Origin of the sequence: Oceanisphaera sp. (genome assembly GCF_048268965.1) — a bacterium.
In the GTDB taxonomy this organism is placed as follows: Bacteria; Pseudomonadota; Gammaproteobacteria; order Enterobacterales; family Aeromonadaceae; genus Oceanimonas.
In genome coordinates this window covers 1-56,822 of the sequence record NZ_JBLWUK010000018.1, presented here as the reverse complement: position 1 = coordinate 56,822, position 56,822 = coordinate 1, and the positions used below count along the sequence as shown (strand labels likewise).

General features: G+C 56.2%; 50 protein-coding genes, 5 tRNA genes and 1 riboswitch. Of the genes, 29 read left to right on the top strand and 26 right to left on the bottom strand.

All coding sequences use genetic code 11. The annotated features are described in order from the left end of the window. Positions 1-409: 409 nt before the first annotated feature. A riboswitch (TPP riboswitch) is annotated at positions 410-509 on the top strand. A 39-nt stretch (positions 510-548) separates the two neighbouring features. The 8 genes from thiD (at position 549) to mnhG (ending at position 7,368) form a co-directional block, all read left to right on the top strand. Next, positions 549-1,400, top strand: a complete 852-nt coding sequence (gene thiD, locus ACN0VL_RS09790) for a bifunctional hydroxymethylpyrimidine kinase/phosphomethylpyrimidine kinase (RefSeq protein ID WP_417616860.1) — start codon at positions 549-551, stop codon at positions 1,398-1,400. Positions 1,401-1,665: 265 nt separating this feature from the next. Beyond that, positions 1,666-3,966 (top strand): putative monovalent cation/H+ antiporter subunit A, encoded by a 2,301-nt coding sequence (locus tag ACN0VL_RS09785; RefSeq protein WP_417616858.1) that lies wholly within the window; start codon positions 1,666-1,668, stop codon positions 3,964-3,966. After that, positions 3,963-4,394 carry a Na+/H+ antiporter subunit B gene (locus ACN0VL_RS09780; RefSeq protein ID WP_417616856.1) on the top strand — a complete coding sequence of 144 codons (432 nt, stop codon included), beginning with the start codon at positions 3,963-3,965 and terminating at the stop codon, positions 4,392-4,394. Before ACN0VL_RS09785 ends, ACN0VL_RS09780 begins: the two co-directional genes overlap by 4 nt. Then, entirely contained in the window at positions 4,394-4,741 is a 348-nt protein-coding gene (locus tag ACN0VL_RS09775) for a Na+/H+ antiporter subunit C (protein ID WP_417616854.1), read from the top strand. The genes ACN0VL_RS09780 and ACN0VL_RS09775 overlap by 1 nt, the downstream gene beginning before the upstream one ends. Further along, the gene (locus tag ACN0VL_RS09770; protein WP_417616852.1) at positions 4,738-6,240 is read left to right on the top strand and encodes a Na+/H+ antiporter subunit D; all 1,503 of its coding nucleotides are present in this window, start codon (positions 4,738-4,740) and stop codon (positions 6,238-6,240) included. Before ACN0VL_RS09775 ends, ACN0VL_RS09770 begins: the two co-directional genes overlap by 4 nt. Beyond that, positions 6,237-6,710, top strand: coding sequence for a Na+/H+ antiporter subunit E (locus ACN0VL_RS09765; RefSeq protein ID WP_417616850.1), 474 nt, complete (start codon positions 6,237-6,239; stop codon positions 6,708-6,710). The genes ACN0VL_RS09770 and ACN0VL_RS09765 overlap by 4 nt, the downstream gene beginning before the upstream one ends. 3 nt (positions 6,711-6,713) lie before the next feature. Continuing rightward, positions 6,714-6,989 (top strand): monovalent cation/H+ antiporter complex subunit F, encoded by a 276-nt coding sequence (locus tag ACN0VL_RS09760; protein WP_417616848.1) that lies wholly within the window; start codon positions 6,714-6,716, stop codon positions 6,987-6,989. Further along, entirely contained in the window at positions 6,979-7,368 is a 390-nt protein-coding gene (gene mnhG / locus ACN0VL_RS09755; protein ID WP_417616846.1) for a monovalent cation/H(+) antiporter subunit G, read from the top strand. The genes ACN0VL_RS09760 and mnhG overlap by 11 nt, the downstream gene beginning before the upstream one ends. 109 nt (positions 7,369-7,477) lie before the next feature. On the opposite strand, the gene ACN0VL_RS09750 is transcribed toward mnhG, so the two are convergent. From ACN0VL_RS09750 to yihA, 3 genes are all read right to left on the bottom strand, one after another. Continuing rightward, positions 7,478-8,683 carry an HDOD domain-containing protein gene (locus ACN0VL_RS09750; RefSeq protein ID WP_417616844.1) on the bottom strand — a complete coding sequence of 402 codons (1,206 nt, stop codon included), beginning with the start codon at positions 8,681-8,683 and terminating at the stop codon, positions 7,478-7,480. A 175-nt stretch (positions 8,684-8,858) separates the two neighbouring features. After that, a complete protein-coding gene (gene rsuA / locus ACN0VL_RS09745; protein WP_417616842.1) occupies positions 8,859-9,545 on the bottom strand; it encodes a 16S rRNA pseudouridine(516) synthase RsuA in 687 nt (228 codons plus the stop codon). Then, positions 9,545-10,189: a ribosome biogenesis GTP-binding protein YihA/YsxC gene (yihA, locus tag ACN0VL_RS09740; protein WP_417616840.1), complete on the bottom strand. Its 645-nt coding sequence runs from the start codon at positions 10,187-10,189 to the stop codon at positions 9,545-9,547. The genes rsuA and yihA overlap by 1 nt, the downstream gene beginning before the upstream one ends. Before the next feature lie 143 nt (positions 10,190-10,332). Between yihA and ACN0VL_RS09735 the strand changes: the two genes are divergently transcribed. The 5 genes from ACN0VL_RS09735 to hemN are packed head-to-tail and all read left to right on the top strand — an operon-like array spanning position 10,333 to position 14,091. Continuing rightward, positions 10,333-10,950 (top strand): c-type cytochrome, encoded by a 618-nt coding sequence (locus ACN0VL_RS09735; RefSeq protein ID WP_417616838.1) that lies wholly within the window; start codon positions 10,333-10,335, stop codon positions 10,948-10,950. 48 nt (positions 10,951-10,998) lie between these two features. Continuing rightward, entirely contained in the window at positions 10,999-11,661 is a 663-nt protein-coding gene (locus ACN0VL_RS09730) for a class I SAM-dependent methyltransferase (RefSeq protein ID WP_417616836.1), read from the top strand. Continuing rightward, complete coding sequence (gene yihI / locus ACN0VL_RS09725) at positions 11,658-12,251, top strand: Der GTPase-activating protein YihI (protein ID WP_417616834.1); 594 nt, start codon at positions 11,658-11,660, stop codon at positions 12,249-12,251. The genes ACN0VL_RS09730 and yihI overlap by 4 nt, the downstream gene beginning before the upstream one ends. Further along, positions 12,248-12,706 carry a DUF2489 domain-containing protein gene (locus ACN0VL_RS09720; protein ID WP_417616833.1) on the top strand — a complete coding sequence of 153 codons (459 nt, stop codon included), beginning with the start codon at positions 12,248-12,250 and terminating at the stop codon, positions 12,704-12,706. Before yihI ends, ACN0VL_RS09720 begins: the two co-directional genes overlap by 4 nt. 14 nt (positions 12,707-12,720) lie before the next feature. Continuing rightward, positions 12,721-14,091, top strand: coding sequence for an oxygen-independent coproporphyrinogen III oxidase (gene hemN, locus ACN0VL_RS09715; protein ID WP_417616831.1), 1,371 nt, complete (start codon positions 12,721-12,723; stop codon positions 14,089-14,091). 45 nt (positions 14,092-14,136) lie between these two features. Here the strand turns inward: hemN and add are convergent, their stop codons facing one another. From add to glnL, 3 genes are all read right to left on the bottom strand, one after another. Beyond that, positions 14,137-15,126 carry an adenosine deaminase gene (add, locus tag ACN0VL_RS09710; RefSeq protein WP_417616829.1) on the bottom strand — a complete coding sequence of 330 codons (990 nt, stop codon included), beginning with the start codon at positions 15,124-15,126 and terminating at the stop codon, positions 14,137-14,139. 81 nt (positions 15,127-15,207) lie between these two features. Then, positions 15,208-16,620 carry a nitrogen regulation protein NR(I) gene (gene glnG / locus ACN0VL_RS09705; RefSeq protein WP_417616827.1) on the bottom strand — a complete coding sequence of 471 codons (1,413 nt, stop codon included), beginning with the start codon at positions 16,618-16,620 and terminating at the stop codon, positions 15,208-15,210. A gap of 9 nt (positions 16,621-16,629) precedes the next feature. Next, the gene (gene glnL, locus ACN0VL_RS09700) at positions 16,630-17,697 is read right to left on the bottom strand and encodes a nitrogen regulation protein NR(II) (RefSeq protein WP_417616825.1); all 1,068 of its coding nucleotides are present in this window, start codon (positions 17,695-17,697) and stop codon (positions 16,630-16,632) included. A 238-nt stretch (positions 17,698-17,935) separates the two neighbouring features. On the opposite strand from glnL, the gene slyA reads away from it, so the two are divergent. Genes slyA through ACN0VL_RS09685 form a run of 3 tightly spaced genes read left to right on the top strand, consistent with a single transcriptional unit; the run spans position 17,936 to position 20,463 of the window. Beyond that, entirely contained in the window at positions 17,936-18,364 is a 429-nt protein-coding gene (gene slyA, locus ACN0VL_RS09695; RefSeq protein ID WP_417616823.1) for a transcriptional regulator SlyA, read from the top strand. Positions 18,365-18,385: 21 nt separating this feature from the next. Further along, entirely contained in the window at positions 18,386-19,435 is a 1,050-nt protein-coding gene (locus tag ACN0VL_RS09690; protein ID WP_417616822.1) for an HlyD family secretion protein, read from the top strand. Positions 19,436-19,446: 11 nt separating this feature from the next. After that, a complete protein-coding gene (locus ACN0VL_RS09685) occupies positions 19,447-20,463 on the top strand; it encodes a DUF2955 domain-containing protein (RefSeq protein WP_417616820.1) in 1,017 nt (338 codons plus the stop codon). A 172-nt stretch (positions 20,464-20,635) separates the two neighbouring features. On the opposite strand, the gene glnA is transcribed toward ACN0VL_RS09685, so the two are convergent. Then, a complete protein-coding gene (gene glnA, locus ACN0VL_RS09680; protein ID WP_417616873.1) occupies positions 20,636-22,039 on the bottom strand; it encodes a glutamate--ammonia ligase in 1,404 nt (467 codons plus the stop codon). Positions 22,040-22,429: 390 nt separating this feature from the next. Between glnA and typA the strand changes: the two genes are divergently transcribed. The 5 genes from typA to ACN0VL_RS09655 all read left to right on the top strand — a co-directional run bounded on the left by typA (position 22,430) and on the right by ACN0VL_RS09655 (position 27,739). Further along, positions 22,430-24,256 (top strand): translational GTPase TypA, encoded by a 1,827-nt coding sequence (gene typA / locus ACN0VL_RS09675; RefSeq protein ID WP_417616818.1) that lies wholly within the window; start codon positions 22,430-22,432, stop codon positions 24,254-24,256. Positions 24,257-24,470: 214 nt separating this feature from the next. Further along, positions 24,471-25,370, top strand: coding sequence for a virulence factor BrkB family protein (locus ACN0VL_RS09670; RefSeq protein ID WP_417616816.1), 900 nt, complete (start codon positions 24,471-24,473; stop codon positions 25,368-25,370). Further along, positions 25,370-26,329, top strand: a complete 960-nt coding sequence (gene pip, locus ACN0VL_RS09665; protein ID WP_417616814.1) for a prolyl aminopeptidase — start codon at positions 25,370-25,372, stop codon at positions 26,327-26,329. The genes ACN0VL_RS09670 and pip overlap by 1 nt, the downstream gene beginning before the upstream one ends. Beyond that, a complete protein-coding gene (gene dtd, locus ACN0VL_RS09660) occupies positions 26,326-26,763 on the top strand; it encodes a D-aminoacyl-tRNA deacylase (RefSeq protein ID WP_417616812.1) in 438 nt (145 codons plus the stop codon). The genes pip and dtd overlap by 4 nt, the downstream gene beginning before the upstream one ends. 85 nt (positions 26,764-26,848) lie before the next feature. Continuing rightward, complete coding sequence (locus tag ACN0VL_RS09655; RefSeq protein WP_417616810.1) at positions 26,849-27,739, top strand: YiiD C-terminal domain-containing protein; 891 nt, start codon at positions 26,849-26,851, stop codon at positions 27,737-27,739. Positions 27,740-27,849: 110 nt separating this feature from the next. Here ACN0VL_RS09655 and ACN0VL_RS09650 read toward each other — a convergent pair whose 3' ends face one another. The 11 genes from ACN0VL_RS09650 to ACN0VL_RS09600 form a co-directional block, all read right to left on the bottom strand. After that, on the bottom strand, positions 27,850-29,895 hold the full coding sequence (locus tag ACN0VL_RS09650) for a hypothetical protein (protein ID WP_417616809.1): 2,046 nt from the start codon (positions 29,893-29,895) through the stop codon (positions 27,850-27,852). Positions 29,896-30,340: 445 nt separating this feature from the next. Further along, positions 30,341-32,413 (bottom strand): ATP-dependent DNA helicase RecG, encoded by a 2,073-nt coding sequence (gene recG, locus ACN0VL_RS09645; protein WP_417616807.1) that lies wholly within the window; start codon positions 32,411-32,413, stop codon positions 30,341-30,343. A gap of 172 nt (positions 32,414-32,585) precedes the next feature. Beyond that, positions 32,586-33,935, bottom strand: a complete 1,350-nt coding sequence (gene pssA / locus ACN0VL_RS09640; RefSeq protein ID WP_417616805.1) for a CDP-diacylglycerol--serine O-phosphatidyltransferase — start codon at positions 33,933-33,935, stop codon at positions 32,586-32,588. A 109-nt stretch (positions 33,936-34,044) separates the two neighbouring features. Beyond that, positions 34,045-35,835, bottom strand: a complete 1,791-nt coding sequence (locus ACN0VL_RS09635; protein WP_417616803.1) for an aminopeptidase P family protein — start codon at positions 35,833-35,835, stop codon at positions 34,045-34,047. Positions 35,836-35,844: 9 nt separating this feature from the next. Then, positions 35,845-36,504: a GntR family transcriptional regulator gene (locus ACN0VL_RS09630; RefSeq protein ID WP_417616801.1), complete on the bottom strand. Its 660-nt coding sequence runs from the start codon at positions 36,502-36,504 to the stop codon at positions 35,845-35,847. Between the two features lie 70 nt (positions 36,505-36,574). Further along, complete coding sequence (locus ACN0VL_RS09625; protein ID WP_417616799.1) at positions 36,575-37,474, bottom strand: DMT family transporter; 900 nt, start codon at positions 37,472-37,474, stop codon at positions 36,575-36,577. Positions 37,475-37,604: 130 nt separating this feature from the next. Further along, complete coding sequence (locus ACN0VL_RS09620; RefSeq protein WP_417616797.1) at positions 37,605-37,805, bottom strand: hypothetical protein; 201 nt, start codon at positions 37,803-37,805, stop codon at positions 37,605-37,607. 50 nt (positions 37,806-37,855) lie between these two features. Then, positions 37,856-38,083 (bottom strand): DUF2798 domain-containing protein, encoded by a 228-nt coding sequence (locus ACN0VL_RS09615; RefSeq protein WP_417616795.1) that lies wholly within the window; start codon positions 38,081-38,083, stop codon positions 37,856-37,858. Positions 38,084-38,161: 78 nt separating this feature from the next. After that, positions 38,162-41,239: a multidrug efflux RND transporter permease subunit gene (locus ACN0VL_RS09610; RefSeq protein WP_417616793.1), complete on the bottom strand. Its 3,078-nt coding sequence runs from the start codon at positions 41,237-41,239 to the stop codon at positions 38,162-38,164. A 12-nt stretch (positions 41,240-41,251) separates the two neighbouring features. Next, the gene (locus ACN0VL_RS09605; protein WP_417616791.1) at positions 41,252-42,391 is read right to left on the bottom strand and encodes an efflux RND transporter periplasmic adaptor subunit; all 1,140 of its coding nucleotides are present in this window, start codon (positions 42,389-42,391) and stop codon (positions 41,252-41,254) included. Between the two features lie 27 nt (positions 42,392-42,418). Next, the gene (locus tag ACN0VL_RS09600) at positions 42,419-42,985 is read right to left on the bottom strand and encodes a TetR/AcrR family transcriptional regulator (protein ID WP_417616789.1); all 567 of its coding nucleotides are present in this window, start codon (positions 42,983-42,985) and stop codon (positions 42,419-42,421) included. A gap of 225 nt (positions 42,986-43,210) precedes the next feature. Here ACN0VL_RS09600 and ACN0VL_RS09595 point away from each other — a divergent pair. From ACN0VL_RS09595 to ACN0VL_RS09570, 6 genes are all read left to right on the top strand, one after another. Further along, a tRNA-Arg gene (locus tag ACN0VL_RS09595) sits at positions 43,211-43,287 on the top strand. Between the two features lie 31 nt (positions 43,288-43,318). Further along, positions 43,319-43,394, top strand: a tRNA-His gene (locus ACN0VL_RS09590). A gap of 33 nt (positions 43,395-43,427) precedes the next feature. Next, positions 43,428-43,513, top strand: a tRNA-Leu gene (locus ACN0VL_RS09585). 152 nt (positions 43,514-43,665) lie between these two features. Beyond that, positions 43,666-43,742, top strand: a tRNA-Pro gene (locus ACN0VL_RS09580). A 27-nt stretch (positions 43,743-43,769) separates the two neighbouring features. Further along, positions 43,770-43,846, top strand: a tRNA-Pro gene (locus tag ACN0VL_RS09575). A gap of 220 nt (positions 43,847-44,066) precedes the next feature. Then, positions 44,067-44,882 carry an IclR family transcriptional regulator gene (locus tag ACN0VL_RS09570; RefSeq protein ID WP_417616787.1) on the top strand — a complete coding sequence of 272 codons (816 nt, stop codon included), beginning with the start codon at positions 44,067-44,069 and terminating at the stop codon, positions 44,880-44,882. 142 nt (positions 44,883-45,024) lie between these two features. Here the strand turns inward: ACN0VL_RS09570 and ACN0VL_RS09565 are convergent, their stop codons facing one another. The 6 genes from ACN0VL_RS09565 to gcl form a co-directional block, all read right to left on the bottom strand. Then, positions 45,025-46,263, bottom strand: a complete 1,239-nt coding sequence (locus ACN0VL_RS09565) for a saccharopine dehydrogenase NADP-binding domain-containing protein (protein WP_417616785.1) — start codon at positions 46,261-46,263, stop codon at positions 45,025-45,027. Between the two features lie 52 nt (positions 46,264-46,315). Next, positions 46,316-47,419 carry a carboxynorspermidine decarboxylase gene (locus ACN0VL_RS09560; RefSeq protein WP_417616783.1) on the bottom strand — a complete coding sequence of 368 codons (1,104 nt, stop codon included), beginning with the start codon at positions 47,417-47,419 and terminating at the stop codon, positions 46,316-46,318. A gap of 205 nt (positions 47,420-47,624) precedes the next feature. Continuing rightward, positions 47,625-49,076 carry a YfcC family protein gene (locus ACN0VL_RS09555; RefSeq protein ID WP_417616782.1) on the bottom strand — a complete coding sequence of 484 codons (1,452 nt, stop codon included), beginning with the start codon at positions 49,074-49,076 and terminating at the stop codon, positions 47,625-47,627. Positions 49,077-49,592: 516 nt separating this feature from the next. Further along, positions 49,593-50,519, bottom strand: a complete 927-nt coding sequence (glxR, locus tag ACN0VL_RS09550; protein WP_417616871.1) for a 2-hydroxy-3-oxopropionate reductase — start codon at positions 50,517-50,519, stop codon at positions 49,593-49,595. Between the two features lie 67 nt (positions 50,520-50,586). After that, the gene (hyi, locus tag ACN0VL_RS09545) at positions 50,587-51,369 is read right to left on the bottom strand and encodes a hydroxypyruvate isomerase (RefSeq protein ID WP_417616780.1); all 783 of its coding nucleotides are present in this window, start codon (positions 51,367-51,369) and stop codon (positions 50,587-50,589) included. Between the two features lie 65 nt (positions 51,370-51,434). Beyond that, positions 51,435-53,210 carry a glyoxylate carboligase gene (gene gcl, locus ACN0VL_RS09540; protein WP_417616778.1) on the bottom strand — a complete coding sequence of 592 codons (1,776 nt, stop codon included), beginning with the start codon at positions 53,208-53,210 and terminating at the stop codon, positions 51,435-51,437. Positions 53,211-53,827: 617 nt separating this feature from the next. Here gcl and ACN0VL_RS09535 point away from each other — a divergent pair. Continuing rightward, complete coding sequence (locus ACN0VL_RS09535; protein ID WP_417616776.1) at positions 53,828-54,457, top strand: phasin family protein; 630 nt, start codon at positions 53,828-53,830, stop codon at positions 54,455-54,457. Positions 54,458-54,512: 55 nt separating this feature from the next. Here the strand turns inward: ACN0VL_RS09535 and phaR are convergent, their stop codons facing one another. Next, positions 54,513-55,052 carry a polyhydroxyalkanoate synthesis repressor PhaR gene (gene phaR / locus ACN0VL_RS09530; protein WP_417616774.1) on the bottom strand — a complete coding sequence of 180 codons (540 nt, stop codon included), beginning with the start codon at positions 55,050-55,052 and terminating at the stop codon, positions 54,513-54,515. Positions 55,053-55,573: 521 nt separating this feature from the next. On the opposite strand from phaR, the gene ACN0VL_RS09525 reads away from it, so the two are divergent. Then, positions 55,574-56,056 carry an FKBP-type peptidyl-prolyl cis-trans isomerase gene (locus ACN0VL_RS09525; RefSeq protein ID WP_417616772.1) on the top strand — a complete coding sequence of 161 codons (483 nt, stop codon included), beginning with the start codon at positions 55,574-55,576 and terminating at the stop codon, positions 56,054-56,056. A gap of 119 nt (positions 56,057-56,175) precedes the next feature. On the opposite strand, the gene ACN0VL_RS09520 is transcribed toward ACN0VL_RS09525, so the two are convergent. Next, positions 56,176-56,631, bottom strand: coding sequence for an aminoacyl-tRNA deacylase (locus ACN0VL_RS09520; RefSeq protein ID WP_417616771.1), 456 nt, complete (start codon positions 56,629-56,631; stop codon positions 56,176-56,178). Positions 56,632-56,822 lie beyond the last annotated feature (191 nt).

Genomic DNA, 56,822 nt, shown 5'->3' with positions numbered 1-56,822 from the left:
CTGTAGGCTCCGCCGCGCCATCCCTGGCGCGGAGGGTCGGCGGAGCAGACACCCTCTGCCTTCCCATTGGCAATGGAGTGGCCGGTGAATGTTACCTGCCGACAGTTCAGTGATTAAAAAGAGGCGGCTGGGATAGCCTCAACCGACCATCACATGACAGGGATGTCATGTGCTGAGCGTCACATGGAGGTGCTTGAAGCGCGTCGGAGGAGGGTACCCAGTTGCCTCTGTGCATTAATTCATTGGCTAGCGACTTGTGGAGACTCGTGACTAAGAGACAGGCCGTAAGCTAAAAACCAAACACCGGACCAGCAGGCTCGGTGTTTTTTATGTGTGCCTTACAGCGTACGGCTTAAAGCGTACCGTGGGGATTTCTGGTCTTTACAGCCTCGGGCCGTTATTATCGCTCCCTTGTTAGTCGGGGAGCCATTGGGCTGAGACGGCGTGTAGCCGAACCCGTTGTACCTGATCCAGTTAATGCTGGCGTAGGAAACTAACGGGCAAATTCACGTTTGCCGGTGGTTTCTTTGCCCGAAGGAGCCGAGGATATGCCCGAGCAATTCTTTACCCATCAAGCAGCCCCCCAACAAGATGGCACCAGACAAAAGCCAATCGTACTGACCATTGCCGGATCCGACAGCGGCGGTGGAGCCGGCATTCAAGCCGATATTAAAGCCATTTCTGCCACCGGCGGCTATGCCTGCTCGGTGATTACGGCATTGACTGCACAAAATACCCAGGGCGTGACCGCCGTGCATCCCACCCCGCAAGCCATCATTCAAGCGCAGCTGGACGCGGTATTCAGCGACTTGTCCGTGACTGCGGTCAAGGTGGGCATGCTGGGCGACAGCGAGACCATTCGTACCGTGGCGGCGGCCTTGCGTCGTTATCGACCGGCGCATTTAGTGGTGGATCCGGTGATGGTTACCGCCAATGGCGACATGTTACTGGCGGAAGATGCGGTGCATTCTCTGCGTGAAGAGTTGCTGCCACTGGCAGACGTGATCACGCCCAACCTGCCGGAGGCGGCGGCATTATTGGACGCTGCCCTGCCGCAACGGCTGGATGAAGTGGAGTCGCTGTTTGCCGGTCTGGCCGAGTTGAACTGTGCTGCCGTGTTGCTGAAGGGCGGCTTTCTGCAGCAGGAGTCACGCAGCCCGGACTGGTTGCTAAGCGGCGAACAGGTGCGCTGCTTCGATACCCCCAGAGTGATGACGGGGAATACCCACGGGACGGGCTGCACCTTGTCGGCGGCCCTGGCCTGCTACCTGGGCCAGGGGTTCGGGATGGAAGAAGCCGTCGAGCGTGCCAAGTTGTATATCGATCAGGCGATTCTGGCCGGTAGTCGCTTGCGCATCGGCCAGGGGCGTGGGCCGGTAGAGCACTTCTTTGCCTGCTGAATCCGTTGATGTTTCAAGTCGGACGCATTTTGATCGAGATCTCAATTGGAGACGATAAGCGGGGCCAAACGTGGGGCTCCGCTTGCGCTTTACCGGGGTGACTTGTAGTATCGATCAGGATAATAATTCAAAATAAACGATTAAATAATTGAAAAATAATAAGAATATATCTTTACTATAGCCTGCACCCGTGTCGTACTTCTCCTCTTGTTATCGTTAGCTCATTCCGTTGCCTGAACAGGCAAGGAAAGGAGGCGTTTTTCCTATGCTTGTTGCCGTTATTTCCGGCTTTATTCTAGCCCTGCTGGTTCCTCGATTATCTTCCCTGATGGGAGATAAAATCGGCTGGTGCCTGTCGCTGCTGCCAGCGATGCTGTTCGTGTATTTTTTAAGCTTCTGGCCTGCCGTGACCGCCGGTGAAACCGTGCTGTACAGTTATCGCTGGATCCCGAGTCTGGATATCAATCTGGGGTTCATGGTCGACGGCCTTAGCCTGATGTTTGCCCTGCTGATCACCGGTATTGGTACCTTTATCTTTATTTATGCCGGCCGCTACCTGCAGGGCCATAAAGATATTCATAAGCTGTTGATGTATCTGCTGGCCTTTATGGCGGCCATGCTGGGGCTGGTGCTGTCGAGTAACCTGATTGCAATGTTTGTGTTCTGGGAGTTGACCAGCTTCACCTCTTATTTGCTGATCGGGTTTAACCACGAACACGAAAAAGCCCGCAAGGCGGCCCTGCAGGGCTTCTTTATTACGGTGGGTGGCGGCCTGGCCCTGATGACAGGCCTGATTATGCTGGGGCAGATAGGGGGCAGCTTCGAGCTGAGCGAGCTGCTCTCTTCGCAGTCGAACATACAAGAGCACCCGCTGTTTATGGCGATGATGGCGTTGATCCTGCTGGGCGCCTTTACCAAGTCGGCGCAAACCCCGTTTCATTTCTGGCTGCCCAATGCCATGGCGGCGCCGACCCCGGTGAGTGCCTACCTGCATTCGGCAACCATGGTAAAAGCCGGTGTTTATTTAATGGCACGACTGCAGCCGATGATGGCGGGCAACGAGGCATGGATGATCACGCTCACGCTGTTTGGTGGCGCCACCATGACCCTGGGCGCGATAATGGCGGTGTGCAGCACGGATCTAAAACGTATTCTGGCCTTTTCCACCGTGATGGCACTGGGTACCCTGACCATGTTGATCGGCATTGGTACCCCCCATGCGCTGGAAGCCGCCATGGTATTCTTGCTGGCCCATGCGCTGTACAAGGGCGCCCTCTTTATGGCGGCGGGTACCCTGGATCATGCGACCGGCACCAAGGATGTACGAGATCTGGGTGGCTTGCGCAAACTCATGCCGCACACCGCGCTGTTCATTAGCATTGCCGCCCTGTCTCTGGCAGGCATTCCTCCCTTGTTTGGCTTTATTGCCAAAGAATTGATGTTCAGTGCCGCGCTGGGTTCGCCCCTGCTGTCCGGCTTGCTGATCGTGCTCTGTGTGATCACCGCCGTGAGCATAGTGGCGGCCAGTGCCCTGGTGGCCATCAAGCCTTTCTATGGTGCTCTGACCTCGACCCCCAAAACGCCAGAGGAAGCGCATTGGGCGATGCGGCTGGGCTTTTCGGTGCTGGCGGTGGTGAGCCTGCTGTTCGGCTTGCTGCCGAGCCTGATCACCCCCCTGCTGCAGGCGGCGGTGACCGCCGTCAATGGTGGGCCCGGTGCCGAGCTTGAGCTGGCCCTGTGGCATGGCGTGAATCTGCCCTTGCTGCTGAGCCTTGCCGCCCTGGTGTGTGGCGGGATCCTGTATCGCTACTGGCAGAGCGTTCGCGAGCCGCTGTCGACCGTGATGCACCCGTTTGCCTACGGGCCGGAAAAAGGCTACGAGCGGATGATGGAGGGCTTGGTGTGGCTGGCCAAAACCCAGACCCGGATACTGCAAAACGGCTATATGGCCAATTATATTCTCACCATACTGCTGACCACGATCGGGCTGCTGACCTATGTGTTCTGGTTTGAAGATGCCTTCGTTTATTCGCTGTCATTTGCGGATGTACGTTTCTACGAGGCGGTCATCGCCTTGCTCATGGTCGTGGCGGTGATCTACGCCTGTGTGACGCCATTGCGTCTGGGCTCGGTGGCGGCGCTGGGTGCGCTGGGCTTTGCCATGACCATGGTCTATGTGTTTTTCAGCGCACCGGATCTGGCCATTACCCAGGTATTGGTCGAGACCCTGACCGTGATTATGCTGGTATTGGTGCTGTTCCGACTGCCGGGTTTTCAGGAGCTGACGGGGCCCCTTATCCGCTGGCGTGATGCCATCGTGGCCGGTGCCTTCGGGGTGCTGGTGACCATGATGTTGCTGACGGTCAATCAGTTGTCCCTGCCCCACGAGGGGATCAGCGAATACCTGGTGGCCAACAGTTATGTGCTGGCGCACGGGCGCAACATTGTTAACGTGATCCTGGTCGATTTTCGGGCACTGGACACGCTGGGAGAAATCTTTGTGCTGGCACTGGCCGCCATCGGGGTGAATGCCATGATCCGTTTCCGCGGGGAGACACAGCCATGAGAACCGATACTTCCATTATTCTGCAAACCGCCACCCGCATGCTGGTGCCGCTGTTGTTGCTGTTTTCCATTTTCCTGCTGCTGCGTGGTCACAACGAGCCCGGGGGCGGCTTTATTGCCGGCCTGGTGGCGTCCTGTGCCTTCGCCCTGCATTTGTTTGCCTTTGATGCCAGCAGCACCAAGAAACTGTTAAAGGTAGAAAGCCAGTTACTGATGGGGGTGGGACTCATCCTGGCATTGCTCAGTGGCATGGTGGGGGTGCTCTTCAGGGGGCAGCCTTTTTTAACCAGCCAATGGGGCAGCCTCTATGCTCCCGGCATTGGCGATTTAGCGATCAGCACGCCGCTGGTGTTCGATGTTGGCGTTTATTTAGTAGTGATTGGCGTGGTGTCAACCATATTGCTGTCGCTGGGTAAGGGGGAGGAGTAATGGAAAACCTGTTCGCATTTGTTATCGGCGGCCTTTACGCCACCGCCTTGTTCATGATGCTCAGGCGCAGCATAGTGAAGCTGGTGATCGGGCTGATGATTTTATCAAACGCCGCCAACCTGTTGATCCTGACGGGAGGTGGGCTGGTGCGCGGAGCACCGCCCTTGATCCCGGAGGGGTTGGAGCAATCTGCAGGCCCCATGGCAGACCCTTTACCGCAGGCATTGATCCTGACCGCCATTGTTATCAGCTTTGGGGTACTCGCCTTCGCCGTGGTGCTTATTCGCCGTGCCTATGAAGTCATAGGTGCCGATGACATGAACAAAATGAAGAGCACTGACTTGTGAATATAGCCGTTATCTTACCTATCTTTATCCCCATGCTGGCCGGTGCCCTGACTCTGGCTTGCTGGCGCTGGCGGCAGGTGCAGCGCTGGTTGTCGCTCTTGTCTGGCGCAGGCCTGCTGCTGGCGGGTATCTCTCTGTTCATGCAGGTGCGCGAGCAGGGTATTCTGGTGGCGTATATGGGCAACTGGTCTGCCCCTTACGGCATCACATTGGTTGCCGATCTGCTGAGCGCCATCATGGTGCTGGTCGCCGGTGTTATCGGGCTGAGTGTGGCCATTTATTCGCTGGCGACCATGAGCCGCAGCCATGAAGCCTTTGGTTATTATCCTTTGTTGCACTTGATGCTGGCCGGGGTGGTGGGGGCATTTTTAACCGGCGATATCTTTAACCTGTATGTCTGGTTCGAGATCATGCTGGTGGCGTCGTTTGGCCTTATGATACTGGGCGGCGAACGGGCGCAGATGGAAGGGGCGCTCAAATACGTGACCCTTAACCTGTTATCGTCGGCGCTGTTTTTAACGGCGGTGGGCTTGCTGTATGGCTATGCAGGTACCCTGAACATGGCGGATTTGGCGCTCAAGCTGGGGACTGGCGAGCAGCCGGGGCTGGTTACAGTGATCGCCATGCTGTTTCTGGTCGCCTTCGGTATCAAGGCGGCGGCGTTTCCGCTGTTCTTCTGGCTGCCTGCCTCCTATCACACTCCACCGGTGGCTATTTCGGCGGTGTTTGCCGGCTTGCTGACCAAGGTGGGCGTGTATGCCCTGTATCGGGTGTTCAGCCTGATATTCGTGCAGGATATCGGCTACACGCACCACCATATTCTGATGGGCATGGGTATTTTCACCATGCTGACCGGGGTGCTGGGGGCGGCGGCGCAGTTTGAAGTGCGGCGTATTCTGTCTTTTCACATCGTCAGCCAGATTGGCTATATGCTGGTGGGACTGGCGTTGTTTACGCCACTGGCCATTGCCGGCGGTGTTTTCTATATCTTTCACCACATCATAGTAAAAACGAATCTGTTTCTGATCAGCGGTATCATGTATCGCTATCATGGCAGTTATGATCTGGCGAAACTGGGCGGCCTGTATCGCTCTGCCCCCTGGCTGGCCTTTCTGTTTCTTATTCCGGCCATGTCACTGGCGGGGTTGCCGCCGTTATCGGGCTTTTTTGCCAAATATACGGTGATCAAGGCCGGTGTGCAGGCGGGATCCTGGTGGATGGTCGCCATCGCCTTGATCGTCGGCCTGTTAACCTTGTATTCCATGGTGAAGATCTGGGCGGAAGCCTTCTGGAAGCCCTTGCCGGACGATGCCAAGCCGCTGCGCGGAGCTACCGATCCCAGCCGCTATGTGCTGTATCTGCCCGTGATATCCCTGGCATTGATCACCCTGACCATTGGCTTTGGCGCCGAGTGGTTTGTGCAGTTGTCCCTGGATACCGCCGAGCAGCTGTTAACGCCCAGCGGTTACATTGAGGCGGTATTAGGAGTAAGCCCATGAAGGCCTTTGGCTGGAACATGTTACTGGCCCTGTTCTGGGTCATATTATCGGGTCACTACAACATAGGTAACCTGGTAGCAGGCATGCTGTTGAGTTATCTGGTGCTGGCTTATGTCGCCCGCGACAAGCCGGAGTTTGCCAACTACTTTGGCAAACTGCCGAAGATCATCAGCTTTATCCTGTTTTTTCTCTGGGACTTGACCAAGGCCAACGCCCGCGTGGCCTATGATGTGCTCACGCCCACTCACCTGATGCGGCCCGGCGTTATCGCCATTCCGCTGGATATCAAGGATGAAGCCGGCATAACCATGTTTGCTAATCTGATCACAGTGACCCCGGGCTCATTGGCGCTGGATGTGTCCAGCGATCGCAAGGTACTGTATGTGCACCTGATGTATCTGGATGATGAAGCCAGCCAGTTGGCAGAGCTCAAGGCCCTGGAGGCCCGAGTACTGAATTTGTTGAGGTAAGCCATGCTTGAAATTTCGATTACATTGTCCTTTATTTTTTTGAGCATTGGGCTGGTTCTGGCAACCATCAGGTTGCTGCGGGGCCCGACGCTGCCCGACCGGGTGGTGGCGCTGGAAGTCATCGCCTCCATGACGGTGGGGTTTATCGTGCTGTACAGCATCCGCTACGGGGTGCCTCAGTTGATAGATGTGGCCCTGGTGCTGGCGCTAACGTCTTTTATGACGGCGGTCGGTTTTGCCCGTTACCTGGAACGCGGAGGTCAGCGTCATGATGACTGAAATCATCACCAGCCTGCTGCTGTTGCTGGGCGCCTTTTTGATGCTGTTGTCGGGGATCGGCATTATTCGCATGCCCGATCTGCTGACGCGCATGCATGCCACCAGTAAGGCGGGTGCCCTGGGCATTGGCTTGATGGCCTGCGGCTTTGCGGTGTTTTACAACGAGCATACCAGCCTGGTGGTCCGGGGCCTGGCCATGGTGGGATTTGTGATAGTGACCGCACCGGTGGCCGCCCATGTGCTGGCCAGAGCCGGTTATTTTGTGGGGATCAAGCTGTGGGAAGGCACCATCAAGGACGTGATTAAAGAGCGCTACGATCTAAAAACGCACCTTCTGCGCAGTGCACCCCGCAAGCGTGACCCGGACCAAGAAGACTAATGGCCCGAGCCTGCCCCGTCGCAGACGACGACAGGCTCTAACGCCGGTTCAGGAGGGCAAAGGCAGCGGCACTGCCCCGACGGCACATAAAGCAGGCCTCGGCGCCTGCTCAGGCTTCTGCTTCATCGGGGGGCAGGGATTCATTCTCTTCGGTCGGTAACCACTTTTCGACTTCCAGTCCCGACTGGCGGAGCATGCGTAACGCCTCAGGCGTATTGAGGCGTGAACCGACTTTAAGGGCTGCCAGGTGCATGATGAGTAAGGTGCGTTGTGTGGTATGGGTGGGCGCTATATGTATCGCGCCCATCAGCTCCCGTACCGGCAGCGGCAACTTCCATTGCAGCTTGAGGCGATTACCGTAGCGGGGGCCCCACTTGGTGAGCATGGCTGGTATCTCGGCGTCGTTAATTTCGCCGCCTTGCACAATAAAGTTCTGCATGGCACGCAATACCGCCAGCTCGCCGGCCCGGCTCAGCAAGCCGGCCGTATAGCAACTCAAACCATCGAGGGCGATACTCGAGGCCATGGCCCAGGCGACGGTTGCAATCTGTTCAGCCATCGTAAGATACAGTCGGCATTGTTCCACCAATCGCGGATCACGCAAAGAGGCGGTGATATCGAGTGACAGTGCCATGGCACAGCTCAGCGAGGTATTGACTCCCAGCGTGGTAATGGCCTCATCGAGTCGGGCGATGGGTTTTCCGCGGCGAGTAAAAGAGGCGCTGTTTGCCAGGTTCAACAGCTTGGCTGACAGGACGGCTTCTGCTTTCCAGAGGCGGGTCAGCTCTACTGCCGATAACTCATCTTTTTTGAGCAGCAGCGGCAGTATGGTGGCCGGTTCAAGATCGCTGGGAAGCTGGAGCTTTTCTTCCAGGGCTGCTTCAAGCCAGGTATCGAGACAGGGGGGATCCAGATTTTCGGGCTCATCTGCTACCGGTTCACTGTTGGCCGCCACTGTCTCGAGCAGAGGCAGGATCCGGCGTTGCAGCATGGAGACATCGAATGGTTTGGCAATAAAATTCTTGATGCCATGACGCGCCGCGGCAATCACGGTATCGCGATCGGTGCGAGCGCTCATCATGACGATGGGCGTGAGTTGATCGGTAGCCCGAATAAATTTGACCAATTCCAGACCTGGACCATCCGACAGCTGCCAGTCGCACAATACCATCTGGGCCGATTGTTTGGCCCATAAGGCTTTGGCATCTGTAACAGTGGTCACATGGCGTACCCGCACACCCGCCATGGCGCCCGTCAGCACCGTATCGATCAACTCAGCGGCTAGCAAGTCACCATCCAGGAGTAGTATGTCCATGTCTGCTCTATCATTCTGTGAGTGGGATGTCGAAGCATAACATTGAACGCCATATCTCTTAATGCTTACGGCGATAAAATGCCTTATCAACGACTGAAAACGATCCGTCGCCAGACTTGAGCAAAAAACCGAACTGGCGGGGTTCGGTCATTTTGTGTAGGGCTTTCAGATGATCCTAGATTGAGGCTATCTCTTCGGCACTCAGGTGACGCCATTCACCTTCCGCCAGGCCGTCATCCAGCACTATGCTGCCTACCTGCAGTCGGTGCAGGGCGCTGACATGGTTGCCCACGGCGGCAAACATGCGCTTTACCTGGTGATATTTGCCTTCCTGTATGGTCAGCAGTACCCGGGAGGGGGTAATCACTTCCAGTTGGGCGGGAAGGGTGGCCTTGTCTTCGCCGTGCAGCAGCAAGCCTTCGGCAAAGCGTGCGGCAACATCCTCTGCCAGCGGCTCGGCCAGGTCGACCTGATACACCTTGTTACAGGCCTTTTTGGGTGAGCGTAACCGGTGCGACCACTGGCCATCATCGGTCAGCAGCAACAAACCCGTGGTGTCGACGTCGAGCCGCCCGGCACATTGCAGGTTGCGGCGCAGCGCCGGCGGTAACAGCTGTAGCACACAAGGATGAACGTCATCCTGGGTGGCACTGATGTAACCGGCCGGTTTATGCAGCAATAGATAGCGGTCGGAGGGAGTGGTCAGCAGGCGGCCTTCGAGACGGACTTCCTGGCCGTCGATTTGCAGGTCGCTTTTTTTAACGACCACCCCATCTATGGTGACATCACCCCGGTGCAGCGCTTTTTTGGCGACCGAGCGAGACAGGCCGGTACTTTCGGACAAAAAACGATCAAGGCGCATCAGGCCGTCTCACCGTCGGCATCTACGGCAGCATCGTCGTCCTGCAGCAACCATTCGTTCAACACATTTTTGGCGCGGTCCAGTCCCAGACCCTTGAGCGAGCTAAAGGCTTCAACCCGGATATCGCCACCGAATACCGTCACCAGCTCTCGCACCCGTAAAACTTCCGAGTTGCGTTGCCCTGGCTTGAGCTTGTCGCACTTGGTCAGCAGGGCCAGCACCGGCAGCTGGCTGTCGCTTGCCCACTGCAGCAGCTGCTGATCGATGTCTTTCAGGGGGTGGCGAATATCCATGAGCACCACCAGGCCTTTCAGACTTTCGCGCTTTTGCAGGTATATCGACAGCGCAGCCTGCCATTTCAGCTTCATTTCTTCGGGAACCTTGGCGTAGCCGTAGCCGGGCAAATCGACCAATCGCTTGCCCGGGCTGAGTTCAAACACGTTGATCAGCTGGGTACGACCCGGGGTTTTACTGGTTCTAGCCAGGTTTTTCTGCTGGGTTATCGTGTTTAAAGCAGAAGATTTACCCGCATTTGAGCGTCCGGCAAACGCTATCTCTACGCCAGAATCTTCGGGCATTTGGTTAATATCGGGCGCGCTGGTAATAAAGCGGGCGCTGTTAAAGTTTATCTGTATGTTATTCAATATGAATTCCCCTGAGTTCTCGACCCGCTTTGCTTACTTTCTCGCAAAATAATTGTAGAATGGTGTCGTTTTTTGAATCGCATTGTAACATGCCCTTGCTGGTATGTGATCTGGAAGCTCTTACAACGAGAAGTCGCAACGTCATGAAAAGAATTGTTATCACACTAGCCTTAATGCTCGGAGTGGTTGGTGTTGCCCAAGCCCAGGGCGACGCAGAAGCAGGTAAGGCCAAGTCCGTTACTTGCGTGGCTTGCCATGGTCCCGATGGCAACAGCCCAACCGACATGTACCCTAAGCTGGCCGGCCAGCACGCCTCATATCTCACCAAGCAATTAGTCGAGTTCAAGGCTGCTGCTACCGGTGGGGAAGGTCGTGCCAACGCCATCATGGGGGGCATGGTCATGCCTTTGTCCGAGCAGGATATGGCTGATTTGTCTGCCTATTTTGCCAGCCTGGCCATCACCCCGGTTGCTACTCCCGAAGCCGTGATTGAGCAAGGTGCTGCCTTGTATCAAGGTGGTGATATCGAGCGCGGTATTACCGCCTGTATCGCCTGTCATGGTCCGCGCGGTGAAGGCCTGGAATCTGCCAAGTTCCCGAGCCTGGCTGGCCAGCATCCCAAGTACATTGCCGAGCAGCTGAATTTGTTCCGTAGCGGAGAGCGTAACAACGATCCTAACGGCATGATGCGCGGTGTAGCGGCCAAGTTGACTGATCAGGACATTGAAGTGCTGTCCCAGTACGTTTCCGGTCTGCGTTAATATTATCATCTTGGGGGCTTGCGCCCCCTGCTTTTTCTGGTTTTCCCCATGTCTGCCCAGCTGCACGACCTGAATTGCCCTCTGTGTAACCATTCTGACACCCCTCTGTTCTGGCAGGATAAACGACGTCACTATCAACGTTGTACCTTGTGTCGGTTGATTTTTGTCGCTCCCCATTATCGGCTGAGTGCAGATCAGGAGAAGGCAGAATATGATTTGCACCAGAACCAGACTGACGACCCTGGTTATCGCCGGTTTTTGGCGCGAGTGGCCGATCCCTTGATGGCGCGTTTACCCGCGGGCAGTGAGGGCCTGGACTTTGGCTGTGGACCCGGACCGGCCCTGGCTGCCATCTTTAATGAGGCAGGCTTTGCCACCACCACTTATGATCCTTACTATGCGCATTATCCGGCTCGGTTACAGCGCCAATACGATTTTGTATGCTGTACCGAAGCAATAGAACACTTTTATCGGCCAGCCAGAGAATGGCAGCAACTGCTGTCTTTGCTGCGGCCAGGCGGCTGGCTGGGCATTATGACCAAGCTGGCCTTGGACCAGGAAGCCTTTGCTAACTGGCATTACAAACAGGATCCTACCCATGTCAGCTTCTTTAGCCGGGAAACCTTTCTTTGGCTGGCGGCACGGGATGGGCTCGGCATCGAATTTATCGGTACCGATGTAATACTTCTGCAAATACCGGAGTCAGTATGACACGCATTAAAAAGACCCGTAGTCCGGGTCAAATCGGAGCCCGCAAGGATAAGCGGGAAACCGCCGAGCAAAGCAAGGATCGCAAGCGCAAGGCGAAACGCAAAGGATTGGCCCCCGGCTCTCGGCAGAATAGTGCCGACCAGAACCAGCAACAAGCGGGATCCCAGGCAGCCCGGGATCCGCGGCTGGGTTCAAAAAAGCCCATCGCCCTGATCCCGGAATCAGCAACCTCCAAGGCGGAGCAAGGCAGCCAGCCTGCCAAGCGAGTCGCCGCGGTCAGGGTAGTCGCTGAAAAAGAGCCCAAGGCGCCGGAGATGCCAGAATTGACCGCCGAGCAGGAGTTGGAACAGCTGGAGAACAACGATCGGCTCAATGCCCTGCTGGATAAAGTCGATGCCGGCGAAAAGCTGAACAAGAAGGATGCCGAGTGGCTGGATAACACCCTGGCGCGTCATCAGCAGCTGCTGGAAGAGCTGGGCCTGATGGAAGACGAGGATCAGGAACCGGCAGGCGGCGATGATCTCTGGTCGCGCTTTATGGATGCAGAACTTGATCCTGCGCAATACGAGGATAAGGAAGATAAGTCATGATCTCTCCTTGGTTACTGGCTGCCCTGGTGGGCGGCCTTATCATAGTGGGCCTGGCTGTGTATGCCGGTAAGTTATTGGCGCGACTCAAGTTGCAGAATCAGCAGCAACAACAGGCGGTGAGCCAGCGTAACCTGCGTATTCTGGAAAGTATTAACACCATAGCGATGGCGGTGCGTGAAGAGCAGTGCAATCTGTCGGAAGGTGCGATCCGTTTAACCAACTTGTTGAATGCGCTGCAGTTTGCTCAGCCAAAAGACTTTGCCGCCGATTACCCGGGCTTGTATAGCCTGTATGACAAAGTCAAAGACATGCCGACCCACGACGCTCGAAAGCAGTACAAGCGCAACGAAATCATGCGCATGGATCTACAAAGAGCCGGTTTTGAACAAGAACTGGAAACACAAATCAAAACAGAGGTCACGCGACTGGCTAGTTTGGAGCTGCCCACTCGCTAAGCCGAGGAGAGGGTATGTCAGCACAAGCAGTATGGGATCAGGCGTTAATCGAGAAGTATAACTATTCGGGGCCTCGTTATACTTCGTATCCTACGGCGCTGGAGTTTAACGATGCGTTTGGCATGACTCAGCTGGAAGCCGCCGCCGGCCGTTATCCCGAGCGTCCGTTGTCGCTGTATGTGCACATCCCTTTCTGCCACAAGCTGTGTTACTACTGCGGCTGTAACAAGGTGATTACTCGCCACCAAAACAAGGCGGATATCTACCTCGATTTTCTGGAGCGAGAGATAACTCGCCTGGCCCCCCTGTTTGCCCAGCGTACCGTGACCCAGCTGCATTGGGGCGGCGGTACCCCCACCTTTTTGACCGAACCCCAGATCCGCCGATTGAACGGCCTGCTGCGCCGGCACTTTCACTTTGCCGAGCAGGGGGAGTTCAGCATCGAAATAGACCCACGCCGAATCGAGCTGAGCCTGCTGGACGTGCTGAAAGAACAAGGCTTCAACCGCATCAGCCTGGGGGTGCAGGACTTCAATAAAGATGTACAGCGGGTGGTTAACCGCGAGCAGGATAACGACTTTATCAAGGCGCTGGTCAGTCGTGCCGCCGAGCTGGGTTTTGGCTCGACCAACCTGGATTTGATCTACGGCCTGCCGTTGCAAACCCCGGAGAGCTTTCACCATACCCTGGAGCAGGTGGTGGCGATGAAACCGGCGCGGCTCTCGGTGTTCAATTATGCTCACCTGCCCAGTCGCTTTCCGGCCCAGCGCAAGCTGCAAGACTCGGATATGCCGGCGCCGGCACAAAAGCTGGCCATGCTGCAGCAAACCATCAGCTATCTCACCGAACAAGGTTATCAGTTTATTGGCATGGACCACTTTGCCCTGCCGGACGACAGCCTGGCCGTTGCCCAGCGTGAAGGCGAGCTGCATCGTAACTTTCAGGGGTATACCACCCAGGGGGAGTGCGACTTGCTGGGGCTGGGCGTATCGGCCATCAGCATGATTGGTGATGCCTACTCGCAAAACCATAAAGACCTGAAACAGTATTATGCTCAGTTGGATACCCTGGGCCACGGGCAAACCCTGGGGTATGCCCTGGATAAGGATGATTGCCTGCGCCGTGACCTCATCAAGACCCTGATTTGTAACTTCGAGCTCGACTTTGCCCCCCTGGAGCAGCAATACGGCATTCAATTTACCGACTACTTCGCCGACGATCTCAAGCTGCTGCAAACCTTCATCGACGATGAACTGGTCACGCTCGGCAACGGCGGCATCAAGGTGACCGCCAAGGGTGAGCTGCTGATCCGCAACATCTGCATGTGTTTCGATGTCCACCTGCGCCGCCAGGCACGCATGCAGCAGTTCTCGAGAGTGATCTAACACAGAGCTGGAAGCGGTCAGCTTTACGTCTTACGTCTTACGTTTTTACGGCTGCCCCAAGGCGGCCTTCTCTTCGGCATTGATAAAGGCCATGGCCAGGGCGTTTTTCTGACAGCGGCGGATCTGCCCCGGTGTTAAACCGGCAGCCTGAGCGGCGCTGTTGTATTCATGGCGCAGCTCTATGCCTTGCACCGCCGGATCGTCGGTATTCAGGCACACCGCAATATCCCGGGCCAGAAACGCATGTATCGGGTGCTGGCTCAGCTCGCTCACCGTGCTGGTTTGCAGGTTGGAGGTGAGGCAAGACTCCATGCCGATGCGATGTTCGGCCAGGTAGTCGAGCAGCGACTCGTCCTGTATCGCCTTGACCCCGTGGCCGATGCGTTCGGCACCCAGTTCTTTAATGGCCTGCCAGATGCTGGCACTGCCGGCGGCTTCTCCTGCATGCACGGTAATGCGTAATCCCGCATCGCGTACGCGTTTGAAATGCTCGGTAAACAACTCCCCGGGAAAACCCAGCTCGTCACCGGCCAGATCCATGGCAACCAGCCTGTCTTTATAAGCCAGGCAGGCGTTTAGCTCCTGCTCACAAGCCTGCTGACCAAAGGTGCGGCTCATAATGCCAATCAATTTCACCGGAATGGCAAAGTCACGACTGCCGGCGGCTACGCCATCCAGTACCGCTTCCACCACGCCCTGAGGATCCAGCTGATGACTCATGGCCATGTAGCCGGGGCTGAAGCGCAGCTCGGCATAGTCGATGCCGGCGTTTTGCAGGTCCTCGATATTTTCATAGGCGATCTGCCGACAGGCATCGTAGTTACCCAGCACCTTGACGCCCCAATCCAGCTTGGCGAGAAACGAGACCAGATCCGGTGCATTATCCTGCACCTGCACATGGGGGCGCAGGGCTTCCAGGCTGGTGGCGGGCAACAGCATATTAAAGCGCCGGCCCAGTTCCAGTATGGTGGCGGGGCGAATGTTACCGTCCAGATGACGGTGCAAGTCGAGGAGGGGCAAACGGGGATCCAGCATCTTGGTGTGCTCCTGATTATCTGTAAACTGACGCCTGACGCCTGACGCCTGACGCCTGACGCCTGACGGCTTTATCTTGCGTTATGCTTTTTCCTGCAGCTCCTTGAGCTTGCGCGTCAGGGTGTTACGACCCCAACCCAGCAGCTTTGCTGCCTCTTGTTTATGCCCCTGGCTATGGGCCAGGGCGCAGTCGAGCAATATACGCTCGACCTCAGGCAAGGTATCGGCCAGCAGATCTTGCCGGCCGTCTGCCAGCTCTTGCTCGGCCCAGTGTTTCAGTGCCTGACGCCAGCCCTGCCCGCTGTCGGTTGAGGTCACATTATTTGCAGTGGGGGCGAGTTCTGGCGGCAGATCGGTAATCAGTACTTCCTGTCCCGACGCCATAACGGTCAGCCAGCGGCAGACGTTTTCCAATTGACGCACGTTGCCGGGCCAGGGCAAAGACTGCAGATACTGTTCGGTATCGCCCTGCAGGCTCTTGGCTTCCACCCCCAGCTCTGTGGCGGCCCGGATCAGAAAATGGCGGGTTAACTGGGGAATGTCTTCTCGCCTGTCCTTCAGGGCCGGCATTAAAATGCGGATTACATTCAGCCGGTGGAATAAATCTTCTCTAAAATCACCACTGGCGACCTTGAGTTCCAGATCCTGGTGGGTAGCGGCAATAATACGCACATCCACCTTAATGGGCTGATGACCGCCCACGCGATAAAACTGGCCGTCTGACAGCACCCTTAACAGCCGGGTTTGAATGTCTAATGGCATGTCGCCTATCTCGTCAAGAAACAGGCTGCCGCCGTTGGCCTGTTCAAAGCGGCCCTGACGAATGCTGTTGGCACCGGTAAAGGCGCCTTTTTCATGGCCGAACAATTCGGACTCAATAAGATCTTTGGGAATCGCCGCCATGTTGAGGGCGATAAAGGGGCTGCTGGCCCGGGGGCTGTGCTTGTGCAGAGCCTGGGCGACCAGCTCTTTACCGGTGCCGCTCTGGCCGTTGATCAGTACCGAGATGGAAGAGCGGGCGAGGCGGCCGATGGCACGAAACACCTCCTGCATGGCCGGTGCTTCGCCGATGATCTCCGGCGTAGTGACTGCGCCGGAGTCGATACTTCTCGTCTTGGGGCTGGTTTCTGCAAAGTGCGCCACGGCTCTGTGCACCAGCGCCACGGCGTCGTCGATATCAAAGGGTTTGGGCAGATATTCAAAGGCACCATGCTGATAGGCCTTAACGGCGCTGTCCAAATCCGAATGTGCCGTCATGATGATCACCGGCAGCTTGGGCATGTGCTCATGAATGGCACCCAGCAAGGTCAGGCCATCCATGCCTCCCATGCGAATATCGGACACCACGGCTTTGGGCTGGCCTTGAGGCAGGGCGGCCAGCAGACTCTCGGCATCGGCAAAGCTTTTACAGTCGAAACCGGCCTGTGCCAGTGCTCGTTCCAGTACCCAGCGAATGGAGCTGTCGTCGTCCACTATCCATACTTGTTCGGTCATGAGGCTCTCCTAGCGCCGTAACGGCAGGTAGACAATAAATTCGGTGCGCCCGGGGCGGCTCTGAATGTCTATGCGGCCCTGATGTTGATGAATCAAATCCTGGGCGATCGACAATCCCAGCCCGGTACCGCCGTCCCGACCCGTTACCATGGGGTAAAACAGGGTATCGCGCAGGGACTCGGGAATACCGGGGCCGTTGTCAATAATACGAATTTCGGCGGCCAGCCGATAGCGGTGATCATGCAGCATCACCTGAAAGGCGGTGCGCGTTTTTATGGTGATCAGGCCGTGTTCCTGCAAGGCTTCGGCGGCATTGCGCACTATGTTGAGCAGGGCTTGCTGCAGCTGTTCCGGGTCCGCTTCAAAATCGGGAATGCTGGGATCATAATCTCGCTCCAGACGAATGCCCGGCGGTATGTCCATCGCCACCAGGCGGCGAACCTGCTCCAATACCGAATGCAGGTTGATGACCTGGCGTTCTCCCAGGCGCTGAGGGCCCAGCAATCTGTCTACCAGATTACGCAGGCGATCCGCCTGAGCAATAATTAACTGGGTAAACTCTTTCAGTTCTTCTCGCGGTAGTTCCCGCTCCAGCAACTGGGCGGCCCCGCGCAGGCCTCCCAGCGGGTTTTTTATTTCGTGGGCCAGTCCACGGACCAATTCCCGCGCCACCTGCTGTTGCGTGCGTTGTTGTAGTTCCTGGCTGATTTTTTTTTGCTGGTCGATTAATCTCAGCTCAATCAGTGCCTGGATATGCCCCGTGGTTGCGGCAGACGAGGGCAGGGTAATGGGCGTCACACTCACTTCGACCCAGCGCGGTATGCCATCGATAATCAGCTGCACCTCACTGTCGGTAAACCCCTGCTCGGTATCAATGCAGCGTTTGATGCGGCTCATATCGAGAGACATATCGGCGTCAGCCAGATTCACCGGCGTGGCTTGCAGCCGGCGTTTGCTCAGCGGTAACAGCTGTTCGGCAGCATTGTTGGCAAAGTGCACCCCCAGCTCGGCATCCACCACCAGCACCGCCGTGAGCAGGTTATCAATAATTGCGGGTGCATTTGCTTGAAATCCCATTACCTTACCTGTTTCTGCATGTGTATTTGCACCATTGTAGTGCATTGCTCCTGCTTTCATGTAGCCCTGTTGGTGGCGCTTGGTGGGAAGCCCCCGGCTGACCTGCTTTGGTGGACGTTTGCTATTCACCATACAAAGCTATGCAAAAAATCTGCCGTTTTAGAAAAACGGTAAAATCATTGTTCGATATCGATAGCCACGAATATAATTAGCTAGCTAACTAATTTGGGAGCCGGCCATGAAAACCCTGGGAATGACCCTGTCCTGCCTGGTGCGCCAATGGCGCTGGATTAACGATGAGCGTCTCAAGCCCCTGAATCTGACACAAAGCCGTTGGATCACCCTCACTCATCTAAAATATGAAGATGGCATTCTGCAGCATCAGCTGGCGCGCCGAGTCGGGGTGGAAAGCCCGTCCCTGGTACGTACCCTGGATGGCCTGGAACGGCAGGGACTGGTGGAACGCCGGCCCAGTGCCAACGACAGGCGCGGCAAGACGGTGCATCTGACCGCACAAGCGAGCGCACTGATGTCCGAGATGGAGACGATTCTCGACGAGACCCGCAATCAGGTGCTGGCAGGGTTGAGTGAGCAGGACATTAACGAATTCACTCGAGTGGCGGAGCGGATTAGCCAGAACCTGCACCGGCTTTGTGAACACAAATAATCATTTCCCAGAGAGGTATCGATGACGCCAGAACAGAGTTTCAGTCGCTGGATCAAAGTGGCGCTGAGCGCCTTTTTTCTGCTTTTTGCCTATTTCGTTATCGCCGATAACTATATGCCGATGACCACGGAAGCCCGTATCCAGCGCTATGTGGTGCCGGTGTCGGCCCGGGTGTCTGGTCAGGTCAGCCGGGTACATGTGACCAATAATCAGCTGGTGGAGCCGGAGCAACTGCTGTTCGAGCTGGACGACAGCGATTATCAACTGGCGGTACAACGGGCCGAGTTGGCATTGAACCGGGCGCGAGTGGAACGGCAAAGGGCGCAATCCGGTCTGGAGGAAGTCGAGGCCGAGGCCCACAAGGCCCGGCTGCAGGTGAATGAGCAGGAGCGGGAAGCGGCTCGAATAGCCCGCTTGCATCGTCAGGGCCATATGTCGCAGCAACAGCTGGAGCAGGCCAATACCAGCACCAGCCAGGCCCGAGATGCCCTTACCATGGCCAACGCCCGCCGGCAGGAAGTCGTGCAGGGGCTGACGGCGGCGGGGATCGCCATCAAACAGGCCGAAGTGGCCTTGCGCCAGGCCCGACTGGAGCTGGACCGTACCCGGGTGCATGCGGAAAGTCGCGGCCGCATCGGCAACCTGCAGTTGCGTCAGGGGCAACATGCGAGCGCCGGTCAGCCGTTGATGGCACTGATTTCCGAACAGGCCTGGGTAAGTGCAGACCTGCGCGAGAAGAGCCTGCGCCATGTGCAATCCGGCACCCCGGTAGATATCGTCTTCGATGCCCTGCCGGGACAGGTGTTTGCCGGTCATGTCACCAGCATCGACAGCGGGGTCAGAGAGGGGCAACAGGCGGCCGATGGCCTGCTGGCCCAACCGGTCAATTCCGATCGCTGGGTGCGGGACGCCCAGCGGCTGCGCACCTATATCGCGCTGAATGAAGAATGGCCGCCGCTGGCCACCGGTGCCAAGGCCACGGTACAGCTGTACCCGGTCGACAACCCGGTACTCCATGGCCTGGCTGCCATGCAGGCTCGGATGGTCAGCCTGCTGCGTTACCTGTACTGAGGGAATACACCATGGAACTGACACCGGATCGGCTGCGTACCTGCTTGCGTATCGCCTTCGGCAGCGCCGCCGGCATGCTGATTGCCAAGATGATGAACTGGAACTTCGGGGTCTTCTTCACCGTCTACCCCATGCTGCTGCTGGGCATGGTGCCGGTGCTGAACCGCTTCGTCAGCCTGCAGTTTATCGGCTCGTCGCTGCTGACCTCCCTCGAGATCATGGTGCTGCCCGGCCTGCTTAATCATTGGCCTCCCGTCTTTACCCTGGTGGTATTCTGCTTGTTTCTGGGCCGATTTTTGCTGATGGCCAGGGGGCCGCTGCTGCTGTTTGGTGCCTCGGGCTGCGTCAGCCTCAGCATCATGCTGCATTTTTCCAGTTACGCGCATTTCGATCTGGCCGACATGGCGATGAGCAATATCACCGCTTCGGTGTTGTCGGTGGCACTGGCCTATCTCGCCTACGGGATATTCCCGGCTCGCGAGCCGCCTGTGATACGGGCGCTGCCGGCCAAGAGCGACAACCTGGTTCGCCATCAGGCGCTGCTGGGGGCCATAGTGGCGACGCTCAGCTTTGTGGTGTTTCAGACGGTCGATCTGGTGGACTCGCTTTCGGCTCAGGCAGCGACTGTGCTGGTGTTGTTTCCCATGAGCTTTGTCGGGGCGGTGCGATCGGGTCGCCAACGCTGCATGGGCACTCTGCTCGGCTGTGCCCTGGGCTTGCTGACCCAGCTGTTGCTGTATAGCTACTATCACAACCTGTTGCTGCTGATGCTGTCATTCTGGCTGTGTGTCATGGTGTTTGCGCGCTGGCACGTCAAGGAAGGCATGCCCGGAGTCGGCTTTGCCGGCCTGACCACGGTGGGCATTCTGTTTGGTCAGTATGTGTCACCGGAGCACGATCTTGTGTACAGCGCCCTGTACCGCATGAGCTCGATGACGGTAGCCATACTGCTGACCCTGTGCTGCGTCTATCTGGTGCACAAGCTGCTCAACCTGTTTCCCTCCACCCGGCACGAGGTGCTGGGGTAACCTTGCGTGAGGGGTAAGGCGCGAGGGGTGAGGGGTGAGGCGTAAGGCGTAAGGCGTAAGGCGCGAGGGGTCTTACGCTTCTCTCCTCACCCTTCACCATTTATAGACAAAAAAAGGCCCGGTTTCCCGGGCCTTTTACTTTCCTGCTTATCTGCTTATCGCTGATAGCTATTTATACCGAGTAGTACAGATCGTATTCCAGCGGGTGGGTCGCCATGTTGATGGTTTCGGTTTCTACACGCTTGTGCTTGATGTAGGCATCGATAAACTCGTCGCTGAATACGCCACCGCGGGTCAGGAACTCGCGATCTTCATTCAGGCTGTCCAGCGCATTGTCGAGTGACACGGCCACGGTCGGGATCTCGGCGGCTTCTTCCGGCGGCAGATCGTACAGGTCCTTGTCCATGGCATCGCCCGGGTGGATCTTGTTCTGAATGCCGTCCAGACCGGCCATCAGCAGGGCGGCGAAGCACAGGTAAGGGTTGGCAGCCGGATCCGGGAAGCGGGTCTCGATGCGGCGGGCCTTGGGTGAGCCGACCAGCGGAATACGGATGGAGGCGGAACGGTTACGGGCCGAATAGGCCAGCATGACCGGCGCTTCAAAGCCGGGTACCAGACGCTTGTAGGAGTTGGTCGCCGGGTTGGTGATGGCGTTCAGCGCACGGGCGTGCTTGATGATACCGCCGATGTAGAACAGTGCCATTTCCGACAGGCCGCCGTACAAATCACCGGCAAACAGGTTTTCGCCGTTTTTGGCCAGGGACTGGTGTACGTGCATGCCGGAACCGTTATCACCGACCAGCGGCTTGGGCATGAAGGTCGCGGTTTTGTTAAAAGCATGAGCCACGTTGTGCACGACATACTTGTAGATCTGGATTTCGTCGGCCTTTAAGGTTAGAGTGTTGAATTTACAGGCAATTTCATTCTGGCCCGCGGTCGCCACCTCGTGGTGGTGAGCTTCAACAACCAGTCCCATTTCTTCCATCACCAGACACATGGCGGCGCGAATGTCCTGTGAGGAGTCGATAGGGGCAACCGGAAAGTAACCGCCTTTTACGCCGGGTCTGTGCCCCTTGTTGCCATCCGTGTATTCACGGCCTGAGTTCCATTTGGCTTCGGCATCATCGATTTTGAAGAAGCTGCCGGCCATGTCGGTATGAAAGCGCACGTCATCGAACATGAAGAACTCGGGCTCGGGGCCGATCAGTACGGTGTCGGCGATGCCGGTAGACACCAGGTATTCTTCGGCACGGCGGGCGATAGAACGCGGATCGCGGTCGTAGCCTTGCATGGTGTTGGGCTCGAGCACGTCACAGCGAATATTCAGCGTGGCGTCTTCGGTAAAGGGGTCCAGGACAGCCGTGGTCGGATCGGGCATCAGTACCATGTCGGACTCGTGAATGGTTTTCCAGGCAGTCATGGAAGAACCATCGAACATTTTACCTTCTTCGAAGAAGTCGTCGTTTACCTGATTGACTGGAATGCTGATATGCTGCTCTTTACCCTTGATGTCGGTAAAGCGCAGATCGATGAATTTGACATCGTGTTCCTTTATCATGTCCATTACGTTGTCTATTGACATGGATTTCGATCTCCAAAAGTAATCATCTTAGGGGTGATGAGAGGTTGAACCAACCCATTCATCAGTTGCCAGCTACGAAACTAAAACTTAAAGCACAACTTACAGCATAATCAAATCAAGCGAAATCTGTGCCACTTTGTCAAATGCGTGACATCATGATGCTTTACGCTGATGTTCGAGCGCCAGGAATGGTTTTTTTGCACTATATTGGTGCATGTATGGATCCTTTTGGTGCATTTGGCGGTGACGCAAGATCATCATGGTGCATTCAGTGCCACTTGGAAAGCTAGCCTACAGTAATTTTCGATACTTCTAGGTAGATCCGCGGTGGCCGAGTAAAATGACAGTCGATTTTTTATCCACCCCCGGTATTTTGAGGCAGGAATGTTAGAAAACTTACGTAATATCGCAATCATCGCTCACGTTGACCATGGCAAGACCACCCTGGTGGACAAGCTGCTGCAACAATCCGGCACCCTGGAAAGCCGCGGTGAAGCGGAAGATCGGGTCATGGACTCCAACGATATAGAGCGGGAGCGCGGCATTACCATTCTTGCCAAAAACACCGCTATTCGCTGGACTGCTCCCGACGCACAGGAATACCGCATCAACATAGTGGACACCCCGGGACACGCCGACTTCGGTGGTGAAGTGGAACGTGTTATGTCCATGGTTGATTCGGTACTGCTGCTGGTTGATGCCCAGGAAGGCCCCATGCCACAAACGCGCTTTGTAACACAGAAAGCGTTTGCCCAGGGCCTGAAGCCTATCGTTGTCATCAACAAGGTCGACAAGCCAGGCGCGCGCCCCGACTGGGTACTGGACCAGATCTTTGATCTGTTCGATAACCTGGGCGCCACCGACGACCAGCTCGACTTCCAGGTCATTTATGCTTCTGGCATAAACGGCTGGGCGACCCTGGATGTGGATCAGCCAGAACCCGACATGACTTCTCTGTTCCAGACCATAGTCGATCAGGTACCGGTACCCGATGCCAACCAGGATGGTCCGTTACAGATGCAGATCTCCCAGATAGATTACTCCTCCTACGTTGGGGTAATCGGCATTGGTCGTATCAAGCGCGGTACCGTTAAGCCTAACCAGCAGGTCACCATAGTGGGTGCCGACGGCAAGACCCGTAACGGTAAAGTCGGCCTGGTTATGGGCTATCTGGGTCTGCAGCGTACCGAAGCGAGCGAAGGCAGCGCCGGTGACATAGTGGCCATTACCGGTCTGGGCGAGCTGAAAATCTCCGACACTGTGTGTGCCCAGGGGGAAGCAGAAGCGTTGCCGCCACTGTCCGTAGACGAGCCAACCGTGACCATGACCTTCCAGGTCAACAACTCACCCTTTGCCGGCAAAGACGGCAAGTATGTGACCTCGCGTAACATCATGGAGCGTTTGACCTCCGAGCTGGTGCACAACGTGGCATTGCGTGTAGAGCAAGGTGCGGATGCGGACAAGTTCCGCGTATCGGGTCGTGGTGAACTGCACCTGGGTATCCTGATCGAAAACATGCGTCGTGAAGGCTACGAGCTGGCGGTATCTCGCCCCGAAGTTATCCTGAAAGAAGAAAACGGCGTCAAGCTGGAACCCTTCGAAACGCTGACCGTGGATATCGAAGAAGATCACCAGGGCCCCATCATGGAGAAGCTGGGTGAGCGTAAAGCCGAAATGACCGATATGGTGCCAGATGGCAAAGGTCGTGTCCGTATCGACTTTACCATCCCGGCCCGTGGCCTGATTGGCTTCCAGACCGAGTTTATGACGCTGACCTCTGGTTCAGGCTTGATGAACCACAGCTTCGACCATTACGGTCCTCACAAAGGCGGTACTATCGGTGCGCGTACCAACGGCGTACTGATTTCCAACGCCAATGGCAAGGCGTCTGCCTACTCGCTGTTTAACATCCAGGAGCGTGGCCGCCTGTTTATCGATCATGCCACCGAAGTATACGAAGGCATGGTCATCGGTATTCATAGCCGCGCTAACGACCTGACCGTTAACTGCATCAAAGGCAAGCAGCTGACCAACGTTCGTGCCTCGGGTACCGATGAAGCGCTGACGCTGGTCACGCCCATCAAGATGACGCTGGAGCAGTCACTGGAGTTCATCAGTGACGATGAATTGGTTGAGGTGACGCCAAACCACCTGCGTATCCGCAAGCGTGCCCTGACTGAAAACGAACGCAAGCGCGCCAGCCGTGGTTAATCCCGGCACGCCAAGCTGACGATAAAGGGCGCCTGAGGGCGCCCTTTTTTTAACTAAAAAAGTACAAGGCGTGAGTGGCAAGCAGCAAAACACCGAACAGCAGCCCATCCCCCTGGTTTTGTGAGCCAGATTGCCTGCCCAAAGATATCCGACTGGCGCTGTGATGGGGTAATTTGCCACAATAAGGCATATTTATGAATGAATTGAGGTCCTCATGAGTCAGGCTATTGCGCAGATCCTTCACCGGCTGCATTTCATTCGCGAGCATGGTCGGGATTTCGGCAGTTTTCTGCTGACGCGCATACAAAATGATCGGCTGAAAGTGACGGCGGGTTATCTGGCTTATATCACCTTGCTGTCGCTGGTACCTATGCTGGCGGTGGTGTTTGCCATGATGTCGGCCTTTCCCATGTTTGCCGAGTTAAGGGAGACCATTCAGCATTTTGTATTTACCAACTTTGTGCCGGCCGCAGGCGATGTCGTACAGGAGAAAATTCAGAGCTTTGTCGATAACGCCTCTAAAACCACGGCGGTGGGGGTAGCGGCACTGGCCTTTACCGCCATGTTACTGATTTCTGCCATCGACCAGAACTTCAACTATATTTGGCGGGTGTCCGAGAAGCGGCGCGTGTCGGTTGCCTTTGCCACCTACTGGATGATATTGACCCTGGGGCCCATCTTGGTGGGCGCCAGTCTGGTGCTGACCTCCTACATTACCACCATTCGGCTGTTTGATAATGACGTGCTGGGGTTGGGGGATCAATTACTATCCCTCTTCCCTTTTATCCTTTCTACCTTGATGTTTGTAGTGTTTTATATGGTAGTACCCAACACCCGAGTCCGCTTTAGCCATGCTATCTGCGGAGCCCTGGTCGCCGGGCTTCTATTTGAAATAGCAAAACGGGCCTTTGCATTTTATATCGTGCAGTTTCCGTCTTACGAAGCCATTTACGGCACCCTGGCGACCATCCCCATTATTTTCGTCTGGGTGTACCTCAGCTGGATGGTGGCACTGTTGGGAGCCGAAATAACCGCAGGGTTGGGCGAGTACGAGCGCTTGCGCGGAGAGCGCTTCGAAGACCTGAACCCCGACGCCGACGAGGAGATAGATTAATGCGAACCCTGTATCCCAGTATTGGTGCTTACCAGCAGCAATGGTTATCGGTCACGGAACGCCACCGGATTTATGTGGAAGAAAGTGGCAACCCGCTCGGCATTCCCGTCGTCTTGATACATGGCGGGCCGGGGGCGGGCATTAGTGAGGAGCACAGGCGCTTTTTCGACCCCGAGCGCTATCGTATTATTCTGTTCGATCAGCGTGGTGCCGGTCGCTCGGAGCCTCATGCCGAGCTGGCAGACAACCATACTCAGGCGCTTATTGCGGATATAGAGCAGATACGCGAGACCCTGGGCGTAGAGTCCTGGCTGGTGTTTGGTGGCTCCTGGGGTTCAACGCTGGCGCTGTGTTATGCCATTGAACACAGAGAACGAGTGCGCGGCCTGGTGCTGCGCGGCCTGTTTCTGGCACGACAGCAAGACCTGCACTGGCTCTACCAGCCCGATGGCGGTGCGGCACAGCTCTTTCCCGATTACTATCAGGAGTTTATCGCGCCCCTGGAGGGAGATACCCGCCACCTGCTCAACCACTATTACCGCCTGCTGACCAGCAATAACGAGCTGGCGCGACTCAATGCGGCCCGGGCCTGGGCCATTTGGGAAGGCCGCATTTCTACCTTGCTCCCCAGGGTGGATGCCCAGGAGTATTATGGCGAAGCCCATGCCGCCCTGGCGCTGGCCAGAATTGAATGTCACTACTTTATAAATAATTGTTTTATAGAAGAAAATTATATTATTCGCCAGCTTGGCAAGCTGCGTGATCTGCCCGCCATTCTGGTTCACGGTCGATATGACGCTATTTGCAAACCTGCGGCGGCCGCCAAGCTGGCAACACACTGGCCAGAATTAATACTGCAAATAGTGCCGGGAGCCGGACATTCTGCCTTCGAACCGGGTATTATAGATGCCCTGATCAAGGCGACCGATCACATGGCGAAGGAGCTGGCGAAATCATGATAGCCCTGATCCAGCGAGTGAGCTCTGCGTCGGTGACGGTGGCCGATAAAACCGTGGGCAGCATAGGCCCGGGGTTGTTGGTACTGCTGGGGGTTGAACGTAACGACCAGCAAGTGAATGCCGACAAACTGCTGCGCAAGGTGCTGGGGTATCGAGTCTTCAGTGACGATGCGGGCAAGATGAACCTGAACGTGCGTCAGGCGGGTGGCAGCCTGCTGGTGGTATCACAATTTACTCTGGCGGCCGATACCAACAGCGGGTTGCGGCCCGGCTTTTCCAGTGGTGCCGCCCCTGCAGATGCCGAATATTGGTATCACTACTTTGTGACCGCGGCGCAGGAGCAGGGCATTACCACCGCCACCGGACGCTTTGCCGCCGATATGCAGGTCAGCCTGGTCAACGACGGACCGGTGACCTTCTGGCTGCAAGCCTGATCTCGCATCGCCATTCTAATAATGAAATGCCTTTGTCTGTCACCTCAGGGGCAGACTTTATAAATAATGTTAACAGGAGCAGACCATGTATCGTGTGGTCACCCCGCAAACGGAAGCGGAACTTGAATCTTACTATCAACTGCGCTGGCAATTGCTGCGCAAGCCCTGGCAGCAGCCCAGGGGCTCGGAGCGAGACGAGTTTGATGAATATGCCCTGCATCGCATGATGGTGGACAACAACGGCAAGCTGGTCGCCGTAGGGCGTCTGTATGTGAGCGGCGACGAAGCACAAATTCGTTTTATGGCCGTGGTGCCCGAGTGTCGTGATATCGGCCTGGGTACGCGCATGGTGCAGGCGCTCGAGCAGGTGGCACGCCAGCAGGGAGCCAAACGACTGGTGATGAATGCGCGTGAAGAGGCGGTGGCATTTTATGGTCGTTGTGGTTTTACTGTGGTCGGCGAAGGCCCGATCAGCTTTGGCAAAATTCCCCATCGGCAGATGATCAAGGCCTTGACCTCCATCCACCAGATCCGCCACTGCCCCGAGCTGTGTGACGAGCTGCAACGCCGTTGGCACAGACGCATTCCCATCAGTGAAAAAATGGGCATCAAGATCATTCAATACACCGGTAGTCGTTTCAAGACCAAAGGCAACCTGACCGCCAACCTCAACATGCATGAGTCCATGTTTGCCGGCAGCATTTACAGCCAGTGCGTGTTGACCGGCTGGGGGCTGATTTGGCTGCAAATGCAGGAATTTGGTCTCACGGGCGATATAGTGCAGGGCAGTGGCGAGATCAAGTACCTCACTCCGGTATGGGATGAGCCTACCGCCGAAGTTCAGGGTCGGCTGCGCGAGCAGTTATTGCCGCTGCAAGCCGGTGAACGGGTACGGGTTGATCTTGATGTCACGCTGTACAGTGGCGAACAAAAAGCCGCGATCTTCAAGGGACGTTACGTTATTTTGCCGCACTGAGGCCCTGCGGGCGGCGGTCTTTTTCAGGGTCGATTTCAATCGACCAGGAAGAGTGGCACGGCCTGACATCGGTCGAATGCATTCGACCCCACCACACCCTTAGGTTGAGCTTAGCGCTCGGCGCTGTTCCCATTATCCAGTTTGCGCACCGCTTCTATCAGACGACCGGGCAGCCCGGCATCGGGGTAAGGCACCTCACCTTGATACCAGGGCTGGCAGGGGGTGGCGAGGGGGGGCTGCTGCAAGGTGAGGCGCGGCGCGCGCCAGGTATCGGTGAGAGCGATGGCCAGCTCGCGGCAACCCTGATCGTTAATCACCCCTAACTGCAGCTGCCAGCTACCGGAAAAGTCTACGTTGCCGCGCAAGGCGAGCAAATGGCGCACGCTCTGCAAGGCGCTGTTATCAAGCCGCCAGCGGCCCCGATTAACGGGGCCGGCCAGCCGGGCCTGATAAATAAAGCCATCACTCTGGGCCAAATCCAGCGCCGCCAGCACAGGGTCGACCGCCTTTTCATGCCTATAGTCTTCACCCAGCCGGTTCTTGAGCCAGGTATCCAGCCCGAGTTTTTCAATAAAAATATCCCGACCATGGATCGCCAGTTGTCCCTGCCAGCTACTGGCCCGTTGCAGATCACCATCGAGTGCGGCCTGGATATCAAGGGTGCCAGCAAATCCGCGATCACCGTTCAGCCAGCGGCTCAGCGGCCGCAAGGCCAGAGACTGGCCATCAAGGCGCAGCGTTCCCGAGTGGGGTGCATAACGCCCGATCTGGCCGCTCACCGACAGCTGGCCGTCCAGGGCCTCGGTGGACAGCTGCTCCAGAATCAGATGGGTATCATCCAGTCGCGCCTTGGCCAGGCCCTGGCGTGCGATCAGGCTGTTATACGCGATTTCATCCCAGCGGGCTTCTATCCGGGCCTGCTCGCTTAACGGGCGCCATTGGCCGGCAGACCAGGCTAAATCCGCCACAAACAGATCTCCGCCCCATATCGATAACGGCAGGGCATCATCCAGTGACAGCAGCTCGCCCCGGCTGACATTCAGTTTATGCAGGCGTACATCGGGGGTGGGCCAATACAAATCGGGCTGCCAAACCAGTTTGTTGCCCTGCAGCTCCAGCATGTCTATGTCCAGTCGTGCTTGCTGAGGCGTCCAGCGCAGCTCGCTGTTGAAGGTGCCTTCATAGGCCTGGCCGTTCAGGGACAGGCCCAGTTGTTCGCGGCTGCTCAGCAGCTCGCCGCCGTGTTTGTCCAGGCGTAGCCAGTCCAGCACGGCCTCATCGGCTTGCCACCTTGCCCTGGCTTCGGGCAGGCCGCCGGCCTGCCATTCAAGATAAGGCAGTTCGCCCTTGATACCGTTACTGGTCAGCAAGGGACTGGTAATGCTGACATCGTTCAGTTCGGCACGGTTCAGTAACAGCGTCCAGCCGGAGGCCAGTTGTGGTAACCGATCGAACTGCAGGCGATTATGGCTGAATGACGGCGCGGTGAGGGTGACCTCCTGCCTGGGCAGGTTTAACGTCAGGCGGGTATCCAGCAGGCCGTCGAACAGGCGACTTTGCAGGCGGGTCAGCTGTAGTTGCTGTCGGGCAAGCTGACCATTGAAGCTGATTTGTGCCATGGCCATATCGGGGTGGGTCAGCTGGCGCAGCTGGCCGTCCAGCGTAAAATCAGACCACCACTGCCATGCACCCTCCCGTCGGGGTTGCCAGTGCCTGATGGTGAGGTCGGCGCCCTTGGCTTCCCAGGCTTGCCAGCTCAGACTGACGTTTTTGCCGTTCAGTTCATCTATGCTGATATTGGCAAGATTATCCGGTAATACCAGCTCGGTGGCATGGTCCAGCCGCAGGTTGGCGTCGATGAGATCGAGCGTCGCAATGCGCGTGTGCCCCGACAGTGGCGACAGTGTGGCCAGCTGCACATACACCTGGCGAGCACGAAACCAGTCCCCCAGCTGCACATCCTCGGCCAGCAGGGTATAGGGATGCAGCGGGTTAAACTCCAGGTTGCCTATCGAGAGGTTGATTTCGGTGTGCTCATTAAGCCAGCTCAGCACCGGCTTTTTCAACTGGTTGGCATCAAACACACTCAGCAGCAGCCAGCCGGCCAGCAGTATCACCAGTCCCAACACCAACAGATATTTGGCCAGCTTCTTCATGGGAATACCTTTAACATTCCAGGCCCTTCGGGCAGCGTTAAGCCGTCAGCGGTAAGCTGTCAGCTAAAGATAAAAGACGTTTCGCCACGGAATCCACGGAAAGAAACCACCAGGATAAAAAGCGGACGATTGATGGATAAGATATTGTAATTAATATGCCTTTTCGTTGTTGTCTTGTCGTTCTTCTTCCGTGGTTTCTGTGCTTCTCGTAACAAAGAGTCGTGACAAAAATAGCATTAGGTTTTGGTCTGGTGTAGTCAATAGGTTCCGCCTGCGGCGAAATGCGAGAGCAAGCGTTCGCCTACAAACCCCGCTTCTGGCAGCTTGGGGTTGGCTTGGCTCGTCCCCTTCACTCTTTACCCATCGCTCGATTTTTTTCATGGCAATGGCCTTTGAACTTTCTTCCAAGCGGTAAGCTTATCGCTTATCGCTTACCGCTGTGTTTTCAGACCTTGCCGTAATGATCCCGCTCTCCCAGCCAGCGGCGAATGATGGGCGCGACCACTTGCGGGTGATTGTCGACCAGGTAGCGCGCCAGGCGCTGTATTTCGGGCAACAGGTGTTGATCGCGTATCAGATCGGCAATCTTCAGATCCGCCAGGCCGGTTTGCCTGGTGCCCAGCAGCTCGCCGGGACCGCGAATCTCCAGGTCTTTCTGTGCAATAACAAAGCCATCGTTGGTATCGCGCAGCACGCCCAGCCGCTGGCTGGCGGTCTTGGTAAGGGGGGCGTGATACAGCAACACGCAATGGGAGGCCACGGCCCCCCGGCCGACCCGGCCGCGCAACTGGTGCAACTGGGCCAACCCCAGGCGTTCGGGGTTTTCGATGATCATTAGCGAGGCATTGGGTACATCCACCCCCACTTCAATGACGGTGGTGGCCACCAGCAGATCCAGCTGGCCGGCCTTGAAGTCGGCCATTACCGCCTGCTTTTCTGCCGCCTTCATGCGCCCGTGCACCAGGCCGATTTTCAGCTCCGGCAGCTGGGCGGCCAGCTCGGTGGCGGTATCTTCCGCCGCCTGGCATTCCAGTACCTCCGACTCATCAATCAGGGTGCACACCCAGTAGGCCTGGCGGCCTTGCTCGCGGCACACCTCGCGTACGCGAGCGACTATGTCTTCGCGGCGGGTATCCGGCATGGCCACAGTGGTCACCGGCGTTCGCCCCGGGGGCAGTTCGTCAATCACGGAGGTATCCAGATCCGCGTAGGCGGTCATGGCCAGGGTGCGAGGGATGGGGGTAGCGGTCATGATCAGCTGGTGGGGGTAAAACTCACCCTGGCTGCCTTTTTCGCGCAGGGCCAGGCGCTGGTGTACCCCAAAGCGGTGCTGTTCGTCGATAATCACCAGCTCCAGGGCGTTAAACTGTACTTGCTCCTGAAAGAGCGCATGGGTGCCCACTATCATGCCCAGTTCGCCACTGGCCAGCCGCTCCAGCTGTTCGGCTCGTGCCTTGCCTTTTACCTTGCCCGCCAGCCAGCCCACCTGTATGCCGAGCGGCGACAGCCAGGCGGCAAAGCTGTTGGCATGCTGTTCGGCCAGCAACTCGGTGGGAGCCATTAATGCCACCTGGCCCTGATTGCCCATGACCTGCAAGGCGGCCAGTGCCGCTACCAGGGTTTTACCCGAGCCGACATCCCCTTGTACCAGCCGCATCATGGGCACGTTTTTTTGCAAGTCGGCATTAATTTCTGCCACTACCCGCCGCTGGGCACCGGTGGGCGAGAAGGGCAGTTGAGCCAGAAAATCGTCGATTAATTGCCGGGGGTAGGTCAAGCCGCGAGCCTGGTGCGACTGGCTCTGTTCTCTGACCTTGAGTACCGACAGGTTATGGGCCAGCAGCTCTTCCATGATCAGTCGTTGCTGGGCGGAGTGGGTGCCTTGCTCGAGTTCAAACAGGGCCACATCGGCCGGAGGGCGATGCAGCAGCTGTACGGCGGCATTCAGGCTTATTTGCCGGTCGTACAAACCCGGGGGCAGCCATTCCTGCAAGGGGGTTTGGCCCATCAGCACCAGCGCCTGATCGGTCAGTTGGCGCAGGCTGATTTGGCGCAAGCCTTCGGTGGCACCATAGACAGGCGTGAAGCTGGTTTCGCTGGCAATCGGCTGCTCACCCTGTTGCAGGCTGTATTCCGGATGTATGATTTCCAGGCCGTGCTGGCCGGGGCGCACTTCGCCAAAGGCCCGGATCCGGGTGCCCGCGGTCAGGTTGTTTTTTTGGGCCGCCGCAAAGTTGAAAAAGCGCAGGGTCAGGCTGCCGCTGTCATCACGCATGCGGCACAGCAGCATACGCTTGCGGCCATAGCTGATATTGCAGTCGACAATCTCGCCCACCACAGACACATGCATGCCCGGCATCAGCTGGGCGATGGGATACACCCGAGTGCGATCTTCGTAGCGCAGCGGCAAGTGAAACAGCAAGTCCTGCACCGTTTCCAGCCCCAGCCGGTGCAGTTTTTCCAGCATTTTGTCGCCCACGCCCTTGAGCAGACTCAGGGACATCTTGTCCAGATTCATAACGGCCCCAACCTGTAAATATATACAGAGAATAGCAAAGCCGGAATTAAAAGGGCAGCAAGAGCAGCGGTACGCGATACGCCGTACGCGGTAAGTTAAAGAAAAACACCGAACTCTGAGAGCTCGGTGTCGTTTTGACTTATGGCGTACAGCGTAAAACGTACGGCTGTGTCTACAGCAGTCTTTTCAGCAGCAGGTTGGCGCGGGTGCGCTGTACGCGTTTCAGCAGGCGTTGTACCGGGGCGGGGTAATCGGCGACCTCTTCAATTTCCGAGAAGTGCTCAATGCGCTGGCAGTGCTGCAGAATATTGGCTTTTTCTGCCGCAAAGTCGGGCTGCAATAACTGTTCGGGATCTTGCAGCAAGAGGCCGTTTTCCAAATCCAGCCCCCAGGCGCGGGGGTTGAGGTTATTGCCGGTAATCATCGCCAGATCGTCATCCACGAACAGGCCTTTAAGATGATAGGAGTTACGTTCGTGACGCCACAACATGATGTTCAACTTGCCCTGATAAATCGAGGTCTGGTGAGCGCGGGCAAAGCGGCGCAAGTTGGTTTCGTACAGGTAGGGCAAGCCACCTATGGTACGAAACGGCTGCTCGGGCGGAATATAAAAATCGTTGGCCGTCTTGTCACCAATCACCAGAGTGACTTCCACGCCCCGTTTCAGCAGGCCCCGTATATCCTTGGCCAGTGACTTGGGCAAATTGAAATAGGGCGTGCAGATAAACAGGCGCTGTTGTGCGCTGCGCACTGTGGTGCGGATGGCCCGGTTGAGACGGTTGCCCAGTTTACCCAGGCCCGCCAGCGGCGTGACGGCAATCTGGCCTGGCTGCCGGGTTTCATTGGCAAATTGATACCGGGTACGCTTCAGCTGCTGTTTGAACTGGCGAATGACCTGGCGTAGCTGGCGCGCGGTGGGGATCGGTTCTGCAGTCAGCAACGGGACGGCCGGGTTGTCGATAAACAATCCCACCATATAATCGACCATGGCGTCGGCCAGTTTGGCATCCTTGAACTGGTGATAGCGATCAAAGCGATAACGATCTTGCTGGTGCAGATAAATATCGTTGAGGCTGGCGCCGGAATACAGCAGGGTATCGTCAAACACGAATCCCTTGAGGTGCAATACCCCCAGTATTTCCCGGCTCTTCACCGGTACGCCGTACACCTCGATAGACTCGGCATAACGCTCGGCAAACTCCTGATACATCTTGTGATTGCCGCCCTGGCCCTTATGGCCAATCAAGCCTCGCTGGGCCCGGTGGAAATCGACGAACAGCCGAATATCCAGTGCAGGGTTGGCCTGCTTTGCCTCATAAAGTGCGGTCAGAATTTCCCGACCGGCGTCATCATCTTGCAAATAAAGCGCAACCAGATAGATGCGCTGTTGAGCGGCGGCAATCAGTTCCAGCAACCTTTGCTTGAAGCCCTGGGCTGAATGCAGAATATCCATCTGCTCGGCATTGATGGCCAATGCAGGCAGACGCTGCAGCAAGGTTCGGTAGTTATGAACTAGTGGCATAAATCGATCCGGTTAATAGGTTGTCGCCCAAGACCATACTCAAGCGACAATATTTGCAGGCAGTTTACCGAATTTTGGCGGGGGGCGGCAAATTACCGCCCCACTGGCCTTATATCGGGCGCGTCGCCTGCTCTAACCAGGCGAGATCATCACCGTCGAGTTGTGGGCTGATGTTCTCCCATACCTGGCGGTGATACTGGTTCAGCCAGGTGATGTGTCTGGCTTCGAGCCAGTGGCTGTCAATCAGGCGACGATCGAAGGGCACGAAGGTCAGGGTTTCAAACTCGAACACCGGAATATCACCATTCAGATCGGCTGGCTGCACCACCTGCAGGTTTTCGCAGCGAATGCCAAAACCATCTTCGCGATAATAGCCCGGCTCGTTAGACACTATCATGCCGGTGGTCAGGGCAACCATGCTGCCTTTGGGTGAAATACGCTGTGGCCCTTCGTGTACGCTCAGGTAATGGCCCACACCATGGCCGGTGCCATGGTCGAAGTTGTAGCCCTGTTGCCACAAGGGCATACGCGCCAGGGCGTCGAGTTGCTGGCCGCCGGTGCCGGCCGGAAAACGGGCACAGGCCAGATCGATATGGCCCCGTAACACCAGGGTAAACAGCTTGCGCATTTCTGCGTCGGGCTCGCCCACGGCGACGGTGCGCGTGATGTCGGTGGTGCCGTCCAAATACTGACCGCCGGAGTCCACCAGATAAATCGCATCCTGGCCCAGGGTGCGTGGGGTGCCGTTGTCGTGATGATAGTGGCACATGGCCGCATTGGGGCCCAGCGCAGAAATGGTACTAAAGCTGGGCTCAACGAACTCCGGCAGTTCGGCGCGCAGGCTTTCCAGCTTGTCGGCCAGGGTGCCTTCGTCTTCCTGTTCCGGGTTGGGTTCATCCAGGCGGCGATCCAGCCAGGCCAGAAAACGGCTGACGGCGGCACCATCGCGCAAATGCGCGGCACGGCTGCCGTTCACTTCTACCGGGTTTTTACAGGCCTTGGGCAGCATGCAGGGGTCTTCGGCAAACACCAGCTCGGCACCGGCCTCACTCAACAGTAGCGCACTCCAGGCGTTGGCGGTATGGGGATCAAGTTGCACCCGCGCCTGCCTGTTACCCAGGGCTTGCAGCGCGCTGGCCAGTTCATTGAAGGGCAGCAAGCTGACGTTTTGGCCGCAATGAGCCTGCAGGTCGAGATCGGCAAACTTGGCCGGGTCGGCAAACAGTTGCACGGCGCCATCCCGATGCAAGAGGGCAAAGCTCAGCACCACGGGCAAACAGTCAATGTCGCGACCACGGATGTTCAGCAGCCAGTTAATGGGTTCGGCCTGAGTCAGCAGCTGGGCGTCAATGCGCTGGGCGGCCAGGGTATCGGCAATGCGGCTGCGCTTGGCTTCGCTGTGCTGGCCACTATAGTCCTGGCTGAGTAACAGTGCCGGATGACTATCGGGCTGGGGTCTGTCCTGCCAGTGTTCGTCAATCAGGTTGCTGGCCAGGGGTACCAGGGTGATATTGTGCTCGGCCAGCCTGGCCTTGGCATTCTGATGCCAGTGCTGGCTGTGCAATCTGGGGTCAAAGCCCACAGTGTCGCCGGCGTCGAGTTCGCTCAGCAGCCAGTCCAGGTAAGGCTCGTCAATCAGGTGATGATAGCCAAACAGCGACGGGTCGCACTGGTGGCGAACCTGGACCGTGTAGCGGCCATCAACGAACATCGCGGCCTTGTCGGCCAGCACCACGGCGGCACCGGCCGAGCCGGTAAAGCCACTGATCCAGTCCAGCCGTGCGGCATAGGGCGGAATGTATTCACCTAAATGTTCGTCGTCGTGAGGCACAATAAAGGCATGGATGCCTTGTTCGGCCATGCTGCGGCGAACGGCCGCCAGGCGATGGGCATGTGTCATGAGGGCTCCTTAGCGAGAATGAAGTAATTGCTTGATAGACTGGCCCGCCGCTTCTATGTGTTGTTTTAGCAGGGCGGCGGCTTCAAATTTGCGTCGTGCCCGGCACAGTTGCAGCAGCTGGGTATGCTCTCGCTCGGCGGTCATGATGCCCTCACGAGAATGCAGCAGTTCCAGCTGAATGTAGCGGTCACAGCTGAGGTTGATTTGCTCGATCAGCGCCAGGGTGCGCGGCCGCTGTGCCGGCCCATAGAGTGCGGTGTGAAAGCGGCGGTTCAGCTCACTCCAGCGTTCAATATGGCTGCTGGTTTCCACTATCTGATCAAATTCGGCCAGTACCTGTTCGGCCTGTTGAAAATCGGTTTCGGTTAACCGATCGCAGGCGTGAAACAGGATGTCACTTTCGAGCATGGCGCGCAGATAAAACAGCTCGTCGATGGCACCGGCGTCCAGCTCGGTCACCACGGCGCCGCGATGGGCCTCAAACCGCACCAGCCCTTGTACTTCCAGCTGCATCAGCGCCTCACGCACCGGTACTCGGCTTACGTTAAGCTCCTGCGCGAGCGTGTCCTGGCGCAGCGGGGTACCCGCGCCCAGCTCGCCTTTTAAAATGCGGGCTCGCAGTACCTCCACCACAGACTGGGTCAGTGTTTTGTAGGGTGCTCGACTCATTGGGTTTCGTATACGGTTGGCAATGGATTCACTTTACTCTGGGTGCCAAAGGTTAGCAAACCCGCGATATTCATGACTCCATGGCCTTGGCCGGACGTGTCTTCAACTGCTGGATCAGCAGCGCCGCGACTATCATTAACAGCCCGACCAGAGTCGCCGGATAGATTTCTTCTCCTACCAGGAAGCGCAGTAATAACAGCGACACAAAGGGAGAAATAAAAATCAGATTGGAAATGCGAGCGGTATTTTCGGCATGACGCATGGCCAGCAGCCACAGCACAAAGGCGAAACCCATTTCAAACACGCCGACATAAATGGCACCCACCCAGCCTTGCCAGGCCGTTAACTGAAAATCGGACCACAAGGAGGTGGCCACCAGCACCAGGGGCAGGGCCAGCAGGAAACTCAAGGTCAGGGTGACCAGGGCATCCCCCTGATGGCGGGTATTCAAAATCCAGTACCCGGCCCACAGCAGGGTAGAGAACAGCGCCAGGGCGACCCCCAGCGGGTCTTCGAAGTTCAGGCTCAGCAAATCGCCTTTGGTGGCAATCACCATGGCGCCCAAATAGCCCAGCAGTATGGCTATCCAGTCTTGCCTGCGAATGGACTGCCCCAGAAAGGGCACCGCCAGCAGGGTGAGGGTAATGGCCCAGGTATAATTCAGCGTTTGTGCCTGTTGTGCCGGCAGTCGGTCGTAGGCCTGAAACAGCACCAGGTAATACAGGGTAGGGTTAATCAGCCCCAGCAGTAGATAGTAGCCGGGGCGCGCCTTGAAGGTGCTGCCAAGCAGGGACAGCTTGCCCTGCCAGGCCAGAATGCCCAGTAACAGCAGTGCCGAGCTGAAGGTGGCCACCAGCAATAGCTGAGCCGGTGAAAAGTAGCCCAGCGAGAGCTTGAACGCCGTGGCCACGGTAGACCAGCAAGCAACGGCTCCCAGGCCGTAGATATAGGCTTTTTTCTGATTTTTCATGTGCTGACTCTGTTACGGGGAGCAGGCCTTGAGAGTGGGCCTGCAGGAAGACAAAAGGGCAGTCTAGGCAGAGCGGTGAACAGGAGCAAGCCCAACCGTGTGCAGCAGGGAGTCAAGCTGTGGAGTGGGCTTATTTCAGTTCATCAAAGGGGCGTTGTTTTTCTTTTTCCAGTACCAGTTCTTCCAGTACCTGAACGCGCTGGCGCAGCTGTTGGTTGTCGGCCTCCAGCCGTTGCAGGCGCTGGGTGAAGTCGCTTTGGTTGCGGCCTTGATGCACCACCAGCAAGGCGGCAGCAATGGCCAGGCCGAATAACAGTATCCACATTATCATGATGTTACGCCTCGTGGGTGAACAGTGGATGATTCTGGTCGAATCGTCCCTTATTCCTCTTTTACCACCAGCTCAACCAGGCCGTAGACCAGGGGGCCGATCAGCAGCACGGTAGGAAAGGCGATGGTGAAGCCAAGCATCCAGGCCTCCAGCCAGCGCGAAACCAGCTGCTCGGTCAGATCGATATTAAAGGTGGTGATGGAAAAGGACATGATGCCGGACATCAGCAACGACATGAAAAAGGCGACGACATACCTGTGATATTTACGGGCAATCACAACAGGGCTCCTTACTCTTAATGTTTATCAACACAACCTGAATCGGGATGGCCTGGCAGGCAGGCCACCCCGTTGTTGTTAGTGGGTTTCCAGCATCTTGGGTGCCTGATCTTCATCAAACTCCGGCAGCGGCTTGTGTCGTGAAGCCAGGAAGGTATAGATCACCGGCAGCACGAACAATGTAAACAGGGTCCCTATGCTCAGGCCGGACACGATCACGATACCCATGCCAAAGCGCGAGATAGCACCGGCACCCACCGCAAACAGCAGCGGCACCAGGCCGGCCACCATGGCTGCTGTGGTCATCAAGATGGCACGCAGACGAATGCGGGCGGCAACCCGAATGGCTTCGGTGCGGTCGAGGCCGTTATTCAGCTGCTCTTCCTTCGCCACCTCACACATCAGGATGCCGTGCTTGGTAATAATACCGACCAGGGTAATTAACCCCACCTGAGTATAAATGTTCATGGAGGCCAGGCCCCATGCCAGGGCAATCAGGGCACCGGAAATAGCCAGCGGCACCGATACCATGATCACCAGGGGGTCACGCACACTTTCAAACTGCGATGCCAGCACCAGAAAGATGATGAACAAGGCCAGCAGGAAGGTCATGTACAAGGCGCTGCCTTCGTTCACAAACTGACGAGCGCCACCCAGATAGTCGTGGTTGTAGCCATTGGGCAGGTTGGCCGATACATCCTGCTCCAGGAAGTTAATGGCATCTCCCATGGAGACCCCCGGCGTCAACACGGCACCTATGGTGGCCGAGTTCAGCTGGTTGTAATGGGGCAGGGAGCGGGGCTGGGCTTCCATGGTAATGGACACCAGGTTGGCCAGCGGCACCATGTCGCCATTGTGGGCGCGTACATAGTAGTCATTGATGGAGTCCGGGTTGAGCCGGTCTTTACGGTAGACCTGGGGAATAACCTCGTAGCTGCGGCCATCCAGATCCACGCGGTTGATATAGCCGTCACTCATCATGGTCGACAGCGTCATGGCGATGTCTTGCATGGTGATGCCATAGGCCCCCGCCTTGTCACGGTTCACCTTGATCTTCATGGTGCCCGAGTCAAAGGCCAGATCCAGCTCGCTGTACACGAACAGAGGACTCTGGCTGACCTTTTGCAATACTTCGGCCGCCACCTCATACAGGCTTTCAAAGGAGTTGGGCGTGGTCAGCACATACTGCACGGGCAAACCGCTGGACGCACCGGGCAGCTCGGGAAACTCGAAGGCACTGATCGCCACCGAGGGGATGGCCTGCAATCCGGGTGTCAGTCGGTCGATAATGGCTTTCTGGCCGTCACGCTGGCTCCAGGACTTGAGCACGGCCACCGCCAGACCCTGGTTGGCGTTGGGCACACCGGCTATGGTCAGCGAAGTGGCCAGGCCATCTTCCTTATCCAGCACCTCGACCGCCTTGCGCATGTTGTTCTCGATGTAATCGAGGTTGGCGGAGTTGGGGGCTTTGGCCATCATCAGGAAGGCGCCGCGGTCTTCACTGGGGGCCAGCTCGCTGGGAATAAAGCTGAACAGCACCGGCATGGTACCAAACACGATCAGCGCAAAGGCAATCACCACCGGGCGCTTGTTCAGTACCGCATCCAGCATGCGGGTATAACCGCGGGTGATTTTGTCGAGGGTGTTCTCTACACCACGCTCAAAACGATTGGGGTTGGCGTGCGGCTTGAGCAGCTTGGAGCACATCATGGGGGACAGCGTCAGGGCCACTATGCCCGAGATAAACACGGCGCCGGCCAGCGTCAGGGCAAACTCTTTGAACAAGGAGCCGGTAATACCGCTCATCAGTGCGATGGGCGCATAGACAGCCGCCAGGGTGATGGTCATGGTAATCACGGGTACCGCAATTTCACGGGTACCAATAATGGCGGCCCGATAGGGCGGTTCACCGGCCTTGATGTGGCGGTCGACGTTTTCCACCACCACGATGGCATCATCCACCACCAGACCGATGGCCAGCACCATGGCCAGCAGCGTCATCAGGTTGATACTGAAGCCAAAGGCGCTCATTAAAATTGCCACCCCAATCAGTGACAGCGGAATGGTCACAATCGGGATCAACACGGCACGGAAAGAGCCCAGAAACAGGGTGATCACGATAATCACGATCAGCGAGGCTTCCAGTATGGTTTTAATCACCTCACTAATGGACTCGTTAATGGCGTCGGTCGCGTCATACAGCAACTTCATTTCGATGGTGTCGGGCATGTTGCGCTCAAGGTCGGGCAACATGGCACGTACGTTGTCTGCCACATTCAACGGGTTGGCAGACGGGGTCGGGTCTACGCCAATTATCACCGCAGACTGACCGTCCGCCAGGGCCCGCACTACGTCATGGCTTTTCTCCAGTGACACCTGGGCAATATCACGCAGCCGTACTACGGCATCGTCCCGGGTGGCCACCACCAGGGATTCCAGTTGTTCGGCATTTTCTATCTGGGTATTAATATCGCTGTTATACAGCATGAAGTAGCCGGTCGCCCGGCCGGCTGCAGCCTGGTAGTTGTTGGCTTGCAGGACCGACAACACCTCGGGTGCGGTCAGCTGGTGAGCCGCCATGCGCAGCGGGTCCAGCCAGATGCGCAGCGCAAACTTGGCGCCACCAAACAGGTTGATTTTGGCCACCCCGTCCACCGAGTAAAACTGGGGCCGAATAACCCGCTCCAGGTAGTCGTTGATCTGAGGCGCGTTCAGCTCTTCACTACTGAAGGCGATATACATGATGGAGGTAGAGGCACCCGTGGTCATTTCCAGACTGGGATCTTCGGCCTCGCGGGGCAGCTGCGATCGCACCGAGTTCACCCTGGCCAGAATATCGGACAGGGCGGCATTGGAGTCGGTGTTCAACTTCATCTGCACGGTAATGCTGGAGCTGCCATTACTGCTGCTGGAGCTCATGAAGTCGATGTTATCGGCCTGGGCGATGGCCTGTTCCAGCGGCTGGGTAATAAAGCCCTGGATCAGATCGGCGCTGGCGCCGAAATAACCGGTATTGACGGTAATCACTGTGTTGGTCATTTCGGGGTATTCGCGTACCTGCATTTTCTGCAGGGCCTGTAGCCCCAGCAGCACGATCAGCAGGCTGATCGAAACGGCCAGCACCGGCCGTTTAATAAATATATCGGTAAAACGCATCGTATTCTCCGCTTACAGCTGGGGCGCCGACTCAGGCGTGTCGAGTGCATCGCTGGCCACCGGCTTCACATGGCTGCCGTTGGATAAACGCACCTGACCCGAGGTCACTATGGTTTCGCCCGCTTTCAGGCCTTTAACGACTCGCGCATAGTCTTCTTCCCGCTCGGCGACCTCGATCACGCGTTGTTTCGCCACCAGTACCGCTTCGCCCTCGGCTTTTTCGCTACCTTGTTCAGGCTGCTGTGCTTCGACCACGTAAACGGTCTGACCATAGAGGGTGAAGTTGATGGCATGCTGAGGCACTAAAATCTGCTCGGTCCGAGTAGGCAACTGCACATCCAGTTTGGCAAACATGCCGGAGCGCAACTTGCCGTCCTGGTTGGGAATGCTTGCCTGCACCTGGACTACGCCCGAGCCGGGGTTGATTTGCGGCTCGATGGCGGTGATCTCGCCGTCAAAGGGGGTGTCGGGATAGGCATCAACGAAGATATTCAAAGACTGACCCACGGCGATATCGGCGATGCGGGTCTGGGGAATGGTAAAGCGAATGCGGAACTGGCTGATATCTTCCAGGCGCGCAATATCGGTACCGGCATTCAGGTACTGGCCCAAAAAGGCATTGCGAATACCCATGACACCGTCGAAGGGGGCACGAATGGTGCGGCGTGCTATGGTGGCCTTCAGCGAATCAACCTGACCGATCAGTTCCTGGTAGCTGGCCTGGGCATCATCCAGCTGGCCCTGAGAGACGGAGCCGCGAGCAAACAACTGGCGCATCCGTTTCAGATTGGCCTGTACCGCAGGCAAACGCCCCTGGGCACTGCGCAGGTTGGCCTTTTCCACATCGGCATCCAGCTCCAGCAGAATATCGTCGGTGGTGACCTGCTGGCCGGATTCAAAATGAATCGCCCTGACGATACCCGCCGCCTCGTTGCTGATATTAATACCCTGAATGGGTTCGATAAAACCAATGGCTGCAATGCGGGGAGTCCAGTCCTGAGGCACAATTTCAGTGGTGGTGACCGGGAAGCTGGGCACCGGCATATTGGCAAAGTATTGCCCCATCATCTTTTGTTTAAACAAGTTAAAGCCGATGACGCTGCCGAAGATGATGATCACCAGCAACAACATGGACAGAGTCCATTTCTTCATTAGTTTACTCCCGCATTTTGTTAATTATTAACGTTTAAGAATGGCGTTCCAGCTGGCATCAAGCAGTTGCTCATACAGGGCATCATCGAGCTCGATACAACCTTTAGTGCATTTCTGTGTCAGCAGCATTAAATTCTCGAGGGCCAGAAAGCCCAGCAGCTCGGCCGGCATGTCGCGAAACAGGCCGTTGACTCGACCACACTCGAAGAACTCATACACAGGTTTAAAATAGCGCTCATCCATTTTCCGTTCATCTTCCCGATTGAACAGGGGAGAAGCTTCATACTGCACGCGATAGCAAAGGCTGTCGGGGCTGGACCGCAAATAATGCATGGTGTTGAGCCAAAGCTGGCGAAACTGGACATAGTTTGGTTCTGTGGCATCCACGTTTTGCAGGATGGCGGCCGAGGCACCGCGCAGGCGTTCTTCATGCAGGCAACGCAACAGCGTCTCTTTATCAGCGAAATAACGATAAATGGTACCTGTGGCCACATTGGCTTGCTTTGCCACCTGCTGCATCGAGATACCATGAAAACCCCGACGGGCGATCAGCGCCTCGGCGGAGCTTAAAATACGTTCACGTTTATCAGGCATCGCATTACCGTTATCAGTGTTAAAAGAAAAGTGAATGAACGTTCATTCATCTTGGGCGATATTAGAACTTTTCACCTGAAAGTCAATTACTCACCAGGGCGTCCTGGTCAGTTTAGATAAAAAAACAACCACTCTGCCGACAAAAGCAGCAGCCACACTTTTATTATGAAAAAGTGCTGGACAAGAAGGGGGCCGGGTCTTAGTATTCGCATCGTCCAAATGCGAGCGCCCGTAGCTCAGCTGGATAGAGCGCTGCCCTCCGGAGGCAGAGGTCACAGGTTCGAATCCTGTCGGGCGCGCCATCTATGCATTGGACGATAAAAATTTAAAATGGTGACCGTAGCTCAGTTGGTAGAGTCCCGGATTGTGATTCCGGTTGTCGCGGGTTCGAGCCCCGTCGGTCACCCCAGTTTCAGGCCAAGGTCTGGAAGCAGTACAATATGCGAGGGTGGCGGAATTGGTAGACGCGCTAGCTTCAGGTGTTAGTGTCCTTTGGATGTGGGGGTTCAAGTCCCCCCCTTCGCACCACTGCTTCAATAAGTTGTAATTGTGCTTAGAATAAGTACAATGCAGATAAGTTATATCGGCGTTTAGCGCAGCTTGGTAGCGCATCTCTTGTTTTGGGATTAAGCGGATCAGAGGGTGCGACCCGATAGCAGATTAAGAATAAAAAAAGATTTCGGCGTTTAGCGCAGCTTGGTAGCGCATCTGGTTTGGGACCAGAGGGTCGCAGGTTCGAATCCTGCAACGCCGACCAGTTTAGCAAGTAGTAATAAAAGTTTTACGGCGTTTAGCGCAGCTTGGTAGCGCATCTGGTTTGGGACCAGAGGGTCGCAGGTTCGAATCCTGCAACGCCGACCACTTCAAAAAAGCCAGCTCAAGTAGCTGGCTTTTTGTTGTCCGGGATTCAGTGAAGCGTGAGGCGTAAAGGGTGAGGGATAACCCCCGAACCAGCAGGCCCGGTGTTTTGCGCTTCACCCCTCACGCCTCACCTCACAACCCCCCTCACAGAATACAAACAGGACTTAACGGAAGAATAGCCATACAATGGCGTTAAGTATCTGCAGATCATGGCAATATCATGACCGAAGAAATAAAACCCAACAAAACAAAAGCGGCTAAAGCAGGCGGCACACAAGTGCAGTCCCTTTCTCGTGCCTTGCTGTTACTCGAGTGCCTGGCTGCCTCCGACATGGGCATGTCGCTTACCGAAGTCGCCACTAGCCTGGGGCTGGCACCTTCTACCACGCACCGCTTGTTGAACAGCTTGCGCAGCCACGGCTTTGTGGATGTGGATGACACTCAGGGGCTGTGGAGCATAGGCGTGAGTGCCTTTGCCGTGGGCAATGCCTATCTGAAAAAGCGCGATGTTATCGCCCAGTCTCGGCCCTTCATGAAGCGGCTGGTCGCCGACACCGGTGAAACGTCCAACCTGGCTATTTTAGAGCAGGACAGGGTGGTCTATGTGGGGCAGGTGGAGTCACCGCAAACCATGCGCATGGTGGTGTCACTGGGCAGCAGCTCGCCGCTTTATGCCTCTGGCGTCGGCAAGGCGCTGTTGTCTGTGGTGCCGGAAAAAGAGGCCATGGCGTTAATTCAGCAAACCGATATGGTGGCGTTTACCGAGCATACCATTACCGATGCCGACCAGTTTGCTGCAGAGCTGCGTCATGTTCAGCAGCAAGGCTATGCCCTGGACGATGAAGAGCAGTTTGAAGGCTTGCGTTGTATTGCTGCCAATATTTACAACGAATACGGTGAGGCAGTGGCGGCGATTTCCATTTCTGGCCCGGCGGTACGGGTGAAGCAGGAGCGCCTGGCGCACTTGAGCCAGCTGGTCATGGAAGCGGCACAAGAAGTCACCCAGGCGATTGCTGGCAAGGCTCCTAAAAGATAAAGACTTCTTCGTCACGGATTCCGTGGCAAAAATGCTCTTTAGGTTTTGTCGTTTAAAGCTGCTTTTCAGCCATAAAAAAGGCCAGTCCGGTGGGACTGGCCTTTTAGGTTCTCGCTTAGCCGTTTCGGTGTAAAAGCTGGGCTTAGAAGCTCAGCGGGCGATCGCCATGTTCGTCTTTAATACGCGTTGGCAGACCCATTTCATTAAGCAGGTTAATGAAAGGGCGGTGCGGCAGCTCTTCTACGTTGACCATGCGCGACACATCCCACTCGCCGGAGGCGATCAGCAGGGCGGCGGCGACCGGTGGTACGCCGGCGGTGTAGGAAATCCCCTGGCTGCCCACTTCGTTGTAGGCTTCCTTGTGGTCGGCCACGTTATAGATAAAGACTTCTTTGTCCTTGCCGTCTTTTTTGCCCTTAACCACATCACCAATACAGGTTTTGCCGGTGTAATCGGGGGCCAGGGAAGAGGGATCGGGCAGTACGGCCTTGACCACTTTCAGCGGGACCACTTGCTGGCCTTCGGCCGTGGTGACCGGCTGCTCGGACAACAGACCCAGGCTGTTGAGGACGTTGAAAACGTTGATGTAATGCTCACCAAAACCCATCCAGAAGCGCACGTTGGGCACATCCAGGTTTTGTGACAGCGAGTGCACTTCGTCGTGACCTGTCATGTAGCTGGTTTGGCTGCCCACAACGGGCAGGTCGTCGGTGCGCTTGACTTCAAACATCTTGTTCTGCACCCACTCGCGATTCTGCCAGGACCAGACACGACCAGTAAACTCGCGGAAGTTGATTTCCGGATCGAAGTTGGTGGCAAAGTAACGACCGTGGCTGCCCGCGTTAATATCGATGATGTCGATGGAATCAACGGTGTCGAAGTATTCTTTTACTGCGGCGGCGGCATAGGTATTCACCACGCCGGGATCGAAGCCCACACCCAAAATAGCGGTAATGCCCTTGTCGGCGCACAGCTGCTTGCGCTGCCACTCGTAGTTGGCATACCAGGGTGGGGTTTCACAGATCTTGGAAGGATCTTCGTGAATAGCGGTATCAAGGTAAGCGGCACCGGTTTCAATACAAGCCTGCAGCACCGACATATTGATGAAAGGCGAACCGACATTGATCACCATTTGCGACTGTGTTTTGTCAATTAACGCTTTGGTGGCTTCAATATCGAGCGCATCCAAGGCGTGAGCTTGCAACTCACCGGCAGTCTTCAAACTGCCCTTTTCCCGAACACTGTCGACAATTTGCTGACACTTTTCGACAGTGCGCGAGGCGATGTGGATGTTACCCAGAACATCATTATGTTGCGCACACTTGTGTGCTACGACTTGGGCGACACCACCGGCACCAATAATCAGAACGTTTTTCTTCATCTTCTTCCTCTAACCGCCTCCTTGAAAGGCTTTGTTATGGGTGATTAATGCCTCAGGAGAGGCTGTTTACAAAGTCGTCGAAACCGAACTCCTTAACCAGCTCTATGTTGCCGTCGAGCTGACGTATGGCAATGGCGGGCATATTCACGCCATTGAACCAGTTTTTCTTCACCATGGTGTAGCCGGCGGCGTCGATAAAAGACAGCCGGTCCCCTACCTTGAGTTCGCGGTCGAAGTTGAACTCACCGAAGATATCGCCGGCCAGGCAGGACTTGCCGCACACCATGTATTCATGCTCCCCGTTACTGGGCGCCATTTTGGCCGTCTCGCGATAAATCAGCAGATCCAGCATGTGTGCCTCAATCGAGCTGTCGACAATGGCCAACTGCTTACCATTATAGAGGGTATCCAGCACGGTGACTTCCAGCGAGGTGGTCATGGTAATGGCTGCCTCACCGGGCTCCAGATACAGCTGCACCCCGTAGCGCTCGGAAAAGGCTTTCAGGCGGGCACAGAACCGGTCGAGCGGGTAGCCTTCACCGGTAAAGTGAATGCCGCCACCCAGGCTGAGCCAGTTGATGTGCGGCTGTTCCAGCAAGCTGCCAAACTTGTCTTCAATTTCGGACAGCATCTGGTCGAACAGGGCAAAGTCGCTGTTCTCGCAGTTGTTGTGGATCATAAAGCCCGAAATGTGCTCGATAACACCGGCGACCTTGTTGGCATCCCATTCGCCCAGGCGACTAAAGGGGCGGGAGGGATCGGCAATTAAAAAGGCAGAGCTGGACACGCCAGGATTGAGGCGCAAGCCGCGGGTATGCTGGGCCGAAGCGTCGGCAAAGCGCTCGAGCTGGCCAACAGAGTTGAAAATAATCTTGTCGGAATGCGCCAGCACCTCTGCAATTTCGTCGTCGGCATAGGCCACGCTGTAGGCATGGGTTTCACCACCAAACTTGAGCTTGCCGAGTTTGACTTCATTGAGCGAAGACGAGGTGGTCCCGTCCATGTATTGGCTCATCAGGTCGAATACCGACCAGGTAGCAAAACATTTCAGCGCCAGCAGCGCCTTGGCACCGGAGTGTTCTCGCACATAGGCAATCTTCTCCATGTTGCGCAGCAGCGCGGCTTTGTCGATGAGATAGTACGGCGTCTTAATCACCAGGGCATACCCTCTTGCTCGGTTTAACCACCCGGCGGGAGCACGGGAAATTTAAAGCGCACGAGTATAGTGGAAACTGACCCATGCTTCGAGTAAAAATTGACCCCTTTGGACCACGGTTATCGCCAAGCCACCAGTGCTCGGCGGCCGGTTATGAAACAGGCTTCCCGGGGGAAGCCTGTGGTCGTTGCCGGGGTGAATATCGTTAGCCAATCCACTGGGTGACTTGAGCAAACACCAGGAAGCCCATGGCGATGCTGATCCAGACCGCGAACAGCGGCAGGAAAAACTTGATCCACTTGTTCCAGGAGACACCGGCCAGGGCCAGGGTAGCCATGAAATAACCCGAGGTCGGATACAAGATGTTGCCGAGTCCGTCACCTAGCTGGAAGGCCAGCACGGCGGTCTGGCGGGTCACGCCAACCAGATCAGACAGGGGAGCCATGATGGGCATGGTCACCAGTGCCTGGCCGCTGCCCGATGGAATGACAAAGTTGAAGCCCAGCTGGGCGAAGAACATGCCAATGGCCGAGAACATGGCCGGAAAGCCACCCACCAGGTTACCCAGGTTATACACCAGGGTATCCATGATCTGGCCATCTTCCAGTATCACGGCCACCGCCCGGGCGATGCCGCAGATCATGGCACCGACCAGTACGTCTCGGAAGCCTTCGTTGAAGCCTTCACTGATTTCTTCGGTTTTAAGGCCGGCAATCAGACCAACCACCACCCCCATGATGACAAACAGCCCGGCCATTTCCATCATGAACCAGCCGCGGGTCATCACACCCCACACCAGCAGAGCGAAGAAACCGAAGGCGGCAAGAGAAGCCCATTTCTGGCGCGTGGTGGCGGTGAGTGCCGCCTCGTTGGCACTGTGCTGATAACGGGCCCGTTTTTCTTTTTCCTTGGCGTCATCGCCCATCAGGCTCAATGCCGGATTATTACGCACCTTGAGCGCATAGCGGGTGACATAGAAGATGCCGACCAGCAGAATGGCAGCGAACGCCAGCGCCCGCAGCAGCAACCCGGAATAGATCGGCAAGTCGGCCAGCTGCTGGCCCAGACCGGTATTAATGGGGTTGAGTACCCCGGCGGTAAAGCCAGCGGTGGTCGCACACAGCGCAACGGCGGCGGCGGTCATGGAGTCGAAGCGCAGGGCGATCATCAGCGGCAGTATCACGGGCACATAGACCAGCGCCAGTTCCTGGGTGCCGATAAGGGTGGCGATCACCGCGAAGGTGGTCATCAAGACCGGAATGATCACTATGGTGTTATTGGCAAAGCGGCGGGTCAGCTTATCGACCCCGATTTCGATGATGCCGGTGCGGCGCAGCACCATGAACATGCCACCGATCATAAAGGTGAAGAACACCACTGTGCCCGCATCCATCAGTCCCTTGGGAATGGCCAGCATAAAGTCGACCGGACCGACCGGAGTGGACTCGATCACCTGATAGGAGTTGGGGTCTATGGTGGTACGGCCGTTGGGGCCGGGCACCCGATCGTACTGGCCGGCGGGTACTATATAAGTCAGCACGGCGGCAATGGCGCTGAACACAAACAAGATGACGTAGATGTGGGGCATTTCGAACGATTTTTTGTGCTTTTTAGCGGTATCGTGCGGCAACTCGTCTGCCTGAGAGGTAGGTTTCATTATATTACTCTTTCCTGAATCAAGTACTGCGGTAAGCCTGTGCGTCGTTGTTAGGGGGCCGGCAGGTAACATCTTTAACTCAATATTCAGCGAAACAGGGTAACCAGCACGCCGAATGGCGGGCATTATTAGTATTTTGTTTACAAAATTGCAACTATTTGACTGTTTATTTTTATACAGTGCAACCGGGATGGTAAACGTGAATCGCGACGGTGGAGTCGATTGGAGGTGCGTGCAAAGCAATGACCGTTCAAACAATCAATATGTGCTGCAGTGGGTGCCGGGAGCCAGCGGTATGCGAGGGATGAAGCTAAATTGAGTTCTGCCTGGATCCTGGTGTTGTCGGGGAGACAGGCCAGGAGCGGCTACCATGACCGACGGTCATGAAAGGGGGGTGGGGCAGCACAAGCGATAATTAAGATCTGACACAAAGCCCCCTGAGTGAAAGTTCGTACTTATCGCTATCTGCCCCGATTCTTGCTTGTTCAGCCACCTTAAGCTGGCGGCTGTATGGATTTATTCGCCGCGAATGTTGTGGTTGGCCAGGTGCTCCAGTGCTTTAACCAGGCCGGAGTGATCCCAGCCGGCACCGCCCAGCGCGTTACAGGTGTTGAACAACTCTTGCGCGCCCGCCGTATTCGGCAGCGACACACCCAGTTCGCGCGCCCCGGTCAGGGCCAGATTAAGGTCTTTCTGATGCAGGGCAATGCGGAAGCCCGGATCGAAGGTCCCCTTGACCATACGCTCGCCGTGCACTTCCAGGATCTTGGAAGACGCGAACCCCCCCATCAGCGCTTCACGCACCTTGGCCGGATCGGCACCGGCTTTAGAAGCAAATACCAGGGCTTCTGCAACGGCTTCAATGTTCAGCGCCACTATGATCTGGTTGGCCACCTTACAGGTTTGGCCGTCACCGTTACCGCCAACCAGGGTAATGTTCTTGCCCATGACTTCGAACAGCGGATTGACCTTGTCGAACACAGACTGCTCGCCGCCCACCATAATGGTCAGCGCCCCGTTGATCGCACCGACTTCGCCGCCGGATACCGGCGCGTCCAGGTAGTCGGCACCGGTTTCGTTAACGCGCTTGGCGATAACCTTGGTGGCAATCGGCGAGATGGAAGACATATCGACCACGATTTTGCCGGCAGACAGGCCTTCGGCAACCCCGCTCTCACCAAACAGCACTTCTTCAACCTGAGGGGTATCGGGCACCATGGTGATGATGATGTCGGCGGCCTGGGCCACGGCGGCCGGGTTGGCCAGCGCGATGCCGTTGTCACCCAGCAGGTCGGCCGGGGCCTTTTTGTGATGCTCGGAGAAATACAGGGTGTGACCCGCTTGTTGCAGGTTGGCAGCCATGGGCTTGCCCATGATACCGGTACCGATAAAACCTATTTTCATCGTATGTTCCTTTTTGGCTTGTAGGACGACAGACGCCAGGCTGTTTCATGCTGGCCTCTGTGACCTTAAAAAGACTCAACGCCGCCAATGGCGGCCCGGTTCGGAGTTAGCCCAGCTTGTATTTTGCCAACCAGGACAGACCGGCTTCGGTAGTGGTGGCCGGCTTGTATTCGCAGCCAATCCAGCCGTCGTAGCCCACTTCGTCCAGGTACTTGAACAAGAATTCGTAGTTGATCTCCCCGGTGCCCGGTTCGTGACGACCCGGGTTATCAGCCAGCTGTACGTGGTTGATTGCGCCTAAGTTGTTTTTGATGGTGCGCGCCAGGTCGCCTTCCATGATCTGCATATGATAGATGTCGTACTGCAGATACAGGTTGGCGCTCCCTACTTTTTCGCGAATAGACTGCGCTTGTTGGGTGGTGTTCAGGAAGAAACCGGGAATATCCAGGGTATTGATGGCTTCCATTACCAGCTTGATGCCGGCCGCTTCCAGCTTGTCGGCGGCAAATTTCAGGTTGGCAACAAAGGTGGCTTCGGCCTGCTCATCAGACACGCCAGCAGGCTGAATACCGGCCAGGCAGTTTACCTGGCTGTTACCCAGCACCCTGGCGTATTCAATCGCCTTGTCAACACCGGCCTGAAATTCTGCAACCCGATCCGGATGGCAGGCAATGCCGCGCTCGCCGCCGTCCCAGTTACCGGCGGGCAGGTTAAACAGCACCTGGGTCAGGCCATTGGCATCCAGGCGGGCTTTAATGTCTGCTGCCGTTTCGGCGTAAGGGAACAAATATTCCACACCCGTGAAACCAGCCTTGGCGGCCGCGGCAAAGCGATCCAAAAAGGCCACTTCGGTAAACAGCATAGACAAGTTGGCAGCTAATTTAGGCATAACAATGTCCTTTATTGATTGGGGGCAAGCACAGCCCGGCCTGCTGGCCGGGCGTTAGCGTCATATTAGTCGAGCAAAGAGATAGCAGTAGGGGCATCGGCGCCTCGCTCTGCCAGTTCTTCAAACTCGTTAACCGCGTCAATTTCAACACCCATGGAGATGTTGGTCACACGCTCAAGAATCACTTCCACGACGACGGGTACCGAGAACTGGGCCATCAGCTGCTTGGCTTCTTCCAGTGCCGGTGCAATGTCTTCCGGCTTGAACACGCGAATCGCTTTACAGCCCAGGCCTTCAACCACCTTCACATGGTCGACACCGTACTCGCCCAGCTCGGGGGAGTTGATGTTTTCGAACGACAGCTGTACACAGAAGTCCATGTCGAAGCCGCGCTGTGCCTGACGGATCAGACCCAGGTAAGAGTTGTTCACCAGCACGTGTATGTACGGTAGTTTAAACTGGGCACCGACCGCCAGCTCTTCAATCATGAACTGAAAGTCATAGTCACCCGACAGCGCCACGACCTTACGACCCGGATCGGCAGCAACCACACCCAGGGCGGCAGGAATAGTCCAACCCAGGGGACCCGCCTGACCACAGTTGATCCAGTTACGCGCCTTGTACACGTGCAAAAACTGGGCGGCCGCAATTTGTGACAAACCTATGGTAGAGACATAAGTGGTATCACGGCCAAAAGCCTTGTTCATTTCTTCGTAGACACGCTGTGGTTTAATCGGGGTGTTGTCGAAGTGGGTCTTGCGCTGCATGGTGCGCTTGCGCTCCTGGCATTCGGCAACCCAGGCACTGCGATCTTTCAGCTTGCCTGCGGCTTTCCACTCTTTGGCCACTTCCAGAAACAGATCCAGCGCGGCGCCCGCGTCGGAGACGATACCCAGATCCGGGCCAAATACGCGACCGATCTGCGTCGGCTCTATGTCTACGTGCACGAACTTGCGACCCTGGGTGTACACCTCGACAGACCCCGTGTGGCGGTTGGCCCAACGGTTACCGATACCCAGCACAAAATCGGAGGCCAGCAGGTTGGCGTTACCGTAACGGTGCGAGGTTTGCAGACCACACATACCGGCCATCAGCGCGTGGTCGTCAGGAATCGTCCCCCAGCCCATCAGGGTAGGAATGACGGGTACGTTGACCAGCTCGGCAAACTCGGTCAGCTGGGCGTCGGCGTTGGCGTTGATCACACCCCCACCCGATACCAGCAGCGGCTTGTCGGCTTCGTTCAGCATGGTCAGCGCTTTTTCGATCTGAATGCGCGTGGCGGCCGGCTTGTAGGCCGTCATTGGCTGGTAGGCTTCGGGATCGAATTCAATTTCAGCCATCTGTACGTCGAACGGCATGTCGATCAGTACCGGGCCTGGGCGACCCGAGCGCATGATGTGGAAAGCCTGCTGGAAGGTACCCGGCAGCTGTGCCGGCTCCATTACGGTCACGGCCCATTTGCATACTGGCTTGGCGATAGATTCGATGTCTACGGCCTGAAAGTCTTCTTTGTGCATACGCGCCCGTGGCGCCTGACCGGTGATGCACAAAATGGGAATCGAGTCGGCAGAGGCCGAGTACAAGCCGGTAATCATATCGGTACCGGCAGGGCCGGAAGTACCGATACACAGACCTATGTTGCCCGGGTTGGCACGGGTGTAGCCTTCGGCCATGTGTGACGCGCCTTCAACGTGGCGCGCCAACACGTGCTCTATGGTCCCCAGGCCACGCAGTGCCGCGTAAAAGGGGTTGATAGCGGCGCCGGGAACGCCAAAGGCTTTGGTCACACCTTCCAATTCGAGGATTTTGGCGACTGCTTCGATTGCTTTCATTTTAGCCATAATATGTATCCATTCATCTGAGGCGCGCTCGGCACCATTGTTGATTATCCATGCAGTGGCCGTGCTTTCGTTTGCCAAAACGGTTAACAACCACCTAATCCATAGCCTGATGATACAAAAAAAAACGGGTCGATCAATCTATTTTTGGAAATCGTTTTTACAATGTGGAACTTATTTGTCTAAACATTCGACGATTGTCTGCGTGAATACCGGTTAAGTGTGACCCAGCGCACGCATGATAACAATAATATGACAACATAAATATCTGGTATACATTCTGTTGGTTTATTGTGAACTTTTTTGGGTTTGAATTTACTGCGCTTGACTCAGAAGTGCACAAACAAGTACCCAAGCAGGCGCATGTGCAGCGCGGGATGAAGCCGTTGATCTCTTGGACTGTTTTGCCTTTCGGTAGCTGGCTGGCCGCCGCTGACCGGGAGGGAGAATGGTGTGGAAGCTGGGAAAACGATTTTTTGTGCGCTGCACAAAGAATCGCTTGCAAAACTCTTTTGTGCGGTGCAGTATTAGGTTGTGCGCCGCTGCTAAGAAACGAATTGATGATGTTTTTCTTGCTGGCGTACCCGGCCAAGAGCCCCTTATTCTTCAGGAGAGATACAATGTCATTGTTCGATTTTTCAAAACTGCAAACCATTCAGCAAGCCAACTTGAACCTGCTGCAAGGCCTGTCCAGCAACCTGTTTGCCGGCGCCACCAAGCTGGGTCAGCTGCAACAGAATGCCCTGACCGAATTGAGCAGCGCTCAGTATGACTACGCCAACAAGTTGCTGGCCGTACGCGATGCCAAGGAATTCTTCGAGTTGCAAAGCTCCGTATTCAGCCCAAGCGCGCTGTTGGATCGCCAGCTTGCCTTCAACCGTGAAGTCGCTGCCGTATTAAGCGACAGCCAGCAGCAGATCGGCCAGTTTGCCGAGCAGCAGATTGCCGCCGGTAGCCAGCAGCTGAATGAAGCGATTGAGCAGTTGGCTGGCCACGCACCAGCAGGAAGCGAATCGGCAGTAGCCGCACTGAAAACAGCGGTTACCCAGGCTAACGAAGCCTATGAGCAAGCCCAAAAAGCGGCTAAAAGTGCCACTGAAATCACAGAAAACGCGGTAAAGCAGGCTTCAGAGCAGTCTGAAAAGACGGCTCGTCAGGTAGTAGAAGCGACCGAAAAGAACATTAGTGCTGCCACCAAAGCAGCGGCTGCCCAAGCGAGCAGCAATGCCAAGACTACCCGCGGTAAATAATTAATAACGACCAATAACGACTAATAACAGCGGTTAATCGTTTAGGCGATAAGGATTACTCCTTATCGCCTTTTTTTTCGTCGTCGGCCTTGGGGTCGGCTTTTTGCTCGGGCTGATTGCCGAAGCCGCCAAACAGGCCGAACATGTTTTGGGTGTTCATGTACAGGTTGCGGGACTGCTCGACATATTGGCGCATCATGTCTTGCATCATGGGCACCTGGCCTTGCATGTACTCGGCCCAGGCTTGTGATGATTGCGAGCCGGCCTGTGCCTGAATGTCGATAACCGACTGAATGCTTTCATCCAGATAGCTGCCCAGCACGCCCTGAAAGGGGCCGTAAAAACGGATGATGTTTTTCAGCATGGCGCTGGAGAATATCGGATTGCCGTCGCTTTCCGCTTCCTGGATGATCTGCAGCAGAATGCTGCGGGTGATGTCTTCGCCGCTTTTGGCATCCACGACCTGAAACGGTTCTTCTTCCTGTACCAGGCGGCGGATATCCACCAGGGTGACATGGCTACTGGTGTAGCTGTCGTACAGCCGACGGTTGGGGTATTTCTTGATAATACGGATATTGTCTTGAGTTTTTGACATGCGACAGTACTTCTCGACCAGCTAATTTAACTGTCAGTGTATCCCAAACCCCCACGGCTCTCAATTTGGCACGAGATAGCGCCGCCTGGCACTCGACTAAACACAGGGCGTTAAGATTCTTTTTGCCACGGAATTCACGGAACCCACGGAAAAAGAGAATGTGAAGGGTGAGTAAAGGGTGAGGAGTGAAGGGAGAATGGGAAAAGAGGTAAATATGGCGCCAGGACCAGGGCCAGGGCTAAGGGAATAAGGCAGCCACTGGCTGGGCAGCGTTTTAGCCGTCGTTGCTGCGGCGCAAGATAGTCTTGAAGCCTGGCTCCGGTGTCTGTCCGGTGCCGTCTTGCCGGTACTGAATCAAGTTCAGCATGACGTAGCTCCGGTATCTTGTTTACGTTTTATGCTGCCGTTGATCTTAACTTCTGGCTTACAGCGGCAGGCTTAACGCTCTGTTTTGCTCTTCACGGGCAGTGTCATCTGTTATTATTTCTCTCTATTTTATTCAAGCTAGAACGGGATCTCCGATGCAAGTTGCAGATAACACAGTAGTTCAGTTCAACTACACCTTAAAAAACGAAGACGGCATGGTGCTGGACACTAACGTCGGCAACACGCCACTGGCGTACTTGCACGGCCATAACAGCATGATGGAAGGCATAGAAAAAGCGCTGACTGGCAAAGAGGAAGGCGACAGCTTCAGCATCACCCTGACGCCGGAAGAAGGTTACGGCGAGCGCAAGGACGACATGATCCAGCGCGTACCGGTCAAGCATCTGCAAGGTGCCAAGAAGTGGAAAGCGGGCATGATGGCCACAGTGCACACCGAGCAGGGGGTGCGTCAGGTTGTGGTCGCCAAGGTGGGCAAGTTTATGGCCGACGTAGACATGAACCACCCATTGGCCGGCTTAACGCTGAATTTTGATCTGGAAGTGGTCAGCGTACGCGCCGCCACCGAAGAAGAGCTGGCCCACGGCCACGCCCACGGCGAAGGTGGTCACCAGCACTAAAAGCTTGCCGCTTTTAGTGAGGCCGTAAGCGGTACGCTTTACGCTGTAAGTTAAAGATCAAAAAAGGCCGGGCTGTTGCTCGGCCTTTTTGTTGGGCGTGCATACGGCACACGCCTGGGCTAGTCGGCAAACGTCTTGGGCTGAACCAGTCTCAGGTAGTCTTTCGTGGGCAGGCTGAACAGCTCTCGGTAACTGCCGGCGCTGAACACGATCTCTTGCTGGTGTGCGAGTTCGGCGTCGATATACACCGGCATGTGATACAGGTTGCCAAAGGGAGGCAGGGCACCAACTTCGCAGTCGGGAAACTGCTCGCGGAAGTCGTTTTCATGCAGAAGAGTCGCCGCCTTTGCCGACAGAGCCTGGGCCAGGCTGTCGGTATGGATCCGCTTGGGGGCGGGTACCACTATCATTGTCATCTGATCATCCAGCGTCACTATCACCACCTTGGCCATCACGCTGCCCGGTATATGGGCGGACTCGGCCACATCCTGAGCGGTAAACGCCGGCGAGTGGGTAATCACCCGATACTTGACCCCCTGTTGATCCAGGTATTGCTTCAATCGTTGGGCCGGCATAGTCAGTTCTCCTCGACAGATACGGAACATCAGTTGATGGTTGAAGTATAGGTTATGAGGGGATCCCAGCCGGAAGCTTGAAGCTATAAGAGAAAGACTAAACAAGTTAAAGACAGTAAGCGTCACTGCATCCGCACCTGTTTAGCCCACTTTTAATACCGTAGATTACCCGTTTTAATGAACGAGGTGAT

Excerpts from the sequence above, each read along its gene's own strand:
- ACN0VL_RS09535 (WP_417616776.1), top strand. The coding sequence starts at position 53,828 with ATGTCATTGTTCGATTTTTCAAAACTGCAAACCATTCAGCAAGCCAAC.
- pip (WP_417616814.1), top strand. The coding sequence starts at position 25,370 with ATGCGAACCCTGTATCCCAGTATTGGTGCTTACCAGCAGCAATGGTTA.
- recG (WP_417616807.1), bottom strand. The coding sequence starts at position 32,413 with ATGAATCTGGACAAGATGTCCCTGAGTCTGCTCAAGGGCGTGGGCGAC.
- ACN0VL_RS09525 (WP_417616772.1), top strand. The coding sequence starts at position 55,574 with ATGCAAGTTGCAGATAACACAGTAGTTCAGTTCAACTACACCTTAAAA.
- ACN0VL_RS09735 (WP_417616838.1), top strand. The coding sequence starts at position 10,333 with ATGAAAAGAATTGTTATCACACTAGCCTTAATGCTCGGAGTGGTTGGT.
- ACN0VL_RS09685 (WP_417616820.1), top strand. The coding sequence starts at position 19,447 with ATGGAACTGACACCGGATCGGCTGCGTACCTGCTTGCGTATCGCCTTC.
- ACN0VL_RS09570 (WP_417616787.1), top strand. The coding sequence starts at position 44,067 with ATGACCGAAGAAATAAAACCCAACAAAACAAAAGCGGCTAAAGCAGGC.
- ACN0VL_RS09775 (WP_417616854.1), top strand. The coding sequence starts at position 4,394 with ATGGAAAACCTGTTCGCATTTGTTATCGGCGGCCTTTACGCCACCGCC.
- glnG (WP_417616827.1), bottom strand. The coding sequence starts at position 16,620 with ATGACCGAACAAGTATGGATAGTGGACGACGACAGCTCCATTCGCTGG.
- ACN0VL_RS09650 (WP_417616809.1), bottom strand. The coding sequence starts at position 29,895 with ATGAAGAAGCTGGCCAAATATCTGTTGGTGTTGGGACTGGTGATACTG.
- ACN0VL_RS09765 (WP_417616850.1), top strand. The coding sequence starts at position 6,237 with ATGAAGGCCTTTGGCTGGAACATGTTACTGGCCCTGTTCTGGGTCATA.
- ACN0VL_RS09625 (WP_417616799.1), bottom strand. The coding sequence starts at position 37,474 with ATGAAAAATCAGAAAAAAGCCTATATCTACGGCCTGGGAGCCGTTGCT.
- ACN0VL_RS09620 (WP_417616797.1), bottom strand. The coding sequence starts at position 37,805 with ATGATAATGTGGATACTGTTATTCGGCCTGGCCATTGCTGCCGCCTTG.
- yihI (WP_417616834.1), top strand. The coding sequence starts at position 11,658 with ATGACACGCATTAAAAAGACCCGTAGTCCGGGTCAAATCGGAGCCCGC.
- rsuA (WP_417616842.1), bottom strand. The coding sequence starts at position 9,545 with ATGCGCCTTGATCGTTTTTTGTCCGAAAGTACCGGCCTGTCTCGCTCG.
- ACN0VL_RS09670 (WP_417616816.1), top strand. The coding sequence starts at position 24,471 with ATGAGTCAGGCTATTGCGCAGATCCTTCACCGGCTGCATTTCATTCGC.
- typA (WP_417616818.1), top strand. The coding sequence starts at position 22,430 with ATGTTAGAAAACTTACGTAATATCGCAATCATCGCTCACGTTGACCAT.
- mnhG (WP_417616846.1), top strand. The coding sequence starts at position 6,979 with ATGATGACTGAAATCATCACCAGCCTGCTGCTGTTGCTGGGCGCCTTT.
- ACN0VL_RS09780 (WP_417616856.1), top strand. The coding sequence starts at position 3,963 with ATGAGAACCGATACTTCCATTATTCTGCAAACCGCCACCCGCATGCTG.
- ACN0VL_RS09720 (WP_417616833.1), top strand. The coding sequence starts at position 12,248 with ATGATCTCTCCTTGGTTACTGGCTGCCCTGGTGGGCGGCCTTATCATA.
- slyA (WP_417616823.1), top strand. The coding sequence starts at position 17,936 with ATGAAAACCCTGGGAATGACCCTGTCCTGCCTGGTGCGCCAATGGCGC.
- hyi (WP_417616780.1), bottom strand. The coding sequence starts at position 51,369 with ATGCCTAAATTAGCTGCCAACTTGTCTATGCTGTTTACCGAAGTGGCC.
- ACN0VL_RS09565 (WP_417616785.1), bottom strand. The coding sequence starts at position 46,263 with ATGAAGAAAAACGTTCTGATTATTGGTGCCGGTGGTGTCGCCCAAGTC.
- ACN0VL_RS09600 (WP_417616789.1), bottom strand. The coding sequence starts at position 42,985 with ATGCCTGATAAACGTGAACGTATTTTAAGCTCCGCCGAGGCGCTGATC.
- pssA (WP_417616805.1), bottom strand. The coding sequence starts at position 33,935 with ATGCCACTAGTTCATAACTACCGAACCTTGCTGCAGCGTCTGCCTGCA.
- add (WP_417616829.1), bottom strand. The coding sequence starts at position 15,126 with ATGCTGGATCCCCGTTTGCCCCTCCTCGACTTGCACCGTCATCTGGAC.
- ACN0VL_RS09785 (WP_417616858.1), top strand. The coding sequence starts at position 1,666 with ATGCTTGTTGCCGTTATTTCCGGCTTTATTCTAGCCCTGCTGGTTCCT.
- ACN0VL_RS09690 (WP_417616822.1), top strand. The coding sequence starts at position 18,386 with ATGACGCCAGAACAGAGTTTCAGTCGCTGGATCAAAGTGGCGCTGAGC.
- thiD (WP_417616860.1), top strand. The coding sequence starts at position 549 with ATGCCCGAGCAATTCTTTACCCATCAAGCAGCCCCCCAACAAGATGGC.
- ACN0VL_RS09750 (WP_417616844.1), bottom strand. The coding sequence starts at position 8,683 with ATGGACATACTACTCCTGGATGGTGACTTGCTAGCCGCTGAGTTGATC.
- ACN0VL_RS09630 (WP_417616801.1), bottom strand. The coding sequence starts at position 36,504 with ATGAGTCGAGCACCCTACAAAACACTGACCCAGTCTGTGGTGGAGGTA.
- ACN0VL_RS09760 (WP_417616848.1), top strand. The coding sequence starts at position 6,714 with ATGCTTGAAATTTCGATTACATTGTCCTTTATTTTTTTGAGCATTGGG.
- ACN0VL_RS09555 (WP_417616782.1), bottom strand. The coding sequence starts at position 49,076 with ATGAAACCTACCTCTCAGGCAGACGAGTTGCCGCACGATACCGCTAAA.
- phaR (WP_417616774.1), bottom strand. The coding sequence starts at position 55,052 with ATGTCAAAAACTCAAGACAATATCCGTATTATCAAGAAATACCCCAAC.
- ACN0VL_RS09730 (WP_417616836.1), top strand. The coding sequence starts at position 10,999 with ATGTCTGCCCAGCTGCACGACCTGAATTGCCCTCTGTGTAACCATTCT.
- hemN (WP_417616831.1), top strand. The coding sequence starts at position 12,721 with ATGTCAGCACAAGCAGTATGGGATCAGGCGTTAATCGAGAAGTATAAC.
- ACN0VL_RS09605 (WP_417616791.1), bottom strand. The coding sequence starts at position 42,391 with ATGAAGAAATGGACTCTGTCCATGTTGTTGCTGGTGATCATCATCTTC.
- glnL (WP_417616825.1), bottom strand. The coding sequence starts at position 17,697 with ATGGGATTTCAAGCAAATGCACCCGCAATTATTGATAACCTGCTCACG.
- ACN0VL_RS09655 (WP_417616810.1), top strand. The coding sequence starts at position 26,849 with ATGTATCGTGTGGTCACCCCGCAAACGGAAGCGGAACTTGAATCTTAC.
- dtd (WP_417616812.1), top strand. The coding sequence starts at position 26,326 with ATGATAGCCCTGATCCAGCGAGTGAGCTCTGCGTCGGTGACGGTGGCC.
- ACN0VL_RS09520 (WP_417616771.1), bottom strand. The coding sequence starts at position 56,631 with ATGCCGGCCCAACGATTGAAGCAATACCTGGATCAACAGGGGGTCAAG.
- gcl (WP_417616778.1), bottom strand. The coding sequence starts at position 53,210 with ATGGCTAAAATGAAAGCAATCGAAGCAGTCGCCAAAATCCTCGAATTG.
- ACN0VL_RS09635 (WP_417616803.1), bottom strand. The coding sequence starts at position 35,835 with ATGACACATGCCCATCGCCTGGCGGCCGTTCGCCGCAGCATGGCCGAA.
- ACN0VL_RS09610 (WP_417616793.1), bottom strand. The coding sequence starts at position 41,239 with ATGCGTTTTACCGATATATTTATTAAACGGCCGGTGCTGGCCGTTTCG.